The 57,671-nt window shown below is 56.4% G+C and carries 54 protein-coding genes (2 of these 54 cut by a window edge); 18 read left to right on the plus strand and 36 right to left on the minus strand.

The window, feature by feature from the left end; translation table 11 throughout:
* From PZBJ_RS14645 to PZBJ_RS14660, 4 genes are all read right to left on the minus strand, one after another.
* Positions 1–22: the start of a CsbD family protein gene (locus PZBJ_RS14645; RefSeq protein WP_101763068.1), read on the minus strand. It extends 191 nt beyond the left edge of the window; 22 of the gene's 213 nt are visible here — the first part of the coding sequence; the start codon lies at positions 20–22; the stop codon falls past the left edge of the window.
* Between the two features lie 164 nt (positions 23–186).
* The gene (dinF, locus tag PZBJ_RS14650; protein ID WP_101763069.1) at positions 187–1,509 is read right to left on the minus strand and encodes an MATE family efflux transporter DinF; all 1,323 of its coding nucleotides are present in this window, start codon (positions 1,507–1,509) and stop codon (positions 187–189) included.
* Between the two features lie 136 nt (positions 1,510–1,645).
* A complete protein-coding gene (gene lexA / locus PZBJ_RS14655; protein ID WP_008109941.1) occupies positions 1,646–2,260 on the minus strand; it encodes a transcriptional repressor LexA in 615 nt (204 codons plus the stop codon).
* A 105-nt stretch (positions 2,261–2,365) separates the two neighbouring features.
* Entirely contained in the window at positions 2,366–2,734 is a 369-nt protein-coding gene (locus PZBJ_RS14660; RefSeq protein ID WP_101763070.1) for a diacylglycerol kinase, read from the minus strand.
* A gap of 127 nt (positions 2,735–2,861) precedes the next feature.
* Between PZBJ_RS14660 and plsB the strand changes: the two genes are divergently transcribed.
* Entirely contained in the window at positions 2,862–5,285 is a 2,424-nt protein-coding gene (gene plsB / locus PZBJ_RS14665; RefSeq protein WP_101763071.1) for a glycerol-3-phosphate 1-O-acyltransferase PlsB, read from the plus strand.
* 48 nt (positions 5,286–5,333) lie between these two features.
* Here the strand turns inward: plsB and ubiA are convergent, their stop codons facing one another.
* The 4 genes from ubiA to PZBJ_RS14685 form a co-directional block, all read right to left on the minus strand.
* Positions 5,334–6,218, minus strand: a complete 885-nt coding sequence (gene ubiA, locus PZBJ_RS14670) for a 4-hydroxybenzoate octaprenyltransferase (protein ID WP_101763072.1) — start codon at positions 6,216–6,218, stop codon at positions 5,334–5,336.
* Positions 6,219–6,225: 7 nt separating this feature from the next.
* Positions 6,226–6,744 carry a chorismate lyase gene (gene ubiC, locus PZBJ_RS14675; protein WP_101763073.1) on the minus strand — a complete coding sequence of 173 codons (519 nt, stop codon included), beginning with the start codon at positions 6,742–6,744 and terminating at the stop codon, positions 6,226–6,228.
* A gap of 82 nt (positions 6,745–6,826) precedes the next feature.
* Positions 6,827–7,237, minus strand: coding sequence for a phosphate-starvation-inducible protein PsiE (psiE, locus tag PZBJ_RS14680; protein WP_061718383.1), 411 nt, complete (start codon positions 7,235–7,237; stop codon positions 6,827–6,829).
* A gap of 68 nt (positions 7,238–7,305) precedes the next feature.
* On the minus strand, positions 7,306–8,004 hold the full coding sequence (locus tag PZBJ_RS14685) for a UTRA domain-containing protein (RefSeq protein WP_101763074.1): 699 nt from the start codon (positions 8,002–8,004) through the stop codon (positions 7,306–7,308).
* Between the two features lie 224 nt (positions 8,005–8,228).
* Between PZBJ_RS14685 and PZBJ_RS14690 the strand changes: the two genes are divergently transcribed.
* The 6 genes from PZBJ_RS14690 (at position 8,229) to PZBJ_RS14715 (ending at position 14,480) form a co-directional block, all read left to right on the plus strand.
* Complete coding sequence (locus PZBJ_RS14690; RefSeq protein ID WP_101763075.1) at positions 8,229–9,290, plus strand: ABC transporter substrate-binding protein; 1,062 nt, start codon at positions 8,229–8,231, stop codon at positions 9,288–9,290.
* Between the two features lie 10 nt (positions 9,291–9,300).
* Positions 9,301–10,110 carry an alkaline phosphatase family protein gene (locus PZBJ_RS14695; RefSeq protein WP_101763076.1) on the plus strand — a complete coding sequence of 270 codons (810 nt, stop codon included), beginning with the start codon at positions 9,301–9,303 and terminating at the stop codon, positions 10,108–10,110.
* Positions 10,110–10,955: an ABC transporter permease gene (locus tag PZBJ_RS14700; protein WP_101763077.1), complete on the plus strand. Its 846-nt coding sequence runs from the start codon at positions 10,110–10,112 to the stop codon at positions 10,953–10,955. Before PZBJ_RS14695 ends, PZBJ_RS14700 begins: the two co-directional genes overlap by 1 nt.
* A gap of 10 nt (positions 10,956–10,965) precedes the next feature.
* Positions 10,966–11,751, plus strand: a complete 786-nt coding sequence (locus tag PZBJ_RS14705; RefSeq protein WP_101763078.1) for an ABC transporter permease — start codon at positions 10,966–10,968, stop codon at positions 11,749–11,751.
* A gap of 2 nt (positions 11,752–11,753) precedes the next feature.
* On the plus strand, positions 11,754–12,746 hold the full coding sequence (locus PZBJ_RS14710) for an ABC transporter ATP-binding protein (RefSeq protein WP_101763079.1): 993 nt from the start codon (positions 11,754–11,756) through the stop codon (positions 12,744–12,746).
* Between the two features lie 108 nt (positions 12,747–12,854).
* Positions 12,855–14,480 (plus strand): Na/Pi cotransporter family protein, encoded by a 1,626-nt coding sequence (locus PZBJ_RS14715; RefSeq protein WP_101763080.1) that lies wholly within the window; start codon positions 12,855–12,857, stop codon positions 14,478–14,480.
* Positions 14,481–14,565: 85 nt separating this feature from the next.
* Here PZBJ_RS14715 and gntU read toward each other — a convergent pair whose 3' ends face one another.
* From gntU to PZBJ_RS14735, 4 genes are all read right to left on the minus strand, one after another.
* Positions 14,566–15,906 carry a gluconate transporter gene (gene gntU / locus PZBJ_RS14720; protein WP_101763081.1) on the minus strand — a complete coding sequence of 447 codons (1,341 nt, stop codon included), beginning with the start codon at positions 15,904–15,906 and terminating at the stop codon, positions 14,566–14,568.
* 2 nt (positions 15,907–15,908) lie between these two features.
* Positions 15,909–16,445, minus strand: coding sequence for a gluconokinase (gene gntK / locus PZBJ_RS14725; RefSeq protein ID WP_036621490.1), 537 nt, complete (start codon positions 16,443–16,445; stop codon positions 15,909–15,911).
* A 142-nt stretch (positions 16,446–16,587) separates the two neighbouring features.
* The gene (gntR, locus tag PZBJ_RS14730) at positions 16,588–17,583 is read right to left on the minus strand and encodes a gluconate operon transcriptional repressor GntR (RefSeq protein WP_101763082.1); all 996 of its coding nucleotides are present in this window, start codon (positions 17,581–17,583) and stop codon (positions 16,588–16,590) included.
* Between the two features lie 138 nt (positions 17,584–17,721).
* On the minus strand, positions 17,722–18,417 hold the full coding sequence (locus tag PZBJ_RS14735) for a pirin family protein (RefSeq protein WP_101763083.1): 696 nt from the start codon (positions 18,415–18,417) through the stop codon (positions 17,722–17,724).
* 217 nt (positions 18,418–18,634) lie between these two features.
* On the opposite strand from PZBJ_RS14735, the gene PZBJ_RS14740 reads away from it, so the two are divergent.
* Both PZBJ_RS14740 and PZBJ_RS14745 read left to right on the plus strand, forming a co-directional pair.
* Positions 18,635–20,206: an AbgT family transporter gene (locus PZBJ_RS14740; RefSeq protein WP_101763084.1), complete on the plus strand. Its 1,572-nt coding sequence runs from the start codon at positions 18,635–18,637 to the stop codon at positions 20,204–20,206.
* Between the two features lie 226 nt (positions 20,207–20,432).
* Complete coding sequence (locus tag PZBJ_RS14745) at positions 20,433–20,924, plus strand: GNAT family N-acetyltransferase (RefSeq protein ID WP_101763085.1); 492 nt, start codon at positions 20,433–20,435, stop codon at positions 20,922–20,924.
* Positions 20,925–21,004: 80 nt separating this feature from the next.
* Here the strand turns inward: PZBJ_RS14745 and ggt are convergent, their stop codons facing one another.
* The gene (ggt, locus tag PZBJ_RS14750; protein ID WP_101763086.1) at positions 21,005–22,756 is read right to left on the minus strand and encodes a gamma-glutamyltransferase; all 1,752 of its coding nucleotides are present in this window, start codon (positions 22,754–22,756) and stop codon (positions 21,005–21,007) included.
* A gap of 329 nt (positions 22,757–23,085) precedes the next feature.
* Here ggt and PZBJ_RS14760 point away from each other — a divergent pair, with 329 nt between their 5' ends.
* The gene (locus PZBJ_RS14760) at positions 23,086–23,364 is read left to right on the plus strand and encodes a DUF2756 domain-containing protein (RefSeq protein WP_101763088.1); all 279 of its coding nucleotides are present in this window, start codon (positions 23,086–23,088) and stop codon (positions 23,362–23,364) included.
* Here PZBJ_RS14760 and ugpQ read toward each other — a convergent pair.
* The 10 genes from ugpQ to PZBJ_RS14810 all read right to left on the minus strand — a co-directional run bounded on the left by ugpQ (position 23,361) and on the right by PZBJ_RS14810 (position 33,444).
* Complete coding sequence (gene ugpQ, locus PZBJ_RS14765; protein WP_101763089.1) at positions 23,361–24,104, minus strand: glycerophosphodiester phosphodiesterase; 744 nt, start codon at positions 24,102–24,104, stop codon at positions 23,361–23,363. The two genes, PZBJ_RS14760 and ugpQ, sit on opposite strands and share 4 nt — an antisense overlap.
* A complete protein-coding gene (locus PZBJ_RS14770) occupies positions 24,101–25,174 on the minus strand; it encodes a sn-glycerol-3-phosphate import ATP-binding protein UgpC (RefSeq protein ID WP_101763090.1) in 1,074 nt (357 codons plus the stop codon). The genes ugpQ and PZBJ_RS14770 overlap by 4 nt, the downstream gene beginning before the upstream one ends.
* Complete coding sequence (gene ugpE, locus PZBJ_RS14775) at positions 25,175–26,020, minus strand: sn-glycerol-3-phosphate ABC transporter permease UgpE (protein ID WP_101763091.1); 846 nt, start codon at positions 26,018–26,020, stop codon at positions 25,175–25,177.
* Positions 26,017–26,904 carry a sn-glycerol-3-phosphate ABC transporter permease UgpA gene (gene ugpA / locus PZBJ_RS14780; protein WP_101763092.1) on the minus strand — a complete coding sequence of 296 codons (888 nt, stop codon included), beginning with the start codon at positions 26,902–26,904 and terminating at the stop codon, positions 26,017–26,019. Before ugpA ends, ugpE begins: the two co-directional genes overlap by 4 nt.
* A 63-nt stretch (positions 26,905–26,967) precedes the next feature.
* Entirely contained in the window at positions 26,968–28,284 is a 1,317-nt protein-coding gene (gene ugpB, locus PZBJ_RS14785; protein WP_101763093.1) for a sn-glycerol-3-phosphate ABC transporter substrate-binding protein UgpB, read from the minus strand.
* Between the two features lie 292 nt (positions 28,285–28,576).
* A complete protein-coding gene (gene livF, locus PZBJ_RS14790; protein ID WP_101763094.1) occupies positions 28,577–29,290 on the minus strand; it encodes a high-affinity branched-chain amino acid ABC transporter ATP-binding protein LivF in 714 nt (237 codons plus the stop codon).
* Position 29,291: 1 nt separating this feature from the next.
* Positions 29,292–30,059, minus strand: coding sequence for a high-affinity branched-chain amino acid ABC transporter ATP-binding protein LivG (gene livG / locus PZBJ_RS14795; RefSeq protein WP_101763095.1), 768 nt, complete (start codon positions 30,057–30,059; stop codon positions 29,292–29,294).
* Positions 30,056–31,327 (minus strand): high-affinity branched-chain amino acid ABC transporter permease LivM, encoded by a 1,272-nt coding sequence (locus PZBJ_RS14800; protein WP_101763096.1) that lies wholly within the window; start codon positions 31,325–31,327, stop codon positions 30,056–30,058. Before PZBJ_RS14800 ends, livG begins: the two co-directional genes overlap by 4 nt.
* On the minus strand, positions 31,324–32,250 hold the full coding sequence (livH, locus tag PZBJ_RS14805; RefSeq protein WP_101763097.1) for a high-affinity branched-chain amino acid ABC transporter permease LivH: 927 nt from the start codon (positions 32,248–32,250) through the stop codon (positions 31,324–31,326). The genes PZBJ_RS14800 and livH overlap by 4 nt, the downstream gene beginning before the upstream one ends.
* A gap of 66 nt (positions 32,251–32,316) precedes the next feature.
* Positions 32,317–33,444, minus strand: a complete 1,128-nt coding sequence (locus PZBJ_RS14810; protein ID WP_101763098.1) for a branched-chain amino acid ABC transporter substrate-binding protein — start codon at positions 33,442–33,444, stop codon at positions 32,317–32,319.
* Positions 33,445–33,846: 402 nt separating this feature from the next.
* On the opposite strand from PZBJ_RS14810, the gene panM reads away from it, so the two are divergent.
* Entirely contained in the window at positions 33,847–34,233 is a 387-nt protein-coding gene (gene panM / locus PZBJ_RS14815; protein WP_101763099.1) for an aspartate 1-decarboxylase autocleavage activator PanM, read from the plus strand.
* Between the two features lie 95 nt (positions 34,234–34,328).
* Here panM and rpoH read toward each other — a convergent pair whose 3' ends face one another.
* The 4 genes from rpoH to ftsY all read right to left on the minus strand — a co-directional run bounded on the left by rpoH (position 34,329) and on the right by ftsY (position 38,518).
* Positions 34,329–35,186 (minus strand): RNA polymerase sigma factor RpoH, encoded by an 858-nt coding sequence (rpoH, locus tag PZBJ_RS14820; RefSeq protein WP_064737937.1) that lies wholly within the window; start codon positions 35,184–35,186, stop codon positions 34,329–34,331.
* Between the two features lie 239 nt (positions 35,187–35,425).
* Complete coding sequence (gene ftsX / locus PZBJ_RS14825) at positions 35,426–36,409, minus strand: permease-like cell division protein FtsX (RefSeq protein ID WP_101763100.1); 984 nt, start codon at positions 36,407–36,409, stop codon at positions 35,426–35,428.
* Positions 36,399–37,067: a cell division ATP-binding protein FtsE gene (gene ftsE / locus PZBJ_RS14830; RefSeq protein ID WP_008109888.1), complete on the minus strand. Its 669-nt coding sequence runs from the start codon at positions 37,065–37,067 to the stop codon at positions 36,399–36,401. The genes ftsX and ftsE overlap by 11 nt, the downstream gene beginning before the upstream one ends.
* A gap of 5 nt (positions 37,068–37,072) precedes the next feature.
* Positions 37,073–38,518, minus strand: coding sequence for a signal recognition particle-docking protein FtsY (ftsY, locus tag PZBJ_RS14835; protein WP_101763101.1), 1,446 nt, complete (start codon positions 38,516–38,518; stop codon positions 37,073–37,075).
* 232 nt (positions 38,519–38,750) lie between these two features.
* On the opposite strand from ftsY, the gene rsmD reads away from it, so the two are divergent.
* Together rsmD and PZBJ_RS14845 are read left to right on the plus strand one after the other, a co-directional pair.
* A complete protein-coding gene (gene rsmD, locus PZBJ_RS14840) occupies positions 38,751–39,347 on the plus strand; it encodes a 16S rRNA (guanine(966)-N(2))-methyltransferase (RefSeq protein WP_101763102.1) in 597 nt (198 codons plus the stop codon).
* The gene (locus PZBJ_RS14845) at positions 39,337–39,606 is read left to right on the plus strand and encodes a DUF1145 family protein (RefSeq protein WP_008109883.1); all 270 of its coding nucleotides are present in this window, start codon (positions 39,337–39,339) and stop codon (positions 39,604–39,606) included. The genes rsmD and PZBJ_RS14845 overlap by 11 nt, the downstream gene beginning before the upstream one ends.
* A 40-nt stretch (positions 39,607–39,646) precedes the next feature.
* Here PZBJ_RS14845 and PZBJ_RS14850 read toward each other — a convergent pair whose 3' ends face one another.
* Positions 39,647–40,003, minus strand: a complete 357-nt coding sequence (locus tag PZBJ_RS14850) for a DUF2500 domain-containing protein (protein WP_101763103.1) — start codon at positions 40,001–40,003, stop codon at positions 39,647–39,649.
* A gap of 164 nt (positions 40,004–40,167) precedes the next feature.
* Here PZBJ_RS14850 and PZBJ_RS14855 point away from each other — a divergent pair, with 164 nt between their 5' ends.
* Both PZBJ_RS14855 and PZBJ_RS14860 read left to right on the plus strand, forming a co-directional pair.
* Positions 40,168–40,797, plus strand: a complete 630-nt coding sequence (locus tag PZBJ_RS14855) for a lysoplasmalogenase (RefSeq protein ID WP_101763104.1) — start codon at positions 40,168–40,170, stop codon at positions 40,795–40,797.
* Between the two features lie 92 nt (positions 40,798–40,889).
* A complete protein-coding gene (locus PZBJ_RS14860; protein WP_101763105.1) occupies positions 40,890–43,166 on the plus strand; it encodes a zinc/cadmium/mercury/lead-transporting ATPase in 2,277 nt (758 codons plus the stop codon).
* Here PZBJ_RS14860 and tusA read toward each other — a convergent pair.
* Positions 43,163–43,408, minus strand: a complete 246-nt coding sequence (tusA, locus tag PZBJ_RS14865) for a sulfurtransferase TusA (protein WP_036649974.1) — start codon at positions 43,406–43,408, stop codon at positions 43,163–43,165. The genes PZBJ_RS14860 and tusA overlap by 4 nt on opposite strands.
* Before the next feature lie 193 nt (positions 43,409–43,601).
* On the opposite strand from tusA, the gene PZBJ_RS14870 reads away from it, so the two are divergent.
* Complete coding sequence (locus PZBJ_RS14870) at positions 43,602–44,267, plus strand: 7-cyano-7-deazaguanine/7-aminomethyl-7-deazaguanine transporter (RefSeq protein WP_101763106.1); 666 nt, start codon at positions 43,602–43,604, stop codon at positions 44,265–44,267.
* A 116-nt stretch (positions 44,268–44,383) separates the two neighbouring features.
* Positions 44,384–44,941 (plus strand): DcrB family lipoprotein, encoded by a 558-nt coding sequence (locus PZBJ_RS14875; RefSeq protein WP_061718408.1) that lies wholly within the window; start codon positions 44,384–44,386, stop codon positions 44,939–44,941.
* A 183-nt stretch (positions 44,942–45,124) separates the two neighbouring features.
* On the opposite strand, the gene glgP is transcribed toward PZBJ_RS14875, so the two are convergent.
* The 6 genes from glgP to asd all read right to left on the minus strand — a co-directional run bounded on the left by glgP (position 45,125) and on the right by asd (position 56,026).
* Entirely contained in the window at positions 45,125–47,572 is a 2,448-nt protein-coding gene (glgP, locus tag PZBJ_RS14880; protein ID WP_101763107.1) for a glycogen phosphorylase, read from the minus strand.
* Between the two features lie 21 nt (positions 47,573–47,593).
* On the minus strand, positions 47,594–49,027 hold the full coding sequence (glgA, locus tag PZBJ_RS14885; protein WP_101763108.1) for a glycogen synthase GlgA: 1,434 nt from the start codon (positions 49,025–49,027) through the stop codon (positions 47,594–47,596).
* Positions 49,028–49,090: 63 nt separating this feature from the next.
* Positions 49,091–50,383: a glucose-1-phosphate adenylyltransferase gene (glgC, locus tag PZBJ_RS14890; protein WP_101763109.1), complete on the minus strand. Its 1,293-nt coding sequence runs from the start codon at positions 50,381–50,383 to the stop codon at positions 49,091–49,093.
* 10 nt (positions 50,384–50,393) lie between these two features.
* Entirely contained in the window at positions 50,394–52,373 is a 1,980-nt protein-coding gene (gene glgX, locus PZBJ_RS14895) for a glycogen debranching protein GlgX (protein ID WP_101763110.1), read from the minus strand.
* Positions 52,373–54,559, minus strand: coding sequence for a 1,4-alpha-glucan branching enzyme (gene glgB, locus PZBJ_RS14900; protein WP_101763111.1), 2,187 nt, complete (start codon positions 54,557–54,559; stop codon positions 52,373–52,375). The genes glgX and glgB overlap by 1 nt, the downstream gene beginning before the upstream one ends.
* A 357-nt stretch (positions 54,560–54,916) precedes the next feature.
* Positions 54,917–56,026: an aspartate-semialdehyde dehydrogenase gene (asd, locus tag PZBJ_RS14905; RefSeq protein WP_101763112.1), complete on the minus strand. Its 1,110-nt coding sequence runs from the start codon at positions 56,024–56,026 to the stop codon at positions 54,917–54,919.
* 195 nt (positions 56,027–56,221) lie between these two features.
* Here asd and PZBJ_RS14910 point away from each other — a divergent pair, with 195 nt between their 5' ends.
* Entirely contained in the window at positions 56,222–56,815 is a 594-nt protein-coding gene (locus PZBJ_RS14910) for a YhgN family NAAT transporter (RefSeq protein ID WP_008109858.1), read from the plus strand.
* 87 nt (positions 56,816–56,902) lie between these two features.
* Here the strand turns inward: PZBJ_RS14910 and panS are convergent, their stop codons facing one another.
* A protein-coding gene (panS, locus tag PZBJ_RS14915; protein ID WP_101763113.1) for a ketopantoate/pantoate/pantothenate transporter PanS crosses the window boundary here: on the minus strand, positions 56,903–57,671 show its 3' portion. It continues 155 nt past the right edge of the window; 769 of the gene's 924 nt are visible here — the last part of the coding sequence; its start codon lies beyond the right edge, outside the window — the gene reads right to left on this strand; it ends in the stop codon at positions 56,903–56,905.

A 57,671-nucleotide genomic window follows, 5' to 3' on the forward strand; every position in this document is an offset into this window, starting at 1 on the left:
CGCTCGCTTCGTCTTTGTTCATAATATTCCTCCACTACATCCTGAGTGAGATAGATATATTGCCTGCTTAGCTGGCGATATACCCAGACAACGCGCTACTCATATGCGCCGTATGAGGTAATTGTAGTAGCCGCTTCGCAGTTTGCAGAGAAATACAGATTAATCTGTAGGTTACGCTTCGCTTATTCAGGCGTTAAACCAGCTATCGCGCCGCCAGTGACCACGCCAAATGAGCCACAGCGTGAGTCCGCGTAACGCGAGGAATACCGTCACCGCCAGCCATAAACCGTGATTACCGAGCCACGGCAGCGTGAGCAGCGAGACACCGTAGCCGATCGCCGCCATCACCATGCTGTTGCGCATCTCACGCCCGCGCGTCGCGCCGATAAACATGCCGTCCAGCAGATAGCACCAGACGCCAACCAGCGGCAGAATCACTTGCCAAATCAGATAGCGGTCGGCCATCTCTCGTAGCGCTTCCAGTGACGTCAGCATCGCCACAATCTCCGGACCGGTGAATGCATAAATCAGCGCAAAGATCGCGGCGACGAAGCATGCCTGGCGACAAGCCGCATGCCAAATCAGCAATAGTCGGCTGCGATCTTTGGCCCCAACCGCTTCACCCGAACAGGCTTCAACCGCGTAGGCAAATCCATCCAGCGCGTATGCGGTGAAAGTGAGGAACATCAGCAGCACCGCATTGACTGCCACTACATCCGGCCCAATGCGTGCGCCAAGGATGGTGAGCGACGCGAAGCAGATTTGCAGCATCAAAGACCGCAGCATAATGTCGCGATTGAGGCGGAATAGCCGCGCCGCATCGCCGCGCCAGCTGCTTTTGAGTAAAGCAAAATGGATACCGCGCATCTTTAGCACCCGCGCCACCATCCATAAACCCACGCCCAGCGTGACATATTCTGCCAGCACGGTAGCCGCCGCCGCTCCGGCGACACCCCAATGCAGTTTGAGCACGAACAGCAGATCCAGCAGGATATTCACCAGGTTGCCGATGATTAGCAGCACCATCGGTGCCCGCGCATACTGCACGCCCAGCAGCCAGCCAAGAATCACCAAATTGGCCAAGGTTGCGGGCGCACTCAGCCAGCGAATCTCAATGAATATTTTCGCCTGTTGCTGCACTTCCGGGCTGCCACCCATTAAAGCTGCCGCCAGGCTGCTGATCGGCGTTCGCAGCACCATAAACAGCGCACCAAAAACCAGCGCAATCAGTAGCGGTTGTGTTAAGGCGCGCGCCAGCGCCGTTTTGTCATTGGCGCCAAATGCCTGAGCGGTGAGTCCGGTGGTGCTCATGCGCAGGAACAGCAGGAGCATAAAGATGAAGCTGGTGGCGGTTGTGCCCACGGCGACGCCACCGAGGTAGATCGGGCTATCGAGATGACCAATAACGGCGGTATCCACTACACCCAGTAATGGGACGGTGATATTTGACAGGATCATCGGCAGCGCTAGCCGCCAGAGCGTTTTATCTGAAGAGGAAAACAGCTGCATTAGCCCATTCCGTTGTGTGCGGTAATCAGCGTAATGGCGCCAGAATGAGCCGCAGAAAGAGTCACAGAGAAGTAAAACAGCAGACTGCGGTCAGCGCAAACACGCACCGCCGCAGTTAAAGTGGATCAGAAACTGATCAGAGCCACTCGCCGTTGCGCACAATCCCGACAGCTAAACCTTCAACGGTTAGCGACTGCTCACGGGTGTCCACGACAATCGGCTGAAAATCGGTGTTTTCCGGCAGCAGATGGACAATCGCACCCTGCTTTTTCCAGCGTTTCACTGTGACTTCATCATCAATGCGCGCCACGACAACCTGGCCGTTACGCACTTCCTGCGTTTTGTGTACCGCTAACAGATCGCCATCCATAATGCCGATGTCTTTCATCGACATACCGCTCACGCGCAGCAGGAAATCGGCGCTCGGTTTAAAGAGGTTAGCATCCACCTGATAGTGGGCTTCGATGTGTTCTTGTGCCAGCAAAGGTTCACCGGCAGCGACGCGGCCAATCAGCGGCAGCCCTTCGCTCGGTTCTTCTTCCATCAGCAAACGAATCCCGCGCGATGCGCCGGAAACAATTTCAATTACGCCTTTACGCGCCAGCGCTTTCAGATGCTCTTCGGCAGCATTGGGCGAGCGGAAACCCAGTTGCGCAGCAATTTCCGCACGCGTTGGCGGCATGCCCGTCTGGTTAATATGGTCGCGAATCAGGTCATAGACCTGTTGCTGCCGTGCAGTTAACGCTTTCATCCCGCCCCCTGGTTGTTTATACAGTCGCTGTGAGTATATACAGGTATTCGCGAAATGAAAACCGTAACAGAGGGAAAAATCAGCGGTTTAATGAATCTGGAATCCCTATCTCAAATGCGTCCAGAGCAGCGCGATCCAGACGAACAGAGCCAGTAAGATAGTCAGCAATACGGCAGCCGATCCCATATCTTTGGCGCGGCCCGCGAGCGGATGTTGCTCCTGCCCGATGCGGTCGACCACCGCTTCGATAGCGCTATTAAGGATCTCAACGATGATAACCAGCACTACCGAGCCAATCATCAGGATGCGGGAAAGGGTATCTACATCCAGCCAGCAAGCCACGAGAATGGCCACCAGCGCGGCAATGGCTTCCTGCCGAAAAGCGGCTTCGTGCTGCCATGCGGCACGCAGGCCCTGCCAGGAATAACCGGCGGCTTTCACTATTCTTACTAAACCGGTGACGTTATTTGCCATGTCTATGGAACCCTTGAACTATTTTGACGTCAATGTGTGGGCAGTATGAGGCGGCAGAGCCACAGACCTTCGCTGCGCTTTCTGGTATGCTTGCCGCGCTTTGCTAACAAGAGGCTTAAAGTTGTCTATGTCAGGTTGGCGTAAACTCTATTACAAATTATTGAATTTACCACTCTCTATTTTGGTAAAAAGTAAGGTCATTCCGACCGATCCTATCTCTGAACATGGGATCGATCCGACACGTCCGGTGATGTATGTTTTGCCTTATGATTCAAAGGCTGACCTGCTCACACTGCGTGCTCAATGCCTGAAACATGATCTGCCCGATCCGCTGGCTCCGCTGGAGATCGATGGCACCCTGCTGCCGCGCCACGTGTTTATTCACGATGGCCCACGCGTAATTCCCTATTTCGTGGCCAATCCCGAATCGGTAAAGCTGTTCCACGATTATCTGGATTTGCACCGCAGCAACCCGCAACTCGATGTGCAAATGCTGCCGGTCGCGGTGATGTTTGGTCGTGCGCCGGGACGTGAAACCTCCGGTGAATCCACGCCGCATCTGCGCGTGCTCAATGGCGTGCAGAAGTTCTTCGCCATTTTGTGGCACGGCCGCGACAGCTTTGTTCGCTTCTCGCAAACCGTTTCGTTGCGCCAGATGGCGACCGAGCACGGCACCGATAAGTCGATTGCCCAAAAGCTGGCTCGCGTGGCGCGCATTCATTTTGCCCGCCAACGTCTGGCCGCGGTCGGCCCGCGTCTGCCTGCACGTCAGGATCTCTTCAACAAGCTGTTACAATCCAAAGCGATCGAAAAAGCAGTAGAAGATGAAGCGCGCAGCAAAAAGATTTCGCATGAGAAAGCCCAGCAGAACGCCATCGAAATGATGGAAGAAGTGGCGGCGGACTTCTCTTATGAAGCGATTAAAGTCACTGACCGCGTGATGGGCTGGCTGTGGAGCCGCCTGTATCAGGGCATCAACGTGCATGGCGGTGAGCGCGTGCGTCAGCTGGCGCAGGATGGTCATGAGATTGTGTATGTGCCCTGCCACCGCAGCCACATGGATTACCTGCTGCTCTCCTACGTGCTTTATCATCAAGGCCTGGTGCCGCCGCACATTGCTGCCGGTATTAACCTGAACTTCTGGCCAGCCGGCCCGATTTTCCGTCGTCTGGGCGCCTTCTTTATTCGTCGTACCTTTAAGGGCAACAAACTCTATTCCACCGTGTTCCGTGAATATCTTGGCGAGCTGTTTAGCCGGGGTTACTCCGTGGAATACTTTGTGGAAGGCGGACGTTCGCGTACCGGTCGTTTGCTGGATCCAAAAACCGGCACCCTATCAATGACGCTGCAGGCGATGCTGCGCGGCGGCAGTCGTCCAATCACCTTCGTGCCGATTTACATTGGCTACGAGCATGTGATGGAAGTGGGCACCTACGCCAAAGAGCTGCGGGGTGCGGCCAAAGAGAAAGAGAGTTTCCTGCAGATGGTGCGCGGTTTACGTAAGCTGCGCAATCTCGGCCAGGGCTACGTTAACTTCGGTGAACCCCTGCCGTTGATGAACTATCTGAACAAAAACGTGCCCGAATGGCGAGATGCGATTGATCCTATCGAACCGCAACGCCCAGCCTGGATGACGCCCGCCGTGAATGACATTGCGGCGAAGCTGATGGTGCGCATCAACGAAGCCGGTGCAGCCAACGCCATGAACCTGTGCGTCACCGCACTGCTGGCGTCACGTCAGCGTTCACTGACCCGCGAACAGCTGATTGAGCAGTTAGAGTGCTACACCCAGCTGCTGCGCAATGTGCCCTATTCGCCAGAAGCCACGGTGCCTGACATGAGCGCCGAAGCGCTGCTTGATCACGCCATGGGCATGAACAAGTTCGAGACCGAGCAAGACAGCATTGGCGACATCATCATTCTGCCGCGCGAGCAGGCGGTGCTGATGACCTACTATCGCAACAACATTCATCACATGTTGGTGATGCCATCGTTGATTGCCGCCATCGTGCAGCAACATCGTGAAATCAGCGAAGCAGAGCTGCTGCGTCAGGTTAGCCTGGTATATCCGATGCTAAAGAGCGAGTTGTTCTTGCGCTGGGACAAGACAGAGTTGCCTGCGCTACTTAACGCACTCTGTGCAGAGATGGCGCGTCAGGGCCTGATCACCTTGCAGGATGGTCAACTAAGAATGACGCCGGCACGTCACCGTTCGCTGCAACTGCTGGCGGCGGGTATTCGTGAGACGCTGCAACGCTTCGCGATTACCTTCGCTATCCTCAGCGCGAAACCGGCCATCAACCGTGGCACGCTGGAGAAAGAGAGCCGCACGCTGGCTCAACGCCTGTCTGTGCTGCACGGTATCAACGCACCAGAGTTCTTTGATAAAGCAGTGTTTACTGCGCTGGTACTCACGCTGCGTGATGAAGGATATATCAGTGACAAAGGCGATGCCGATGCCGAACGCAGTCATATGATGTGGCAGATGCTGGCGGAACTGGTGACCAGCGACGTGCGTCTGACGATTGAAAGCGCGGTCACCCACGATTAACGCGGCGATAAGCTAATAAAAAGGCGCACTTCAGTGCGCCTTTTTTGTTTATAACAGATCCGCGAACGGCACGGTGCTGAGCAGAATGCCGAGAAACAGCACCATGCCCACATAGTTGTTATTCAGAAACGCCTGGAAGCAGGGATCGCGCTCGCGCTGGGCAATTAGCTTCTGCTGATGCACAAACAAGCCCGCAGCCAGCAGCAGCGACCAGTAAAACGCCCCATTCAGTTGAAGCATCATGCCCACCAGCGCCATCAAACCGAGCGTTGCCAGCTGCAGTAAACCAATAATCAGTTTGTCGTAACGGCCAAACAGAATCGCCGTTGATTTTACGCCGATCTTCAAATCGTCATCGCGATCGACCATCGCGTACTGCGTGTCATAGGCCACCGTCCAGCAGATGTTCGCCAGGAAAACCAGCCAGCAGACTAAAGGTAAGGACTCACTAACTGCTGCCCATCCCATCGGAATCGCCCAACCAAACGCTGCGCCGAGCACCACCTGCGGCAGATGCGTGTAGCGCTTCATAAACGGATAAACCCACGCCAGCGCCAGGCCGCCAAACGACAGCAAAATGGTCATGGTGTTCATGGTCAACACCAGCATAAACGCCAGCAAACCGAGACCGGCAAACAGCAGCTTCGCCTCTTTCCCGGATACCGCGCCGCTGGCCAGCGGACGTGACGCCGTGCGCTTGACGTGACCATCGATTTTGCGGTCAGCGTAATCATTGATGACGCAGCCAGCAGCACGCATCACGATAACGCCGAGCACAAACACCAGCAGCACCGGCAGCGGTGGAATCGCCATGCCGGAGAGCCACAGTGCCCACAGAGTTGGCCACAGCAGTAACACAGTGCCGATGGGTTTATCGATACGCATCAGGCGGCAGTAAGCCTGCCATTTGGTCATGGGTAAGGTGTTTTGCACAGTGGTTTTATCCTTGATCCAGCGCGCGATAGAGCGGCGACGCCGGTAAAAATAGTTCAGTTAACAGCAGCGGCTTGCCCGACAAACGCAGGCGGGAACGGCGTCCCCATAAATCGCCAACCTGACCGGGATTGATAAAATCGCGACTCAGGGTAGATGAAGAGAATAGATAGCGGCCAAGCGGGCGCGTACCGAGCTGTTGCAGCATCTGCTCGGGGCCGTTCAGCGTGCTTTCTGGCACCACGGTGCGGCCAATCAGCCAGGGTTCGCCATCACCGCACAGCACAATTTCACGTAACCAGAAGCGCGGGTCGGCGGGCAAAAATTCCGCTTCCTCCGAGATCTCTTCAGCGCCAATAAACGCTTCGCGGATCAGTTTTACGGTCACTTGCTGGCAATGCTGCTCGAAGCGACGCGTCATGGAGTCTTCTTCCATTAACCAGTCAAGTAGCGGGGCAGAAAGCTGCGGTGAAGAGGCTGGCAGCCAGTGCAGTGCGCGTAACTGGCGCAGCGCGTCATGCGACATCAGGACATCTCCGGGAAAAAAGTTGCCCTAGTTTAGCGCAGAGGAGAATGCGTGGCACGGCTCGTTGTGCCACGCGATATTATTACTCGCGTTTCAGGCGGTTACTGTTCGCCAACCACAGCGTCACCACCAGAATCAAAATCGCCGCCGAGTAGTAGAGCGTATCGAACGGATTTTTATGGTCGACGATGATCAGGCGGATAATCGCCGTGATGCCGATGTAGATGAAGTAGCGCAGCGGGAAGTGATAGCCCGACTGAAAGTACTTCACAATCAAGGCGATAAATTCGAAGTAGAGGAAATAGATAACGATGCCTTCAATCAGCAGATAGGAAGACGTCTGCTCACCGGTGCTCAACAGCACGTTGGCCAGATGAATGGTTTCTTTACCGAGGAACACCACCAGAATAATGGCCAGAATGATCAGACCAATATTCAGCACCCACTGCAATGCTAAAGAGATGTACTGCCCAACCCCTGTTTTTATTGTCATTTTTGCGCCTCACGCTCTCAATTACTCACTGGCGCTATCATGCTGTAGTGTGATCAAAATCACAATATTTATACTTCGACATCCACACACAGCGCGTCATAGCGCCAGAACTCGCAGTCGCAATCAATCACGCGCTTGTGCTGATCGCGATTGATGCGGGTAATCAACAATCCAGGCGTGCCGCTCGCCACGTTGAGCGCGGGCGCAGCGCGCACCGGCAGCGGTCCCGGCAAAATGGTAAAACGCGCGCCGCCGTAGCGAATGCCATAGCGCTGGTCATACAGATCGGTGAGTGAACGCGTCAGGTCTTCATCCAGCAATCCCGGAAAGAAGGCGGGATTGAGGTAATGCTCGACATACAACACGGCGCGGCCATCAATACGGCGCAAACGGCGAATGCGGTAAACCCGATCGCCCTCCAGCAGTTGCAGATGACGCGCGATGGCTAATTGCGCTGGCACTTCGCGCGCCTCCAGCACTTCAGTGCTGGCAATACGGCCTTGCTCAGCGGCCATGGCGTGAAAATGGCTGTGATGAGAGGGGTTGTAGACCAGCCGAGGCGGTGCGAGAAACCAGCCACGACGCAATTCACGATAGATAATGCCCTGCGCTTCCAGCAAACCCAGCGCCTCACGCAGCGTAATGCGCGTGGTGGAATAGTGTTCGCTTAAGCTACGTTCGGCGGGCAAACGACCACCGGCAAATTCACCGCTTTCAATGCGTTCCCGCAGCCCTGCTGCAATCACATCCGCCGTTTTCGACATCATTTTTCAGCCTCATTTTGGGGCAAATCTGCACTATGACAGTTCGATGACTACAATGTGACAGAGAACAACCCACGCTTTAGCGCGCTGTAACCGCATGTGGATCGTCGCGCCACACCCCGTTTCACCACCATGGTCATAAAACCTTCATCTATTCGGGCTACATTGGCTCGGTTCTTGCTGGACTAGACCAAGAAGTCCCACAACATATACCGGGAGCAATCGAGATGAAAGCGTTTATCGCCTCTGTAGTAGCCAGTGCCGTACTGCTTGCGCTGCCCGCCGCGCAAGCCGCAGATAATGACCTCGCCGCGTTAGAAAAAGCGGCGCGTGCCGAAGGTCAGGTCAACAGCGTCGGCATGCCAGATAGCTGGGCCAACTGGAAAGATACCTGGAGTGACCTCAACAGCAAATATGGCCTGAAGCACAGCGACACCGACATGTCCTCGGCGCAGGAACTGGCAAAATTTGCTGCAGAGAAAGAGAACGCCAGCGCCGATATCGGTGATGTGGGCGCTGCTTTCGGTCCGATTGCCGTCGCTAAAGGCGTGGCGCAACCGTATAAGCCAACGCATTGGGAGCAAATCCCGAGCTGGGCAAAAGATCAGGATGGCAACTGGATGCTGGCGTATACCGGCACCATCGCGTTCCTGGTGGATAAGCAGCAGGTCAAAGATGTGCCGCACAGCTGGGCCGATCTGAAGAAAGGTAAGTATGTGGTCACTATCGGTGACGTCGGCACTGCGGCTCAGGCAGCGAACGGCGTGTTGGCGGCCAGCTATGCATTAGGCGGTGACGAGAAGAATGTGAAACCGGCGTTGAGCTTCTTCGGCGATCTGGCGAAAGAAGGCCGTCTTGGCGTGACCGATCCGGTGATTGCCAACATTGAAAAAGGCGAAATTCAGGTGGCGGTGGTGTGGGACTTTAACGGTCTGAACTACCGCGATCAGATCGACAAAAACCGCTACGAAGTGGTGATCCCTTCCGACGGTTCCGTCACTTCTGGCTACAGCACCATCATCAATAAATACGCCAAACATCCGAACGCCGCAAAGCTGGCGCGTGAATACATCTTGTCTGATGAAGGCCAGATCAACCTGGCGAAAGGCTATGCGCGCCCGATTCGTGCCGAGCATTTAACTCTGCCCGCCGACGTGCAGGCCAAGCTGCTGCCGCAGTCTGAGTATAAGAATGCCCGTCCAATCAAAGACCAGGCCGCGTGGGATAAAACTTCGAAAATGCTGCCGCGTCTGTGGCAAGAGAACGTCATCATTAATATGAAGCAGTAAGGAGCGAGGGATGAAAACGATCCTGGTGGTGTTGGATGGGCTGAGTAATCAGGTAGCGCAGCACGCAATGGGCTATCTGTTTGCTGAATGCGCGCAGGGCAACGGCCAATATTATACGCTGACTTGCGAACTGCCTTCGCTGTCGCGCCCGCTGTACGAATGCATTCTCACCGGCATTCCACCGGTGCGCAGCGGTATTATTCACAACGGCGTCAGTCGCATGAGTAATCAGCGCAGCATCTTCCATTACGCACGTGCCGCCGGTCTCACCACCGCGGCAGCCGCCTACCACTGGGTGAGTGAGCTCTACAATCAATCCCCGTTCAACGCGGCGCGCGACCGCCACACGGTCGCGCCCGATCTGCCGATTCAGTATGGCCACTTTTACTGGGACGACGGTTATCCGGATTCCCACCTGTTTGAAGATGCAGAAAGCCTGCGTTTGCGGCACGATCCCGACTTCCTGCTGATCCACCCGATGAACATTGACGATGCCGGACACAAGCACGGCCTGTCATCGCCGCAGTATCGCAACCGCGCGCGCATGGCCGATGGTTATCTGTCGCAGTGGATGCCGGACTGGCTGGCGGCCGGTTATCAGGTGATTGTCACCGCCGATCACGGCATGAACGATGACCGCTCGCACGGCGGCATTTTGCCGGAAGAGACGCAGGTGCCGCTGTTCGTGTTTGGTAAAGGTTTCTCGCTGCAGCCGGATCTTCAGCCGCAGCAGACCGAACTGTGTGGCATCGTGTGCACCTTGCTCGGCGTCGAACATGACAAACCGCTATGTCGCGCGTTACTGGCGGAGCCGCAGTAATGAAAGGCAAAACGCTCGCCGCGCTATTGCTGCTGCCGTTTGCGCTGTTCTGGGTGGCATTCCAGCTCGCGCCGCTGCTGTGGATTGCCATCAACAGCTTCTGGAGCGACATCAATGAGCGTTGGGGCTTCGACAACTACAGCGATATCCTCACCTCGCCGTTCTATTTGCAGGCGTTTCGCCTGTCGCTCGACATCTCCATCTGGTCGAGCATTTACGGCCTGCTGATTTCGCTGGTTGCCGGATATTCGCTGCATCAGCTCGGCAGCGGCCGCTTTCAGCGTTTTTTGATGTCATTTACCAACATGACCAGCAACTTCGCCGGCGTACCGCTGGCGTTTGCCTTCGTCATTCTGCTCGGCCTGAACGGTTGTCTGACGCTGCTGCTGCGCCATTACGGCGTGCTGGAAGGCTTTAAGCTGTTTTCGCGTGACGGCATGGTGCTGGTGTACACCTGGTTCCAAATCCCGCTCGGCATTTTGCTGCTTTATCCCGCGTTTGATGGCTTGCGACAGGATTGGCAAGAGTCTGCCGCGCTGCTGGGTGCGGGCCGCTGGCGCTATTGGTGGCACATCGGTTTGCCGATTCTGTTCCCGGCGCTGCTCGGTACTTTCGTGATTTTGCTGGCGAACGCGCTCGGCGCTTACGCCACCATTTACGCGCTCACTACCGGCAACTTTAACGTGGTGCCGGTACGCATTGCCGCGCTGGTCTCTGGCGACATCTCGCTTGATCCCAACACCGGCGGCGCGCTGGCGATGTTGCTGGTGCTGATTATGGCGCTGATTACCGTGGTGCAGCAGTACCTGGTGCGCCGCAGCTATCTCAACGCCAAACCTTCCTGAGGAGCTACACGTGTCGCGCGCGGAAAAATTTTATCATCGCCTGATTGTCTGGCTGCTGCTGGCCATTTTAGCCGCGCCGCTGCTGGCGACGTTACTGTACGGCATTTCCACCAGCTGGAGCGACACCATCCTGCCGCAGGGCTTTACGCTGAAGTGGCTCAGCGCGCTGTGGAGCGATGCGCGTTTTCTGACCGCACTCGGCCATTCGCTGCTGGTTTGCTGCGGTGCGCTGTTGTTCTCGCTGGTGCTGGTGCTGCCTGCCATGTTTGTGATCGCTTACTACTATCCGAAACTGGATGCGGTGATGAATGTGCTGATCCTGATGCCCTTCGCCGTGCCGCCAGTGGTGTCGTCGGTCGGGCTGCTGCAACTCTATTCGTCGTCGCCGCTGATGCTGACCGGCACGCCGTGGATTTTGATCGGCTGCTACTTCACCATCGCCTTGCCGTTTATCTATCGCGCTATCTCCAACAATATGCAGGCCATCAACCTGAAAGAGCTGATTGATGCCGCGCAACTGCTCGGTGCCAGCACCTGGCAGGCGGCGCTGTTTGTGGTGTTGCCGAACCTGCGCAAAGGGGTATTTATCGCGGTGCTGCTCTCCTTCTCCTTCCTGATTGGTGAGTTTGTCTTCGCCAATATGCTGGTCGGCACCCGCTATGAAACCTTGCAGGTTTATCTGTTTAACATGCGCAACGGCAGCGGTCACTTCACCAGCGCGCTGGTGATCTCCTATTTTGCCGTCGTCCTGCTGGTTACCTGGCTGGCGAATGCCCTCAATCCTGAACGAGGCTGACCATGAGTTATCTGAGCGTCACCCAGCTGAACAAAAGCTACGGCCCGACCACCATTTTTGAAAACATCGATTTCAGTGCCGAAGAAGGCGAGTTTGTTACGCTGCTCGGGCCCAGCGGCTGCGGCAAATCCACGCTGCTGCGCTGTATCGCCGGATTGACCGAAGTGGATAGCGGCAACGTGTTGCTGCAAGGACAGGATATCGTGCCGCTGCCGCCGCAAAAGCGCACCATCGGCATGGTGTTTCAGAGCTACGCGCTGTTCCCCAATATGACGGTTGAGAAGAACGTGGCGTTTGGCCTGAAGATGCAGAAACTGGCCAGCGGTGAGATTCAGAAACGCGTGATGGAGGTACTGGCGCTGGTGGAACTCACCGACTTCGCGCGGCGTTATCCGCATCAGCTCTCTGGCGGACAGTGTCAGCGCGTGGCGCTGGCGCGTTCGCTGGTGACGCGTCCACGCTTGCTGTTGCTGGATGAACCGCTGTCGGCGCTGGATGCGCGCATTCGTCGCCATCTGCGTGAACAGATCCGCAATATTCAGCGCGAGCTGAAACTCACTACCTTGTTTGTTACCCACGATCAGGAAGAGGCGCTGACCATGTCCGATCGCATCGTGTTGATGAACCGGGGCAAGATCGTGCAGAACGGCAACGCGGAAATGCTCTATACCCAACCGGCCGATCTGTTTGCCGCCGGCTTTATCGGCAACTACAACCTGCTGAGCGCCGAACAGGCAACGCAGCTGACCGGACAGGCGTTTAGCGGTCAGGTAGCGATTCGCCCGGAGTCGATCCAGCTGTGCGCGCCGCAGGCGGGCATTCCCGCCACCATCCTCAGCCACAGCTTGCTTGGCAACGTGATTCGCTATCGGGTGCGTGCGCAAAACGTGGAACTCTCGATAGATGTCCTCAACCGCAGCGTGGCAGATTTGCATCCCGCTGGTATGCAGATTGGGCTACAGTTAGAGATGTCGACGTTGCGCCAGGTTGCTTAATTTAAACGAAAAAAGGCGACACAACGCGGCGAAGGTTTTACCGGTTGTGCTCACCGTCAGGCTGGCAATCGGTGTGGTTTGAGCCTGACGGATGAGGAGCCTCTATACGTGTTAACTCTGCTTAATCTACTCTCCGCCGTTGCGCTGCTGGTGTGGGGCACACACATTGTGCGCACCGGCATCATGCGCGTTTACGGTGCCGATCTGCGTCGCGTACTCAGTCGCAGCGTTGAAAAAAAACCGATGGCGTTTCTTGCCGGCATTGGCGTCACGGCGCTGGTGCAGAGCAGTAACGCCACCACGCTGCTGGTTACCTCCTTTGTTGCACAGAATCTGGTCAGTCTGACGCCAGCGCTGGTGGTGGTGCTGGGCGCGGATGTCGGGACCGCGATCATGGCGCGTATCCTGACCTTCGATCTGTCGTGGCTGTCGCCGCTGTTTATCTTCTTTGGCGTGGTGTTCTTTCTTAGCCGCAAGCAAACGCGCATTGGGCAGTTAGGCCGCGCCAGTATTGGGCTTGGCCTGATTCTGCTGGCGCTGCAGCTGATTGTCGCGGCTGCCAAACCGATCACCCAAGCGGCGGGCGTTCAGGTACTGTTCTCAACACTGACCGGCGATGTGATGCTCGATGCACTGATTGGTGCGGTGTTCGCCATCATCAGTTACTCCAGCCTCGCGGCGGTCCTGATTACCGCCACGCTGACCGCTACCGGTGTCATCTCCTTCAAGGTGGCACTCTGTCTGGTGATTGGTGCCAACCTCGGCAGCGGTCTGCTGGCGATGATCAACGCCAGCGGCTCCAATGCAGCGGGCAAACGTGTCGCGCTCGGCAGCCTGCTGTTTAAGCTGATTGGCAGCATCGCCATTTTGCCGTTCGTCAATGTGGTCGCCGATGTGCTGGATAAGCTGCCGGTCAATGACGAAGAGCTGGTGATCTTCTTCCACGTCTTCTACAACCTGATTCGCTGCTTAGTCATGGTGCCGTTTGCCGATCCAATGGCGCGCCTGTGCCGCCGTATGATTGCCGATGATCCCGAAAACGAAGCCCATCTCAAACCCAAACATCTCGACAGCAGCGCGCTGGATACGCCGGCGTTAGCGCTGGCTAACGCCTCACGCGAAACACTGCGCATCGGCGATGTGGTCGAGCAGATGATTGAGTCATTCAATAAGGTGGTGCACGGCGACCTGCGCGAAGAGCGCGCGGTGCGGCGGCTGGATGATGATGTTGATGTGCTTTACACCGCGATCAAACTCTATCTGGCGCGTATGCCGAAAGAGGATTTGCCGGAGGATGATTCGCGCCGCTGGGCGGAGATCATTGAGATGGCGCTCAACCTGGAGCAGGCGGGCGACATTATCGAACGCATGTGCGCCGACGTAGCGGATAAGTCACTGACCGCGCGCCGCGCCTTCTCTGCCGAAGGGCTGGAGGAGCTGCAAACCTTGCAGGAACAGGTGCTGTATAACCTGCGTCTGAGTTTGTCGGTGTTTTTGTCGCACGATGTCACCAGCGCCAAACGCCTGCGCCGATCCAAGCACCGCTTCCGCATCCTGATTCGCCGTTTCTCCCACGCGCACGTCGAGCGCTTGCATCTGCAGAATGTGCAGAGCATTGAGACGAGCTCGCTGCACCTTGGCTTACTGGGCGATATGAAGCGTTTGAATTCGCTGTTCTGCGCCGTGGCGTACACGGTTTTGGATCAGCCGGATGATGAGCGGGAAGAGGATTAAGAAGGTCAGAATCGCGCGATAAATCGCGCCGCTACAAATCCGCGTAATGGTCCGTAGCGGCGCAATGTATTGCGCTGGTTTTACATCACGACAGCAAATTAAACGCAATCATGCCAACAATCGCGCCGGTGGTGCCCAAAATGGTTTCCATCAGCGTCCATGTCTTCAGCGTTTCGGCTTCGGTGGCGCCGGTGAAGCGGCCAAACAGCCAGAAACCCGCATCATTCACGTGACTGATAATGATCGAGCCACCGCCGATACAGATCGACAGCGCGGCCAGCTGCGCGCCGCTGTAGTGCAGCGGTTCTATTACCGGCATCACTAAACCGACGGTGGTTAAACACGCCACGGTGGCCGAACCCTGAATCACGCGAATCGCGCCAGAAAGGATGAAACACGCCAGCGCAATCGGCATGCCTGCGCCGGTCAACGCATGCCCTAAAACCGGGCCAACGCCCGAATCCACCAGTACCTGCTTAAACACGCCGCCCGCACCAATCACCAGCAGAATAATGCCCGCCGGTTGCAGCGCGCTGCCGCACACCTGCATCACCTTCTCTTTATCCATGCCCTGACGATAAGCCAGGCCATAAATCGCCACCAGACAGGCCAGCAGAATCGCGGTGAACGGATGGCCGATAAACTCCAGCCACTCATACAGATGGGAACCCGGCGTGGTGAAGCGTGCGCCGATGGTTTTCAGGCCAACCAGCAGCAGCGGGAACAGAATCAGCGCCAGACTAAAGCCAAACGACGGCAGTTTGCCCTCTTCCACTTCCGGCTGATGATCTTCCGGCGGTGCACTAAAGCTGACATGTCGGGCAATAAAGCTGCCAAACAGCGGGCCCGCAATCAGCATGCCCGGAATCGCGGCGCACAGGCCCAGCAGAATCATCCAGCCAAAATCAGCGTGCATCTGCGCGGCCAGCAGCATCGGCGCGGGTCCCGGCAGCAGAAACGCGGCGGACGCCGCAACACCGGCAAACAGCGGGATCACCAGCTTAACTAAATTGCCTTGGGTGCGACGCGCCACGGCGAACGCAATGCTGATCAGCAACACCACCGCCACTTCAAAGAACAGCGGCAACGCACAGATCAAGCCAGCGACGCCCATCGCATAGTGCGCGCGGCTTTCCCCAAAGGTTTTCAACATGCGAATGGCGATCTGATCGACGGCGCCGGTTTCATGCAGGATCTTGCCGAACATCGCGCCTAACGCCACCACAATGGCGAGAAAGCCGAGCGTTCCGCCCATGCCTTTTTCCATGGTTTGTGCGATTTTATCGAGCGGCATGCCGGAGAACAGACCGGCACCAATGGAGACTAACATCAGGGCAACAAAGGCGTGCATACGCGCTTTCATCACCAAAAACAGCAGCAGCAGGACAGAGCCTGCTGCGGTTAACACTAGCGTTGCGGTACTCATGACTAACCCTTGTTGATTGCACCCTCAATGGTCGCAACCGTGGCCGCAACTACCTCATCCAGTGAATGATTGATATCAACCACCAGTACATCGGGCTCATCCGCGCCGGGTTCCTGCAGCGTGGCGAACTGCGTCACCAGCATCTGCGGTTTGAAGAAGTGACCTTTACGCGCTTTCAAGCGGGATTCAATGGTTTCGAAGTCGCCCTGCAGATAGATGAATTTCAGGTTCTCGTTGCCCTGACGCAGGATATCGCGATAGGACTTTTTCAGCGCCGAACAGACGATGATGGAGATCTCCTGCGTGCGCTGCATGGCAAATGCCGCATCATTCAGCGCCTGCAGCCACGGCTGGCGATCGTTGTCGTCCAGCGGATGGCCATCCGCCATTTTCATGATGTTGCTGCGCGGATGGAGGAAATCCCCATCGAGGAACGCAGTGTTTAACTGATGAGAGACCTGATTGGCGACGGCAGATTTTCCGCTGCCGGAAACGCCCATCAGGATAAAAACGTGGTGCGATGGAGATGGCGTTGTCATTGTTTTGCGCTCCGGCAGTGAATTCTGCCCAATGTTACCGATAACAAATCGAGCTGCCATTGTCAGAGCCCACTGAAAGGCTGGCAACCCTTCTCAGGTGGAAAAGCACGAAAGTGTGAACTGACTCAAATAATCGCCAAAATCAGATGCTGTCACCTTCGGAGATTTCAAAGCCAACATCCAGCGGTTGCGTTAGCGTGCGATCGCCGCCAATGCGCGCCAGCAGCATCGCTGCCGATTCCCGTCCCATACGCTCGCGCGGCGTTAACACCGTGGCGAGGCGCGGATTCACCACTTGCGTAATGTCGTGGCCGTGGAAACCGGCAATCGCCATCTGCTGCGGCACGCGTAATCCCTGACGCTGGCACTCAAACATCGCGCCTACCGCCAGGTCATCGTTGGTACAAAACAGGCTGTCAGTTTCCGGATAGCGCTTTTGCGCCTCGCACAGCAGTTGCGCGCCGGCGCTGAAAGAGGAGGCATCTTCCATCATCACGCTGTGTGGCGTGAGCCCCGCTTCGCGCATCGCTTTTTCGTAGCCCTGTTGCTTCTGCAAGGTACGTTCATCAAGGCGCGCGCCGAGGTAAACCGTATGGCGATGGCCTTTTTTCAGAATAGCATGCGTCATCTGCCGCGCGGCTTCGACGTTATCAAAGCCCACCGCCATATCGAGGCACGGCGTGACCGAATCCATCATCTCAATCACTGGAATGCCCGCTACTTCCAGCATGCGCAGCGTGCCCGGCGTATGGGTACGCTCGGTGAGGATCACGCCGTCGATGTTCCAGCCGAGCAGCGATCGCAGCTGTAACTCCTCTTTCTGCGCGTTGTAGCCAAAATGCGCCACCAGCGTTTGGTAACCCGCTTCGTCGGTGACGGCCTCAATGCCGCGCAATACGTCGGCGAAAACCTGGTTGGTTAAGGAAGGCAGCAGCACGCCGATAGCGCGGCTGGTGGCGTTGGAGAGCATATCGGGGGCGCGATTGGGGATGTAACCGAGTTCGTCCAGCGCCACGGCGATCTTATCGCGCAGCGCCGCAGAAACCTGATCGGGATTGCGCAGGTAGCGGCTGACGGTCATTTTTGTGATGCCGACACGATCGGCAACGTCCTGTAATACCGGTCTTTTCTTCTTCATCGTATGCGCCTGAAATCAGAGATACGACGAGTTTATCATTTTTTTGTCATGCACTGCCTTTGAGGAAAACCTGCGCGATCAATCGCGCCGCTACAAATACGTGCAGATATTGCAGCGGCGCCATTCATTGCGCGACCTTTAAACCGGTGGCAAATCAAACAGCAGAATCTCTGCATCGCTGTCAGCTTTGATGCTCAGCGCGCTTTCATCCCAAATCGCCAGCGCATCGCTGCTGCCAACCTGTTCGCCATTCACGCTCACCAGCCCTTTCACCACCTGAATCCACACGCGACGACCGGCTTCAACTGTCACTTCATCGCTTTCGCCCTCAGCAAAGACCCAGCGCGACAACGTCATGTCCTGAAACACCTTGAGCGATCCGTCACGTTCATCCGGCGTCAGCACAAACTGGCGGCCTTTAACATTATCGAAACGGCGTTGCGCGTAACGCGGCTCAATGCCTTTGCGCTCTGGAATGATCCAGATCTGATACAGGTGCAGCGGATCGGTGGCGCTGGCGTTGTACTCCGAATGTCGCACGCCGGTACCGGCGCTCATGATTTGGAACTCACCGCTCGGAATCTGCTCTTTATTGCCCATGCTGTCCTGATGTTCAACGGTGCCAGACAGCACATAGGTCAGGATTTCCATGTCTTTATGCGGATGGGTGCCGAAGCCCTGACCACCATCGATAACATCTTCGTTAATCACGCGCAATGCCGAGAAGCCCATAAAGTTGGCATCGTGATAATCGGCGAAAGAAAAAGTGTGCCAGCTATCCAGCCAACCGTGATTAGCGTGACCGCGTTCTTCAGCTTTACGTACATAAATCATGTTCAATTCTCCTCAATGTTTTTTACAGTTTGGTACTGCGAAGGATTGATTGATAGCTGAAAAACTTCATCCCTCTGTTCAAAAAAAGTGAATGAAAACAAAAAAACGACCCAGGTTTTACTGATGAGGAAGTGCGAACGAGATTGGTCTTGTAGATAACCCACTACATAACAATGAGCATCACGGACCCTGCAAGCAGGAATAACAAGGAAAAATTATGTCAGAACACATCACTCCACCCGCTAAGCGCCCGATTGAGCGCTTTTTGAATACCGTTGAATGGCTGGGTAATTTATTACCGCATCCGATTACTTTATTTGCCCTGTTTTCACTGTTTATCATTGTTGCGTCTGCCGTTGCCGCAGCGTTTGGCGTCAACGTGATCGATCCCCGCCCAGTTGGCGCGGCAGGACGCGCACCAGACGGTGTGATTCACGTGGTTAGCCTGATGAGTGCCGAAGGTTTGCAACGCATCGTCAGCCATCTGGTCACCAACTTTACCGGCTTTGCGCCGCTCGGCACCGTGTTGGTTGCGCTGCTCGGTGTGGGGATTGCCGAACATTCAGGGCTGCTCTCGGCGGCGATGCGCGCGCTGGTGTTTAACGCACCGAAAAAGCTCATCACCTTCACCATCGTCTTCGCTGGCATTATCTCCAACACCGCTTCTGAGCTGGGCTATGTGGTGCTGATTCCGCTGGCCGCGATGATTTTCCACTCATTGGGCCGTCATCCCCTGGCGGGCCTGGCCGCGGCGTTTGCCGGGGTTTCTGGCGGCTACAGCGCCAACTTACTGCTTGGCACCATCGATCCGCTGCTCTCGGGCATTACCCAAAGCGCCGCGCAGATTATCGATCCTGACTACCATGTTGGCCCGGAAGTGAACTGGTACTTTATGTTTGTCAGTACCTTCGTGATTGCCATTCTTGGCACCTGGATCACCAACAGCATCGTCGAACCTAAACTGGGCAAATATCACGACTGCGAAGGTGATGCGGTGCGAGGCGATATGGGCGCGCTGACGATGCAAGAACGTCGGGCGTTGAAAGGCGCGGGCTTGGCGGTTCTTGGCGTTACGCTGCTGCTGATCCTGACCGTGATTCCGGGCTACGGCGTGTTGCTCAACCCGAAAACCGGCACGCTGGCGGGTTCACCGTTCCTGAAGGGCATCGTGGTGTTTATCTTTGTCTTCTTCGCTATTCCCGGCATGGTATATGGCCGCCTGATCGGCAATATGCGCAACGATCGCGACGTCATTAACGCCATGTCTGCCAGTATGAGCAGCATGGGCATGTATATCGTGCTGGTGTTCTTTGCTGCGCAGTTCGTGGCGTTTTTTAACTGGAGCAATTTCGGCACCGTGGTGGCAGTGAAAGGCGCTAATCTGCTGGCATCAATCGATATGGGCGCGCCGCTGCTGTTTGTCTGCTTCATCATGATCTGCGGCTTTATCAACCTGATGATCGGCTCCGCCTCGGCGCAATGGGCGGTGACCGCACCGATCTTTGTCCCGATGCTGATGCTGGTCGGCTTTGCGCCCGAAGTGATTCAGGCGGCATATCGCATCGGCGATTCGGTGACCAACGTGATTACACCCATGATGAGTTACTTTGGCCTGATTATGGCGGTGGCGGCGCGTTATCGACGCGACATGGGCATCGGTACGCTGGTGGCGATGATGTTGCCGTATTCGGTGGTGTTTATGATTGGCTGGACGCTGCTGTTTGTGCTTTGGGTGTTTGTCTTCAATCTGCCGGTCGGGCCCGGTGCGGCAACCTGGTACACGCTGTAAAGGCAAAAAAAAGCCAGCACCCGAGCTGGCTAAATAATACCTGGAAGCAATGTGAGCAATGTCGTGCTTACCCGGTTGTCAGGAGACGTTTCCGAGCTCGCATGGCAATAATAATCATTATCATTCGCGTCTGTAAAGCCCTTTTGCGAATTATTTTGCATTGACGAAGAGCGAGAATTCCTTGATGTTAAAGGGGATTTTATCCATTTTGCACAAGGAGTCGCTCATGAGTCAGATCGTTGTTCGTCACGCTATTCCCGAAGATGCTGCTGCTTTAACGCGCATGTACAGTCAGCCTGAACCGCAGGCCAACACGCTGCATCTGCCGTATCAATCGCCGACGCTGTGGCAGGACCGCCTCAGTAATCTGCGTCCGGGTGTGCATATGCTAGTGGCGTGCATTGACGATCAGATTGCCGGGCAACTCACGGTGGAAGTGCTGTCGGTGGCGCGCCGTCGCCATACCGCGACCTTTGGCATGGGCGTCGATTCTGCTTTTCATCGGCGCGGCGTCGGTAAAGCGCTGATGTCAGCGATGATTGATTTGTGCGACAACTGGCTGCAGGTGACGCGCATTGAGCTGACGGTGTTCGCCGATAATCATAAAGCGCTTGGCTTGTATCGGCAGTTTGGCTTTGAGATCGAAGGCACCGCACGTCGCCACGCCATGCGCGACGGCGAAATGGTGGATACGCACTATATGGCGCGCTTGAAATAACCCTTAAAACCGCGCGATAAATCGCGCCGCTACAAAGACGTGCACATATCGTAGCGGCGCAATTTATTGCGCATTAGCGATCAATAACCTGCGCTTAAATCATCCACTGAACGCGGATCCGATGCGCCATAACGCGTGCCGTCCGGCCCAATCATAATGCTCTGCGTGCTGCCCATCGCGGGCATCACTTTCACATGCTGGCCTTTGGCTTCCAGCAGGCGCAACGTATCCGGGCTGAAGCCTTTTTCCACGCGCAGCTGATCGGGCAACCATTGATGATGGAAGCGCGGTGCGTTGGTCGCTTCCGCTACGTTCATGCCGAAATCGATGCTGTTCACCACCATTTGCAGCACGGTGGTGATAATACGGCTGCCGCCTGGGCTACCGGTAACCAGCCAGGTTTTAACGTCTTTTGCCACAATAGTAGGCGACATTGATGACAGCGGACGTTTAGCCGGTTGCACCGCGTTCGCCTCGCCGCCGACTAAGCCATAGACGTTTGGCGTACCCGGTTTGGCCGAGAAATCATCCATTTCATTGTTCATCAAGATGCCGCTTTGTCCGGCGACAATGCCGCTGCCGAAGTAAGTATTCAGCGTGTAAGTCACCGCGACCGCGTTGCCATCTTTATCCACCACAGAGAAGTGCGTGGTTTGATTGCTTTCATACGGCGCCAGTTTGCCCGGCTTGATCTCGCTGGATGGACGCGCTTTATTGACGTCAATCTGCTGCGCCAGGGTTTTGGCGTAGGCTTTGCTGGTCAGCGCCTGCTGCGGCACTTTGACGAAATCAGGATCGCCAAGGTATTCGGAACGGTCGGCGTAAGCGTATTTTTCCGCTTCCGCCATCACCTGCATCGCATCCGCGCTACCAAAGCCGAATTTTGTCAGGTCGAAGTTTTCCAGGATATTGAGGATCTGCACGATGTGAATCCCGCCGGACGATGGCGGCGGCATGGAGAACACTTCATAGCCGCGATAGGTGCCGCTCACCGGTTTACGTTCCACCGCGCGATAGGCCGCCAGATCCTGCTTGCCGATCAGGCCGCCGTGCTGCGCCATTTCACCGGCAATTTCATCGGCGATTTTGCCTTTATAGAACGCATCCGGCCCTTGCTGGGCGATCAGCTGCAGGCTACGCGCGAGGTTTTTCTGCACCAGACGTTCGCCCTTCTGATACGGCTTACCGTCGGCTTTGTAGAAAATCGCGCGGCTGTTGTCGTGGTTGATCAGCGTCTCTTTGCCGTAGGTGGCGAGATCGTCGGCCAGCGCATCGTTCACTACGATACCGTCACGCGCCAGTTTGATAGCAGGCGCCAGTAATGTGCTCAGCGGCAAGGTGCCGTATTTCTGCGCCGCCAGCGCAAAACCGGCCACGGTGCCCGGCGTGCCCGAGGCTAAATGAGAAGTGAGTGACAACTTACTGTCAGCGTTGCCCTGCTTATCAAGGAACATATCGCGTGACGCGCGCGCCGGTGCCATTTCGCGGAAGTCGATGGCGGTGGTGCGGCCCGATGCGGTACGTAGCAGCATAAAGCCCCCGCCGCCGAGGTTACCGGCCTGCGGATGCGTCACCGCCAGCGCGAAACCCACCGCAACGGCCGCATCCACCGCGTTACCGCCCTGCTTAAGAATATCGACGCCGACTTCTGTCGCCATCGCATCCACCGATGCCACCATGCCATGTTTGGCTTTTACCGGGTGAAAGGTATCACTATCAACGCCATACGAAACCGGCGGCGCGTTGGCGGGCGCAGCGTGTGCGCCCTGCACCACGGTAAAACTCATCAATAATGCCCAGCCGAACTGACGCACGTTGCCCTGTATCCTCATCCTGCCACCACCCTTTTAAAGTTATTTATACCCTTCATACTTCAAGGTGCAGATGCGTTGGCTGCTCTCGTTCACCCGAATCACTTACTTGTGTAAGCTCATCGGGACTCTCTCGTTTGCCGCCTTCCTGCGCCTTGAATTATTTTGGGTATCCATTTGTTATTTATTGATGCAAGTGTTTGCAAACACGGTAAAAAGCGTAGCAGTAAGCTAAATTCGGCGCACTCCTGGATCATAGGTTTGTGATATCGCATAAACTTATGGCTGCAGCGCGTGTTGCCACTTTGGCAGCATCAGCACACAGCAGGCTGCATGAATGGAGGAAGACCATGAACAAATGGCTAATTGTGATCGCAGCATTGCTGCCGTTAAGCAGCATGGCAAATACGTTGAACAGCACCAACGACCCGAACAAACCCGGCTTCAACCCGAGCCAGCAGCGGATGCAGTCGCAGATGCAGAATCAGCAGCAACAGCAGAAGCTCAGGTTGCAGCAGAATCAGCAGCAGCAAAGTCAGGATGTCCAGCGCAAGGTGCAGGAACAGCGGGATAGCGCCCAGCAGCGGGTGATTCAGTCGCAGCCGGGCCAGAAACAGCAGCAGAACTAGCGGAAGTCGGGACCGATAATATCGATGCGGTCGGTGCAGATAGCATCGACGCCCCAACTTAACAGCTCGCGCGCCCGCGCGGGCTGATTCACGGTATACACCAGAATATGCAGACCGGCCGCTTTCAGCTGCGCGGTGCGTTTGGCGTCGAGTAATTTGTGGTTGAGATGGATCGACACGCAATCCAGACGCGCGGTCAGCGCCTGCCAATCGTCGTGCCACTCATCCAGCAGCAACCCGCGCGGCAGTTCAGGTGCTGCCTCCATCGCAGCCTCCAGCGCTGCGTAAGAGAAGGAGGAGAGCAGCGGTGCGGTTTGTCCTTGCCACAGTTCGCGTGCGGCCAGCGCCACATTGCGGCCAGTTTCCACATCCTGCCCGGTGGTGGGTTTGATCTCGATGTTCGCCATCATCTGATGCTGGCGACAACGCTCGGCCACTTCGCTCAGCAGCGCCAGCGGTTCGCCTTCGTAATCGCGGCTAAACCAGCCGCCGGCATCCAGCTGTGACAGCTTATGCCACGACAGCGCGCCCGCCACGCCCCAACCGTTGCTGGTGCGATCCAGCGTATCGTCGTGCAGCAGGAAAATCTGCTTATCTTGCGACAGCTTGGCATCAAACTCGATCATGGTGTGACCGTGCTGCGCGCCGACATCAATTGCCGCGAGGGTATTTTCCGGGGCCAGTTTGCCGCCGCCGCGATGCGCGACAATGTGCGGATAAGGCCAGTTGTGTTGACTCATTCCAGACGCTTTCCATAGGTTGAATCGAAGAAGTGTAACGCATCTGACGGCAGATGCAGCCACAAGGTGCTGCCCGCCAGCGGGCGCTCGCTGTGTGGCAAACGGACCACCATGCGTGCGTTACCGATGCGGCCGTGCGCCAGATTGTCCGCGCCGAGCATCTCCAGCGTTTCAACCACCAGCGGAATGCCGCCCGCATCGCGGCTGCTGAGTTTAATGTGTTCGGGACGAATGCCGAGCGTCAGCAGGCGATTGGCCCATTTGGCTCTGCTCTCGCCCAGCAGCAAGCTGTTAAGCGCATCCAGCGTGAAACGCGTGCCGTCGCTGCTGATTTGCCCTGGCAGCAAATTCATGGCGGGCGCGCCGATAAACGAGGCAACAAACTGGCTGGCCGGACGCTTGTAGACTTCCACCGGCGTGCCCACCTGCTCCACCACGCCTTTGTTCATGACCATCACGCGTTGCGCCAGCGTCATCGCTTCTACCTGGTCGTGCGTCACGTAGATGCTGGTGGTTTTCAGGCGGCGATGCAGCTGTTGCAGCTCAAGACGCATCTGCACGCGCAGGCGCGCATCCAGATTCGACAGCGGCTCATCAAACAGGAAAACCGCCGGTTCACGCACGATAGCGCGCCCCATCGCCACGCGCTGACGCTGCCCGCCCGACAGCTCACGCGGGCGGCGATGCAGCAGATGATCCAGTTCGAGGCTGCGCGCGGCTTCCATCACGCGCTGATCAATCTGCACTTTGCCCATGCCGCGAATTTTCAGGCCATACGCCATGTTTTCGCCCACCGTCATGTGCGGATAGAGCGCGTAGTTCTGGAACACCATGGCGATGCCGCGATCTTTCGGCTCCATGTGGGTGACGCGTTTGTCGTCGATGTAGATGTCGCCCGACGATACGCGCTCAAGGCCCGCCACCATGCGCAGCAGCGTCGATTTACCGCAGCCGGAAGGGCCGACCATCACCATAAATTCGCCATCGTTAATGGTGATATTCAGGGGCTGAATGATCTGATTTTTTCCGTCGTACGATTTGGTAACGGTCTGAAGGGTTACGCCTGCCATTTATTTATCACTCTCTACCAGGCCACGCACAAACGCACGTTGCATCACGAGTACCACCACCACCGGTGGAATCAGGGTTAATAACATTGCCGCCATCACTTCATTCCACTGCGTAGGCCCGCCGCTGCTGTTGATCATGCTTTTCACTCCGGCGACGGCGGTGCTGAGGCTGGCATCGTTGATGATCAGCAGCGGCCACAGATATTGGTTCCAGCCGTAGATAAAGGTGATCACGAAGAGCGCGGCGAGATTGGTTTTGGACAGCGGTAACACAATGTCCCAGAAGAAGCGCATCGGGCTGGCACCGTCGATACGCGCCGCCTCAATCAGCTCGTCCGGCAGTGACATAAAGAACTGACGGAACAGGAAAGTGGCCGTCGCCGATGCCATCAGCGGCAGCGTTAAGCCGCTGTAGCTGTCGAGCATATTCAGCGTCGAAATCACTTCCACCGTTGGGAAAATACGCACTTCGACCGGCAGCATCAGGGTGATGAAAATCAGCCAGAAAAACAGCGAGCGCAGCGGGAAGCGGAACCACACCAGCGCGAAGGCGGAGAGCATCGAGACGCTGATTTTGCCAATGGTGATGCCGAGCGCCATCAGCAGGCTGTTGAGCATCATCATGCCAAATGCCGGGCCGTTGCCATTCACGCCATGCGTCCAGATCCGCGCGATGTTCTCCCACAAATGCGTACCCGGCAGCAGCGTCATCGGCACCTGATACACCGCCTCGTTATCCAGCGTCGCCGCGACAAAAGCGATGTAGAGCGGGAACAGAATGGTCAGCACGCCCAGCACCAGCAAGGTATGGCTGAAGATGTCCAGCCCGCGTCGATTCTCAATCATTGGTATTGCACCTTACGCTCGACAAAGCGGAATTGCAGGATAGTCAGGCCAATCACCAGCAGCATCAACACCACCGATTGCGCGGCGGAGGAAGAGAGATCCAGCCCGGTGAAGCCTTCGCGATAGATTTTGTAGATCAGCGTGGTGGTGGCCTGTACTGGCCCGCCGCCAGTGGCGGCATCGATCACCGGGAAGGTATCGAAGAAGGCATACACCAGATTGACCACCAGCAGGAAAAAGCTCACCGGCGTAATCAGCGGCAGGGATAAATTGAAGAAGCGACGCACCGGACCGGCGCCATCGATCGCCGCCGCTTCCACCAGCGATTTGGGAATCGACTGCAGCGCGGCAAAGAAAAACAGGAAGTTGTAGCTCATTTGCTGCCAGATCGACGCCAGCACAATCAGGAACATCGCCTGACCGCTGTTTTGCGCGTAGTTCCAGTTGTAGCCCATTTGGTTCAGCAGATGGCTGAACAAACCGAGGCCCGGATTAAACAGGAACATCCACAGCACCGCCGCTACTACCGGCGCCACCGCGTATGGCAGCAGCAGCAAGGTTTGGTAAAGCTTGCGCAGGCGAATCACGTAATCCACCAGCGCCGCCAGCAGCAGGGAAAAGGTCATACCGCAAATCGTGACCAGCGCACTGAATTCAATGGTGGTCCAAAAGGACGCCAGATAGTACTCGTCGCTGAACAGGCGTTTAAAGTTCGCCATTCCGACGAATGTGCTGGAGATGCCAAAAGGATCAATGCTTTGCAGCGAATACCACAAGGCTTCACCGGCTGGCCACAGAAAGAAGATGGCCGTGATCACCAGTTGCGGCAGCAGCAGCAAATAGGGCAGAAAACGGGAGCGAAATACCGGGCGCGATGAGGACATAGCAGGCTCAATCCAGGAGAAAAATCGGGGCGAACGCCAGGCGTCGGCCCCGAGATAACAGCGTTACTTCACTTGCTGCTCAAAACGGCGCAGCAGTTCGTTACCGCGTTTCACAGCGTTATCCAGCGCGGCTTGCGGCGCCTGTTTGCCGGTCCACACGCCTTCCAGCTCTTCGTCCACGATGGTACGAATCTGTGGCATGTTGCCCAGACGCATGCCTTTGGTGAACGGCAGCGGATCTTTGTTCAGCATCTGACGCGTAGCGATGTCTGCGCCGGGGTTCTTGTCATAGAAGCCCTGTTGCTTAGTCAGTTCGTATGCGGCGGTGGTGATAGGCAGGTAACCGGTTTTCTGATGCCATTCGGCAGCGATTTCCGGCTGTGCGAGGAACTTCATGAACTCCGCCGCGCCTTTGTAGGTGTTGGCATCTTTGCCTTTCATCACCCACAGGCTCGCGCCGCCAATGATGGCGTTTTGCGGTGCATTTGGAACGGTTTCATCGTACGGCATCATGCCAACGCCGAAGTTAAATTTGGCGTAGTGTTTGATATCGGCCAGCGAACCGGACGACGCGGTGGTGATGCCGCAATCGCCGTTATAAAACTTGGCGGTGGATTCATCTTTGCGGCCGAAGTAGGTGAAATCCCCCTTCTTGTTCATCGCTTCCAGCATTTCGATATGGCGCACCTGCACCGGCTTGTTGAATTCAAGTACAGCATCGGTACCGTCAAAGCCGTTATTTTTGGTGGCGACCGGCAGCGCATGCCAGGCGCTGAAGTTTTCAATCTGAATCCAGCCCTGCCAGCCGCTGGCGTAACCGCAGGTCAGGCCCGCTTTGCGCAGCGCTTCGGCGTCTTTCGCCAGCTCCTGCCAGGTTTTTGGTGGCTGATCCGGGTTCAGACCGGCTTTTTTGAACGCATCTTTGTTGTAATACAGTACCGGCGTGGAGCTGTTGAACGGCTGCGAGATCAGCTGGCCTTTGCTGTCGCTGTAGTAACCGGCAACGGCTGGCACGAACTGTTTCGGATCCATCTGCACGCCGGCGTCTTTAAACACCTGGTTGACCGGGACGATAGCTTTTGACGCCATCATGGTCGCCGTACCGACTTCATACACCTGCAGCAGCGCAGGCGCTTTACCGGCGCGCACTGCCGCGATACCCGCTGCTAAGCTCTGCTCGTAGTTGCCTTTGTAAGTCGGAACGATTTTGTAATCGGGATGAGCCTGGTTAAAACGTTGTGCCAGAGAATCAACTTCTTTGCCTAACTCGCCTTCCATTGAGTGCCAGAAAGGGATCTCAGTTGCAGCCAGCGCATTACCGCTGAGCGCCAGGCCGAGCACGACACTCAACAGGCGGGGACGAAGCGTAAAAGCGGACATAAGGTTTTTCCTGTGCTGTTAAGTACGCGCGAATGCGCGCATTTTTTAGTTCGCGACGTAACATGACACGGGGAAATGACGGATTAATAACAGGTTTATGACGGGGATGTGACAGGTGGGTTGGTAATGAAAACTGAGCTAATTCGTGCGTGCTCGCTGTCCCCCTCCTCGGTCCTCCCCCATTAATGGGGGAGGAAGATGCTGCCATATGTTCGTTCTGAAGCTGCATGTGGCAGCATCTCCTTCCCCCGCTAGCGGGGGAAGGCCGGGATGGGGGACAGCGAGCACCAACTTACGCGCCTAAATACGCACTCCGCACTGCTTCGTTGGACAGCAACGCTTCGCCGCTGTCCTCCAGCACCACGTGGCCGTTCTCTAGCACATAGCCGCGATCTGCCAGCTTCAGCGCCTGGTTGGCGTTCTGCTCGACGAGGAAGATGGTCATGCCCTCTTTACGCAGCTGCTCAATGGTGTCGAAGATCTGCTGAATGATAATCGGCGCCAAACCCAACGACGGCTCATCCAGCAGCAGCAAACGCGGCTGGCTCATCAACGCGCGACCAATCGCCAGCATCTGCTGCTCACCGCCAGACATGGTGCCCGCGCGCTGTGCTTTACGTTCTGCCAGCCGTGAAAACAGCTGATAAACGCGATCGATACGCTCCAGATACTGCTGACGCGTGGCGAAAAAACCGCCCATCGCCAGGTTCTCTTCCACCGTCATGCGCGAAAACACCCGACGGCCTTCCGGCACGATGGCAATCGCTTCACGCATGATTTTCGCGGTTTGCCAGTCGGTGATTGTTTTACCATCAAAGGTGATGGTGCCGCTGGTGGCGCGTGGTTCGCCACACAAAGTGCCGAGCAACGTGGTTTTACCCGCGCCGTTGGCACCGATCAGCGTGACGATTTCACCCTGATTGATGTGCAGATTAATGTTGTGCAGCGCCTGAATCGGACCGTAATGGGCGCTGACATTCTGCAAAGTTAAAATCGGGTTTGCCATGTTACGCCTCACCTAAATAAGCACGGATCACATCCGGATTGTTACGCACCTGTTCCGGCGTGCCGTTAGCCAGCGGCGTTCCCTGATTCACCACGTAAATGCGGTCAGAAATGCCCATCACCAGCTTCATATCGTGTTCAATCAGCAGCACGGCAACCTTGTGCTCACCGCGCAGTTCGGCGATCAGCTCATCAAGTTCGTGCGTTTCACGCGGGTTAAGACCCGCCGCCGGTTCATCCAGCATCAGGATTTCCGGACGCGTCACCATGCAGCGCGCAATCTCCAGACGACGCTGCTGACCGTAAGCAAGGTTACCCGCCTGACGGTTAGCCAGATCCAGCAAACCGATGCGTTCAAGCCAGGTTGCCGCGCGATCCAGCGCTTCGCTCTCACCGCGACGGAAAGCCGGGGTTTTGAACAAGCCGGAGAACACGCCGCTTTTCAGGTGCTGATGTTGTGCCACCAGCAGGTTCTCAATCACCGTCATTTCACGGAACAAACGCACATGCTGGAAGGTACGCACAATGCCCATGCGCGCAATCTTCTGGCCTGGCAAACCTTGCAGTTGTTGATCGCGCAGTTTGATGGTGCCGCCGGTCGGTTTGTAGAAACCGGTCAGGCAGTTGAACACCGTGGTTTTACCGGCACCGTTCGGGCCAATCAGCGAAACAATTTCCTGTGGATGCAGCTCAAGCGCCACGTTGTTGACGGCTAACAGGCCGCCGAAGCGCATCATCAGGCCTTCAACGGCTAATAAAGGCTGACTCATGCCTGCTCTCCTTGTTTACTGCTTTTCATCTTCAGATGCGGACGTTTCATCGGCAGCAGACCTTGCGGACGCCAGATCATCATCAGCACCATCAAACCGCCGAGCACCAGCATGCTGTACTCGTTCAAATCACGCATCAGCTCGCGTGATACCACCAGCAGAATCGCTGCAAGGATCACTGCCAGCTGCGAACCCATGCCGCCCAACACCACAATCGCCAGCACAAAGGCAGATTCGACGAAGGTGAAGGATTCCGGGCTGACGAAGCCCTGACGAGCGGCGAACAGCGTCCCCGCGAAGCCGGCGAACACGGCGCTGATGGTGAAAGCGGTCAGCTTGATGCGCGTTGGGCTCAGGCCGAGCGAACGGCAGGCGATCTCATCTTCACGCAGCGCTTCCCACGCGCGGCCCAGCGGCATACGCAGCAAACGGTTGATCACAAACAGCGTCAGCACCACCAGCAGCAGCGCCACCAGATAGAGGAAAATCACGCGGTCGCTGGGATCGTATTTCAGGCCGAAGAAATCGTGGAAAGTGCTCCAGCCGCCTTCACTGACGCGGCGGCCAAACTCCAGACCAAACAGACTTGGCTTGGGAATCTGCGCGATGCCGTTCGGGCCGCCGGTGATCGCGGTATTATTCAGCAGCAGAATACGCACGATTTCACCGAAGCCGAGCGTGACGATCGCCAGATAGTCACCGCGCAGGCGCAGCACCGGGAAGCCGAGCATCAGGCCAAACGCACCGGCGACTAAACCGGCCAGCGGCAGACTTTCCCAGAAACCAAAACCGTAATAGTGATTAAGCAACGCGAAGGTGTAAGCGCCGATGGCGTAGAAACCGCCGTAGCCCAGCACCAGCAAACCAGACAAACCCACCACCACGTTCAATCCGAGCCCGAGCATTACGTAGATCAGTGTCAGCGTGGCGATATCGACGCTGCCGCGCGAGACCAGAAACGGCCAGATAACGGCGGCGGCAATCACCAGCGCCATCAACAGCTTCTGCTTTGGCGTTGATCCATCAAAACCCGGCAGAACAAAACCTTTGCCGCTGCGTTTGAATTTACCCTGCACCAGCGGACGCAGCAGCTGGAAGACAAACACCACCGCACAACCCACGAAGATCCAGTTCCAGCGCACCGCGCCCGCATTGGCGACCACCAGTTTGGTGCCGTCCAGATCGAGGCGCACGCCCATAAAGAAAGTAGCGAGAATCAGCAACATCACCGTGGAGATCACGGCGTTGACCAAACCGAGGCGTTTCATACTTTCTCCACCTCCGGACGGCCAAGAATCCCGGTTGGCATTACCAGCAGCACCACAATCAGCAGCGCGAAGGAGACCACATCTTTATACTCGGTCGACAGATACGCCGAGGTCAGCGCTTCTGCAATGCCCAGCACCAGGCCGCCAATCATTGCGCCTGGAATACTGCCGATACCGCCTAATACCGCGGCGGTGAAGGCTTTCATCCCGGCCATAAAGCCGATGAATGGGTTAATGGAGCCGTAGAATTGACCGAGCAATACGCCCGCCACCGCGGCCATCGCGGCACCAATGATAAAGGTGAGAGAGATAACACGGTCGGTGTTGATACCCAGCAGGCTGGCCATTTTCAGGTCTTCTGCACAGGCGCGGCAGGCGCGGCCCATGCGTGAATAACGGATGAACAGCGTCAGCGCCAGCATCGACAGGAAGGTCACCACCCAAATCACCAGTTGCATGGTGGAGAGCGTGGCCGCAAAGCCGTTGCTCTCGCCCAGCGTCCACTGGCCGGTGATCAGGCTTGGCAGCGCAAGATCGCGCGAGCCTTGCGTCAGGCTGACGTAGTTTTGCAGGAAGATCGACATCCCGATCGCGGAGATCAGCGCGATCAGGCGCTTGGACGATCGCACCGGCCGGTACGCCACGCGCTCGATGCTCCAGCCATAGGCGCTGGAGATGATCACCGCCATCACGAAACCGGCGGCGATCATCAGCCACGAGGTATCGATGCCCATCATCATCAGGGCGGCAATCACGATAAAGGAGACATAGCTACCGATCATGTACACCTCGCCGTGGGCGAAGTTGATCATGCCGATAATGCCGTAAACCATGGTGTAACCGATGGCGATCAGCGCGTAGGTGCTCCCGAGGGTCACCCCGTTGAACATCTGCTGAATAAAATAGAGAAACTGCTCGGACATAGTGAGGACCTGCTCTGGAGCTGAATAATTCCCTCTCCCGCGTGCGGGAAAGGGAATTTTGGGGGATTACTTAACTGCGGTAGAAGAGCCGTCTTTGTGCCATTTGAAGACACCAAATTCGAAGCCCTTCAGGTCACCTTTCTCATCCCAGTTCAGGTTGCCCATCACGGTTGGAACGGCAGCGCCCTCTTTCAGGTTCTTCGCAATCGCATCGGGCTCATCGCTCTTACTGCGCTCGATTCCGGCCACCAGCGCCTGAATCGCCGCGTAGGTGGTCCAGACGAACGGACCGGTTGGATCTTTGCGGTTAGACGCGGTGTTAGCTTTAATCGCATCAACAATCGCCTTGTTCTCTGGCAGCTGGTCATAACGTTTCGGCAGCGTGACAAACAGGCCTTCAGACGCATCGCCGGCGATGTTAGACAGAGAAGCATTGCCCACGCCTTCCGGGCCCATGAAGCCGGCATTCAGGCCAGCGGATTTTGCCTGACGCAGAATCTGGCCCAGCTCCGGGTAATAGCCACCGTAGTAAACGAAATCGACGTTTTCTTTCTTCAGACGCGCAATCAGCGTGGAGAAGTCTTTATCACCGGCGGTGATACCTTCAAACAGCACCACGTTGCCGCCTTTGGCTTTCAGGGTTTTCTGCACCGATTCCGCCAGACCCTGACCATATTGCTGTTTGTCATGCACCACAGCGATACGTTTTGGTTTGATGTGGTCGAGGATGTAGGTCGCCGCCGTTGGGCCCTGATCGGAATCCAGACCGGTAGTACGCAGCACGTCAGCATAGCCACGTGCCGTCAGTTCAGGCGCGGTAGCGGCTGGGGTGATCATCAGCACGCCTTCATCGTTATAGATGTCTGAAGCTGGCTGAGTAGAGGAGGAGCACAGATGACCGATAACGTATTTGATGCCGTCATTAACCACTTTGTTGGCAACCGCAACCGCTTGTTTCGGGTCACAGGCATCGTCATATTCCACGCCAACCAGTTTGTCACCGTTAACGCCGCCTTTGGCGTTGATGTCCTTAATCGCCTGCGCGGCACCGGTAAACTGCATGTCACCGTACTGCGCGACCGGACCGGTTGATGCGCCTACGATGGCAATTTTGATGTCTTTAGCCAGCGCCGCATGGCTCATCGCCAGGGCAACGCAGCCCGCCAGTAATGCGCGTCCTTTACTCATTTTCATGCGAACTTCCCCATCTGTTGTGTCGTGTTTGTTGTGATTGTTTATTTTCTGCCAGTCAAAGAGGAAAACTCATTCTGCAATAATGGGTTAGCACGCTTTTCTGGCATTTATAGGTAATAAGGCTTTATTTTTCAGGTTATTAAACAGGAACTTTCTTCTGTAAATCAACTGACATATTCAGAATTGACTGAGTGGATCAGCAGAATCGTCTGGTTGTTATGGCCGTTTTTTCAGCAGGATACCAGCGCGTTATGCTGGCTTTTTCAACTATCGTTGATGGCTTACTCCACAATCCTGGCAAACTGACCGGCATTTGACCTATTTTCATCAGAAAAAAGTGACAGCGCTCTGACTGTCTAAATTCGCTACACTATCGCCTTTGCACTAGTACAGGTATTAGGTATGAAGCTGACAATCCAGCGCTTAGCATCGTTAACCGCTCAGGATCGTATCGATTTAGCTAAAGTCTGGCCGGAAATCGATATTGTGCAACTGGAAGCACAACTCAGCGACACGCAGCGTTTGTATGCGGCGCGTTTTAACGACCGATTACTGGCGGCGCTGCAGCTGACCCTCAGCGGCACGCAGGGGAAAATCATCCACCTCAACGTTCGCGAAGTCACGCGTCGACGTGGCGTGGGGCAATACTTGCTGGAAGAGACAATCGCGCAGAATAGCGCGTTAGCAGATTGGTGGATTGCCGATGACGGCGACGCCGATCAGGGGGTGCGTGCGGCGTTTATGCAGGCTTGTGGTTTTCGTGCGCAGGCTGATGGTTGGGTACGTTGAAAGGATGTCGCGCGGAATGTCTGAGCATGTTGCGTAGCGACCAGGTAATAAAAAGGGCGACTTAAAAGTCGCCCCGTTTTTCCACCCGATCACTATCAGGCTTCAATCGCCACACGCAGTTTCTTCATGGCGTTCTTTTCCAGCTGACGCACGCGCTCCGCAGAGACGCCGTATTTGTCGGCCAACTCCTGCAGCGTGGTTTTGTTGTCATCGTCCAGCCAGCGGGCACGGATAATGTCCTGACTACGCTCGTCGAGGCTCAGCATCGCATCGCTCAGCTTGTCAGCCGCATGTGCATCCCAGTTGTCCTCTTCGATGCCATCGGCAAAGTCAGAGGTTTTATCCTGCAGATACAGCACCGGCGCCATCGCTTTGCCTTCGCCTGCTTCGTCATCAGACGACATGTCGAAAGTCATATCCTGCGCAGCCATGCGCGATTCCATTTCCAGCACGTCTTTACTGCTCACGCCCAGCTCGCGTGCGACCATTTCTACTTCGTCCTGGTTAAACCAACCGAGACGCTGTTTGCTTTTACGCAGGTTAAAGAACAGCTTGCGCTGCGCTTTGGTGGTCGCGACTTTCACGATACGCCAGTTACGCAGCACGTATTCGTGAATCTCTGCTTTAATCCAGTGCACGGCAAACGACACCAGGCGCACGCCGACTTCAGGGTTGAAGCGACGCACCGCCTTCATCAGGCCGATGTTGCCTTCCTGAATCAGGTCCGCCTGCGGCAAGCCGTAACCGGAGTAGTTACGAGCAATATGAACAACAAAGCGCAGGTGAGACAGGATCAGCGTCTTTGCTGCATCCAGATCGCCCTGGTAATGCAGCCGCTCAGCCAATGCTTTTTCCTCTTCTGCCGTCAGCACCGGCCAGTTGTTGGCAGCCCGAACGTAAGATTCCAGGTTACCCAGAGGAGCAATCGCTAAAGTTTGCATTTCTTTGGTCATTCAAACCCTCACAAATTCAATGGACTTGCTGCACAGTTCCTTGCGCAGACGCTACATTATGTCAACGTCGCGAAAAAACCAGAAGCAATCTGTGCTACTTGGACGACAAAGTTATCCACAAGTTCAATTATAGCAGTGAATATTTTACACACAGATGACGGCGGGGGATATAGGAGAATTCCTCTGCTCCCAGGTCGTCGGCAGCAGAGGAAGAGTATAGCAAAAAACGTTGCTTTTGGTTACTGCGGCGTAAAACGGCGTAAATGTTGCACTGTTGCCAGCCATGCGGCAATCCAGCCGATGATGGCGGCGATCAGCAGTAACAGCAGCCCTTCATCCCAGGAAAAACCTTCCAGCACAAAGGTGGTACCGAATACGGTTGCTACTTGCGCCACCACCGATTGCAGGCGCAACACCAGCACTTCGGAGAGCAGCAGCGACAGCACCGCGCCGCCCAAACCTAGCAGCGCACCGCCGTACAGGAATGGACGCAGGATAAAGCCGTCAGTGGCACCAATCAGCTTCTGCACGTTAATTGTATCGCGCCGCGCAAAGATGCTGAGCCGCACGCTGTTGCCGATCACCAGGAACACCGCAACCACCATCAGCAGGCCAATCATTGAGGCAATCTGTCCTACCAGCCCGGTTAGCGCCGCTAAACGCGCGAACCAGCTGTCATCCATACGCACTTCATCAACGCCCTGCACTTTAGATACGCGATCGCGCAGATTCGCCATGGTGTCCGAATTCTGGAAATTAAGTTTAGGCGTGATGATGGCTACCGCCGGCAGCGGATTCTGCTCCAGCATGTCCATCGAACCACCAAAACCAGACCAGTTGCGGAACTCATTCAACGCTTCTTCACGCGTCAGATAGTTGACGTTGTCCACGCCATCGAGCTGCTTGAGCTGCGCGGTGACATTCTCCGCTGCAGTGTCATCCAGCGCTTTATCCAGATAAACCGTTAGCTGCGGCGCGGGATACCACTGCGTCGCCGCCTGGCTGACGTTCTTCCACACCATGTAGCACACGCTCGGCAGCGTCAGGGAAATGGCGATCACCATCACCGTCAGCAGCGTCGCCAGCGGCTGACGCCACATATCCGACAGCGTGCCGCGCAGCGCATAGCGCCACTGTTCCTGCCAGCCGCCTTTCAGCGCCTTGCTTTTAGAGGGCTGCTTCGCTTTCGGCGCTGGTGCGCGCTTGTTGCGTTTATTGACCATCGTGGCCTCCGTGCAGACGTCCCTGATTAAGCGTCATCACGCGGTAATTCCGGCGTGCAATCAGCCCGACATCGTGCGTTGCCATCAACACCGTGACACCAACGCGGTTGAACTCTTCGAACAGGCGCAAGATATCTTCCGACAGCGCATTGTCGAGGTTACCGGTGGGTTCATCCGCCAGCAGCACCGCAGGCTTGTTCACCACCGCGCGGGCAATGCCGACGCGCTGCTGTTCACCGCCAGAGAGCTGAATCGGATAGCTTTTCGCTTTGTCGAGCAGGCCGACTTTATCCAGCGCGGCCGACACGCGCCGACGAATATCTTCGCCGCTGGCACCGGAAATAATCAGCGGGATCGCCACGTTGTCGTAGACCGAACGATCCATCAACAAATGGTGATCCTGGAAAATCATGCCGATTTGACGTCGCAGGAAAGGCACTTCGCTGTGACGCAGACGCGAAATATCGTGGCCGCTAAACCAGATCTGCCCGGCGCTCGGGCGCTCAATGCCACAAATCAGCTTTAGTAAGGTACTTTTCCCCGCACCGGAATGGCCGGTCAGGAACGCCATTTCGCCGGGACGCAGATGAAAATCCACTCCCTGCAGCGCCTGACGTCCTCCCAGGTAAGCTTTACTGACCTCTTCAAAGCGAATCATCCCAATCATTCCTCTCGGGCAAACAGTGCCTCAATAAAGTCTGCGGCCTTAAACGGCCGTAAATCCTCGATGCCTTCCCCAACACCGATATAACGAATCGGAATGCCGAACTGATCGGCAACCGAGAAGATCACGCCGCCTTTGGCGGTTCCATCCAGTTTCGTCAGGGTGATGCCGGTCAGGCCCACCGCTTCATGGAACAGTTTGGCCTGGCTGATAGCGTTTTGCCCGGTGCTGGCGTCGAGCGTCAGCATCACTTCATGCGGCGCATCTTCGTCCAGCTTCTTCATCACGCGGGTAATTTTCTTCAGCTCTTCCATCAGGTGCGATTTGTTCTGCAGACGACCCGCGGTATCGGCGATCAGTACATCCACATTGCGCGACTTGGCCGCCTGGATGGCGTCAAAAATCACCGAGGCAGAATCTGCGCCGGTATGCTGCGCCACCACAGGAATGTTGTTGCGCTGGCCCCAGACCTGCAGCTGCTCAACGGCGGCGGCACGGAAGGTATCGCCCGCTGCCAGCATCACCGATTTGCCCTGCGCCTGATACTGACGCGCCAGCTTACCGATGGTGGTGGTTTTACCCACGCCGTTGACGCCCACCATCAGGATGACGAATGGCGTTTTGCCACCCACTTCCAGCGGCTGATCCACTTTTTCCAGAATACCGGACATTTCCGCTTTCAGCAGGCCATACAGCGCTTCCGCATCGCGTAGCTGCTTGCGGTTGGCCTGTTGTGTCAGATTGGTGATGATGCGGCGGGTGGTTTCGACGCCAACGTCGGCAATCAGCAGCTGCTCTTCCAGCTCTTCAAACAGATCGTCATCGATTTTCTTGCCGCGGAACAGGCTGATAAAGCCCGAACCGAGGTTTTCGCGGGTTTTTACCAGGCTGCGTTTCAGTCGGGCGAAGAAGCCCTCTTTGGTCGGACGCTCCTGCTCCTGCGCGATGATTGGCGCAGCGGCCAGCGGCAGATCGCTCACGGTATCCTGCGTGGCTTCGGCTAGCTCAGCATCTTCCGCATAGGTTTCCGCTAACGCCAGCGCTTCCAGTTCTTCGTCAGTTAATGGCGCTTCTTCGTGCAGTTCAGGCTCATCAATTGCCAGCTCTTCCAGCTGCGGCTCTTCTTCGATAGGTGCCACATCCGGCGCTGCTATCTCTTCTGGCAGCACCTCTTCAACGATTGCGGTAACCGGCTCAGGTTCCTGCGGCTCGATGACCGGCTCTTCAATCAGTTCCGGTTCAACCTGCTGCTGTTCCGCCACCTGTTCGGTGACGGCGACGGTTTCAACAGCCTGCGCTTCGGCGCGATCGAGCGCACTCTCTTCAACGGCAGGCTCAGCGACCACCTCGGCAGTTTGCTGCTGCTCTTCAGCAGGTTGTTGCGTCTCTTCTTCTTTGCCAAAGCCTAACCAGGAAAAAAAGCCGCGTTTTTTCTCTTTTGCCATTGTGTGACCCTACTCCTCGATGGCTTATTCCCGGTAGCACGCTTGTTCCCAGGGGATAAAATATTCAATTTTAAGCGGGTGAGCGGCGTAAAAATCAGGTAATTACGCGCGCTATACCAACTCAGTAGTCTAACACTTTCCAGCCAGCGCACCACAGCACCCTTTTTTAACGTTTCTTCTGCCCGCTACGCCCGTTAAACTACGCAACAAAATATGACGAGTTGTGAGCGAAATGAGTAAATCCCCCCGCAGCAGCAGCGCTGGCCAGATCCGCATCATTGGCGGTCAGTGGCGCGGCCGTAAATTACCGGTGCCGGATAGCGCAGGTTTGCGCCCGACCACCGATCGTGTACGTGAAACCCTGTTTAACTGGCTGGCGCCGGATATTCAGGAAGCGCGCTGCCTCGATTGCTTCGCCGGCAGCGGCGCGTTAGGGCTGGAAGCGCTGTCTCGCTATGCAGCGTCGGCCACGCTGCTGGAGCTGGAGCGTTCGGTGGCGCAACAGCTGTCACAGAATCTGCAAACGCTGCGTGCTACGCAGGCAAAAGTGGTGCAAACCAACACGCTGCAGTGGTTAAGCCAGCCGGGCGAACCGTTTGACGTGGTGTTTGTTGACCCGCCTTTCCGTAAAGGGCTGTTACAGGAAACATTGTCGCTGCTGGAGCAAAATGGCTGGTTAGCGGCTGAAGCGCTGATTTATGTCGAGAGCGAAGTGGAAAACGGCACACCTGTCGCACCCGCAAATTGGGATTTGTACCGCGAGAAGATTGCCGGTCAGGTGGCTTATCGCTTATATCAACGCCAACAGGAGACGCACGATGTGGCTTAATTTGGGACGTTTGCTGATGATTTGCGTCTGGGCCTTTTTATTGCTCAATCTGGTGCAACCTTTCCCAACGCCGCTGCGCTATTTCGTGCACGTGGCGCTGTTCTTTATGGTGATTATGCACGGCCTGCAGCTAGTGTTGCTGCGCGCCACCCAGCCAAAAGACGCCCCAAAACTGAGCGGCGTAACCCAGGCGAAGATCTTCTTTTTTGGCGTGTTTGAGCTGCTGGCGTGGCAGAAAAAGCATTATCCGAAGATGTAGTTTCGTGCGGTTTATAGCCAGGTCGCCATGAATGGCGGCCCTATTGGGCCGGAGTAAAACTCACAAAACGCGTGCCTTTCATCTTCAACTCGCCCTTCGCGCCCTTATCGATCTGGTGATACTGGTTCGCATTCACCGTCACTTTAATATCGCTGGCACCGTTCAGCGGATGGAACCAGGCTTCATATTTCATCTCTTCCGCCACAATCTCTTCACGCTGACGTGAACGGCGATTGGGCGACGGAAATTCGCGTTTGGTTTTCACTTCCACGCTCAGCGAGCGCACCGGCGAGGCATCGTTCACCGCCGTTTCGCGGCGCTGTTTAATAAACTGACGGGTCGCCAAAACGGCAATAATGGCCAGTACGATGAAAAAGATTAGCGGTGGTTTGCTCATGATTTATCTCGTGCTTTGCGTTAATTCGGAACGGGTAAAGACGACAAAGCATACAACCAGAGTCGGCTGATTGTCACATTTGGCGCCGGTAACTTACACTGAGAGGGTGATTTTGGGAAAATTCATCAAACTGGCGGACATTTCGTCCAGAAAAGGGAGAAAACATGCTTTGGTCTTTCCTTGCCGTACTTTTTTCCGGCTGGCTTTACGTCGATGCTTCATATCGCGGTCCGCAATGGCAACGCTGGCTATTTAAACCTGTCACCTTGCTGTTACTCGTTGCCTGGGCGTGGCAAGCGCCAACCTTCAACACCACCGATTATTTGATTCTGGCCGGGCTGGTCGCCACGCTGGTGGGTGACGCGTTAATGCTGTTACCGCGTCAGCAAATGCTCTATGCGCTAGGCGCATTCTTCCTGTCGCATCTGCTGTACACCATCAGTTTTGCCGCACACATGACCATGAGTTTCTTCTGGCCGATTCCCCTCACCTTCCTGATCATTGGCGTGATCGTTATCGGGATTCTGTGGAGCAAACTGGAAGATCTGCGCTGGCCTATCTGCACCTTGATCGGCATGACGCTAGTGATGAACTGGATGGCGGCGGAGAACTACTTCTTCCGTCCAACTGACTTCAGTTTCTCGCTGCTGGTGGGTGCCGCGTTGCTGCTGTTAGCCAATATTGTCTGGTTTATCTCGCATTATCGCCGCCGTTTCAGCGCCGATAGCGCGATTGTCGCCGCCTGCTACTTCGCCGGTCACTTCATGATTGTGCGTTCACTGTGGCTCTACTGAAGATAACCTTACCTTCCGCTTGACTCTGGAGTCCACTCCAGAGTGTAGCATTAGGGCGCGGGCATCAGCCCGCCCCTGATTCCGGAGGTTACATGCATCAACATGCTCACCCTTGCCGCTGTGGCAAATCACACCGTCAGTCACAGCCGCTGTGCTCGATTCGCAGCGTAAAACCCGCAACATTGAACATCTCCGCGGCGCAGCCCATCACGCCAGACAGCGATTGCGGCTGCTGTGACAGCGAAAGCGGCTCGCCAGGCGGCGAAAGCGACGCCGAAAGCGACAGGCCCGCCCTCTCTTCACATCAATTCCGCTGGCAGATTGCGGGCATGGATTGCCCCAGCTGCGCGCGTAAAATCGAAACCGCCGTGCAACGTGTACCGCAGGTTCAGCAAGCACGCGTGATTTTTGCCAGTGAAAAACTGGTGGTCGATGCCGACCAGGATATCCGCGCCATCATTGAACAGGTGGTGAAAAATGCCGGCTTCGCGCTGAGCGCCAGCGATTCCCCATCGCCTCCACAACCCGAAAGCCGCTGGCAGGAAAACGCCGGTTTGCTGCTGCTTGGCGGAATGATGCTCGCCAGTTGGCTGCTGAGCCAGCTTTCGCCGGTTTGGGGCGATCGCCTGTTTATCGCCACCACGTTGATAGGTTTAGCGCCGATCGCGCGCAGCGCCTGGAAGCTCCTGCGCAGTGGTTCGCCGTTCAGCATTGAGATGCTGATGACCATTGCCGCCGCCGGTGCGCTGGTGATTGGCGCGCACGCCGAAGCCGCGATGGTGCTGCTGCTGTTTCAACTGGGTGAACGCCTCGAAGCGTACGCCGCCGCACGCGCACGCCGTGGCGTCACCGCGCTGATGGCGCTGCGTCCCGCTACCGCCACGCGCATCAACGGCACACAGCGGGAAAACGTCCGCTTAGAAGCGCTGCAGCCCGGCGATGTGATTGAAGTGGCGGCCGGCGGACGTTTACCGGCCGATGGCGAACTGCTGCACGCCAGCGCCAGCTTTGATGAAAGCGCGTTGACCGGCGAATCGCTGCCGGTAGCGCGTGAGCCAGGCGAGCAGATCATGGCCGGTGCCACCAGCCTTGATCGTCTGGTGACGCTGAAAGTCATTTCCCAGCCGGGCCAAAGTGCCATTGACCGCATCCTGCAACTGATTGAGGAAGCCGAAACCCATCGTGCGCCGGTTGAGCGCTTTATCGATCGCTTCAGCCGCATCTATACGCCCGCCATTATGCTGCTGGCGCTGCTGGTGATGGTGCTGCCGCCGCTACTGGGCTTTGGCGCGTGGTTGCCGTGGATTTATAAAGGGCTGACGCTGTTGCTGATTGGTTGCCCCTGTGCGCTGGTGATCTCCACGCCCGCGGCCATCACTTCCGGCCTGGCTGCTGCCGCGCGTCAGGGCGCGCTGATCAAAGGCGGCGCGGCGCTGGAGCGGCTCAGTCGCGTAAATATGATGGCGTTCGACAAAACCGGCACGCTGACCGCCGGTAAACCGCAGATCAGCCACATCCAGCCATTTGGCGTGATGGCGGAAAACAACTTGCTCACCATCGCCGCCGCCGTTGAACAGGGTTCCACCCATCCGCTGGCGCGGGCGATTGTTATCGAGGCCGAGCGGCGCGCGCTCACGCTTCCGCAAGCTGCACAGCAGCAAACGCTGGCCGGCAGTGGTATTCGCGCTGCGATAGATGGCGTGACCTATCAACTGCTGACGCCGCGCGAAGTCAGCCATCTTGATAATGCACAACAGCAGCAGATTGCTCAGCTGGAAGCGCAAGGCCAAACCGTGGTGCTGCTGTTGCAGGAGCAGCAGGTTCTTGGCGCGTTAGCCTTGCAGGATCAGTTGCGCGCTGAAGCCCTCAGCGCGCTGTCTGAACTGAAGAAGCTTGGTGTTAACAGCATGATGCTGACCGGCGACAATCCACGCGCGGCTGCGGTCATTGCCGCTAAGCTCAACATCGATTATCGCGCAGGTTTACTGCCCGCCGATAAAGTTGCGGCGGTGAGGACGTTAGGCACACAGCACGCATTGGCAATGGTCGGCGATGGCATTAACGATGCGCCCGCCATGAAAGCCGCCACCATCGGCATTGCGATGGGCAGCGGCACCGATGTGGCGCTGGAAGCCGCAGATGTGGCATTAACGCAAAATCAGCTGGCGATTCTGCCGCGCACCATTGTGCTGGCACGGCGCACGCGTGCCATCATTCGTCAGAACGTGGCGCTGGCGTTGGGATTAAAGGCGATTTTTCTGGTCACCACGCTGCTCGGCTTCACCGGTTTGTGGCTGGCGGTCTTAGCGGATTCCGGTGCCACCGCACTGGTGACAGCCAACGCGCTGCGCTTGCTGCGTCAGCGTTAGGCGCCTTTTTTAATCAGAAACTGGTACGGCAAGCTTTCGGTCTGCTGTGCCAGCAACTCATGCTCCATAAAGCGGCAGAAACCAGGGATATCGCGCGTGGTGGCGGGATCGTCAGCAATGATCAGCAAGGTTTCACCGGCCTGCATGCTGCGCACGGTTTTACGCACCATCATTACCGGCTCCGGGCAGCGCAGGCCAAGGGCATCAAGCTGATGGTCTGGCGCAGAAAAGGGATCGCTCATGATTCTCTGTCAGTTGTTAGGGATGGGCGCTCATTCTAGCGCGCGAATAAGCCAACGCAAGGCGATAACGATTGCGTTAAAATTAACCATTGCATAAATTGCGCAACGCGTTAAGATGCCGCCGATTTTTTATTTACCACCGTGCCAATGCACGAACCTGGGTTCCCTCACCCCATCACTAAAAAGGCTTACAATGATTAACTTCTCTGCACGTCAGCGCATGCATGCGCTGTTTTGGCTATCGCTATTTCATCTGCTGGTGATCACCTCCAGTAACTATCTGGTCCAGCTGCCGGTTTCCATCTTCGGTTTTCACACCACATGGGGCGCGTTTAGCTTTCCGTTTATTTTCCTCGCCACCGATCTGACCGTGCGCATCTTTGGCGCGCCGCTGGCACGTCGCATTATTCTGGCGGTGATGATTCCCGCGCTAGTGATCTCCTACATTGTTTCCTGCGTGTTCTATCAGGGCGAATGGCAAGGTTGGGCGTCACTGGAAGAGATGAATCTGTTTGTTGCCCGTATCGCCTGCGCCAGCTTTATGGCTTATGCGCTGGGACAAATCCTCGATGTGCACGTTTTTAACCGTTTGCGCCGTTTATCGCAGTGGTGGATTGCGCCAGCGGCAGCGATGTTCCTCGGTAATATCAGCGATACGCTGGCCTTCTTTTTCATCGCCTTCTACAAGAGCCCAGATCCGTTTATGGCCACGCATTGGGTCGAAATCGCGCTGGTGGATTACAGCTTCAAGGTTCTGATCTGCATGATCTTCTTCCTGCCCGCTTACGGCGTGCTGCTGAATGCCATGCTGAAGCGCTTAGCCGAACGTTCCGCGCAGCAGCAGATCAATTTCGGCTGATTGCACATACACTAAATGCCGCATTACGCTAAGATTTCCTGACACTCCGGCGGTTGCTTTTGCTAACTAAATCCGCTTGTATAACGGCTGACTGGAATCATGTAAAAGGGAAAAGAATGCGTAACGTAGTGAAATATGTGGGTATTGGCCTGTTGGTTATCGGCCTGGCGGCATGTGACCAGAAGAAAGATGATGCGGCAGCGAACAGCAACGGTGCGAGCGCCAGCCAGTCGGCCCAGACGGTTAACCTGATGGACGGCAAACTGAGTTTCTCTTTGCCGGCGGGCATGTCTGACAAGAGCGGCAAGCTCGGCTCTGAATCCACCAACATGCACGTCTATGCCGACGAAACCGGTCAGCGCGCGATTATCGTGATTGCCGGCGACCCAACCAACGAAGCGCTTGATGCGCTGGCACAGCGTCTGGAACAGCAGCAGCGCGGTCGCGATCCTCAGCTGCAGGTGGTGTCTAATAAAGCGGTGACGCTGAAAGACCAGCCGGCACAGCAGCTGGATACGGTGATTTCTGCCAACAATCAGACCTCATGGTCTTCGGTGATTCTGGCGAAAGTGGATGGCAAACTGCTGACGCTGCAAATTACCTTGCCAGCCGACAACCAACAGCAAGCGCAAAGCGATGCTGATGGGATCGTCAAAAGCATCACGTTGAAATAATACCCTTCATCCTTCGAACGGCAGGTGCGTTGGCTGCATTCGTTCACCCCGGTCACTTACTAAAGTAAGCTCCCGGGGATTCGCTCATTTGCCGCCTTCCTGCCGTCCAAATGATTTTGGGTATCGATTTGGGTGTTCACGTAGGGTCGCCATTCATGGCGACTTGGTTCTGCAATCCTCGCCTTACAATCTCACTGGCGAAATGTGCCAGATCTCATCCGCATATTCCTGAATGGTGCGGTCCGACGAGAAATAACCCATATTGGCGATATTCAGCGCCGCGCTACGTTGCCACTTATCCGGCTGGCGATACAGCTTGTCCACCTTGTCCTGGGTGTCCACATAGCTGCGGTAATCCGCCAGCAGCTGATAGTGATCGCCGAAGTTCACCAGCGCATCAAACAGATTGCGATAGCGCCCTGGCTCCTGCGGGCTGAACACCCCGCTGGCGATTTGCGTCAGCGCCTGATGCAGCTCAGGATCATCCTCATAATACTTACGCGGGTTGTAACCGTCGGTGCGCAGCTTCTCGACCTGCGGCGTAGTGTTACCGAAGATAAAGATATTCTCCTTGCCGACATGCTCCAGCATCTCAACGTTGGCACCATCCAGCGTACCGATGGTTAACGCGCCGTTCAGCGCAAACTTCATGTTACTGGTGCCAGAGGCTTCGGTACCGGCAGTGGAGATCTGCTCGGAGAGATCCGCCGCCGGAATGATGATCTGCGCCAGGCTCACGCCATAGTTTGGAATGAACACCACCTTCAGCTTGTTCTTCACCTGCGGATCGTTGTTGATCACATTGGCGACGTCGTTGATCAAGTGAATGATGTGTTTCGCCACGTAATAGGCCGACGCCGCTTTGCCGGCGAAGAGATTAACGCGCGGCACCCATTCAGCGCTGGGATCGGCCTTGATGCGGTTGTAGCGCGTGATAACGTGCAGCACGTTCAGCAGCTGACGTTTGTATTCGTGGATGCGCTTGATCTGCACATCAAACAGCGCATGCGGATCGAGCACGATATCCATGTTCTTCGCCACCCAATCCGCCAGGCGTTTTTTGTTGGCAAACTTGGCGTCGGCGATCTGCTGGATAAAGGCCGGATAATCGATCTGCGTGGTCAATTCGTTGAGCTGGCCAAGATCGGTGCGCCAGTTGCGGCCAATCGCCTCGTCCAGCACCTCGGAGAGCGCCGGATTCGCCAGCGCCAGCCAGCGACGTGGCGTCACGCCGTTAGTTTTATTGCAGAAACGGCCCGGGAACAGACGCGCGAAGTCAGCGAACAGCGATTGCACCATCAAGTTGGAGTGCAACTCTGACACACCGTTAACTTTGTGGCTCACCACCACCGCCAGCCACGCCATGCGAATGCGGCGGCCGTCGTTCTCATCGATGATCGAGATGCGCGCTAACAGCTCCCAATCATCCGGGTAATATTCCTGAATGGTTTTCAGGAAGTAGTCGTTAATTTCAAAAATAATGCTGAGATGACGCGGCAGGATCTTGCCAATCATATCCACTGGCCAGGTTTCCAGCGCTTCCGTCATCAGCGTGTGGTTGGTGTAGGAGAACACCTGACAGGTCACTTCAAAGGCATCGTCCCAGCTGAATTTCTGCTCGTCGATCAGTATGCGCATCAGTTCCGGGATCGCCAGCACCGGATGCGTATCGTTGAGGTGGATGGCAATTTTGTCCGGCAAATTGTCCCAGGTTTCATGCATCTGCCAGTGACGATTGAGAATATCCTGCACCGTCGAGGAGACGAGGAAATACTCCTGACGCAGACGCAGCTCGCGCCCCGAATAGGTGGAGTCATCGGGATAGAGCACGCGCGACACGTTTTCCGAGTGGTTTTTATCTTCTACTGCGGCGAAGTAATCACCCTGGTTGAACTTACCGAGGTTGATTTCGTTACTGGCCTGCGCGCCCCACAAGCGCAGCGTGTTGGTGGCATCGGTATCAAAACCGGGAATGATTTGATCGTAAGCCATCGCCACGATCTCCTCGGTTTCCACCCAGCGCACCCGCGCGCCTTCATGCTGCAGACGGCCACCGAAACGCACTTTGTAGCGCGTATTAAAGCGCTGAAATTCCCACGGATTGCCGTACTCCAGCCAATAATCCGGCGATTCGCGCTGCTGCCCGTCGACGATATTCTGCTTAAACATGCCGTAGTCATAACGAATGCCGTAGCCGCGCCCCGGTAAACCGAGCGTGGCGAGCGAATCCAGGAAGCAGGCCGCCAAACGTCCCAAACCGCCGTTACCGAGGCCGGGATCGTTCTCCTCTTCCATCAGTTCGCTGAGGTCGAGGCCCATCTCTTCCAGCGCCTGATTGAGATCCTCATAAATGCCCATCGCCAGCAACGCGTTGCCGAGCGTGCGCCCCATCAGGAACTCCATCGACAGGTAATAAACCTGCCGCACATCCTGCGAGAGCTGCGCGCGGCTGGAGCGCAGCCAGCGTTCCACCATGCGATCACGCACCGCCAGCAGCGCGGCGTTGAGCCACTCATGCTTATTCGCGATCGATGGATCTTTACCAATAGTAAACATCAGCTTATAGGCGATTGAGTGCTTCAGTGCATCAACCGTCAGCGTGGGTGAGGCATAGGTGAAAGGTGCATTCATATCAAGTATCCCAATCTCTCATTACAGCAAACGTTGATAAAGATCGCGGTAGGCTTGTGCTGCCACCTGCCAACTAAAATCCATCCCCATCGCCTGCCGCTGAACGTAACGCCAGAGTGCAGGACGAGACCACAGAACAAATGCGCGCCGAATCGCCCGCAGCAGCGACCAGGCATTACTGTCTTCAAAGGTGAAACCGCTGGCGACGCCATCCGCCAGATTCTCAAGCGAGCTGTCTTGCACCGTATCCGCCAGTCCGCCAGTGCGACGCACCAGCGGCAGCGTACCGTATTTCAAACCATACAGCTGGGTTAAGCCGCACGGCTCAAAACGGCTCGGCACCATAATCACATCCGCGCCGCCAACAATGCGGTGCGAGAAGGCTTCGTGATAACCAATCTGCACGCCAACGCGGCCCGGATGCTCCGCCGCCGCCGCAAGGAAACCTTGCTGCAGCTCCGCATCGCCCTGGCCGAGCAGCACCAACTGTCCGCCCTGCGCCAGTAAGCCCGGTAGCGCTTCCAGCACCAGATCCAGCCCTTTCTGTTTGGTCAGACGGCTGATGACGCAGAACACCGGTGCTTTGTCATCCACCTTCAGGCCCATGGCAATTTGCAGCTGGCGCTTGTTCTCCGCTTTGCTCTCCAGCGTTTCGCTGTCGTAGCGCGCGGTGAGCAGCAGGTCGTGCGCCGGGTCCCAGATGCCGGGATCGACGCCGTTCAAAATCCCGCTCAGGCGCCCTTCACGCAGTCGCTGTTCGAGCAGTGATTCCATGCCGTAACCAAATTCCGGTCGGGTAATCTCCAGCGCGTAAGTCGGGCTGACCGCCGTAATGTGATCGGCAAAGAACAGCCCCGCCTTGAGGTAGGAAATTTGCCCGAAGAACTCCAGTCCATGCATGTCGAAGAACGCGCGCGGGATCTGGATCTCATCCAGATGACGCGCCGAAAACAGCCCTTGATACGCCAGATTATGCACGGTGAACACCGTTTTCGCCGGACGCCCGCGCGCCGCAATATAGGCGCAGGTTAAGCCAGCATGCCAGTCATGCGCATGCACGATATCTGGCTGCCAGTCGGTATCCAGCCCGCTGGCAATCTCGGCGCCCATCCAGCCCAGCAGCGCAAAACGCAGATAGTTATCGACGTAAGCAAACTGCGACGTATCGTGATACGGGCTGCCGGGACGTTCATACAATCCCGGCGCATCGATTAAATAAATACCAACGCCGTTAAATTGTCCAAAAAGTAAGCGTACCGGTCCCGCAAAAGTTTGCAACTCCGCCAGGACCTCTGTATCAGGAATCCCTTTACGCAGATCCGGAAAGGCGGGAATCAACACCCGCGCATCCGTACCATCGGCTATTTGCGCCTGTGGTAATGCACCGACGACATCAGCCAGTCCGCCGGTTTTCAACAGCGGGAAAAGCTCTGAACAGACATGTAAAACCTGCATCCTGAACCCCTATTGTTATCGCACACGTTCCACGCGGCAATTTTCTCTATATTCTTTCGTCACTTACTGACCGCCTCCGGCCAATTTGGCCAGCATGGCGCGCGTCACCAGTACGATGCCCTCTTCAGAACGGTAAAAACGACGGCTGTCTTCGTCGGGGTTTTCGCCAATGACCATACCTTCTGGCAGTTCGCAGGCGCGATCGATCACGCAGCGACGCAGACGACACGATCGGCCAACCACCACATCAGGCAGCAGCACTGCGGAATCAATATTGCAAAACGAGTTGATGCGAATACGCGGGAACAGCACCGAGTTCACCACCACCGAACCGGAGATGATGCAGCCGCCCGAGACCAGCGAATTCATTGTCATGCCGTGGCTGCCGGATCGATCCTGAACAAATTTCGCCGGCGGCAGCGGCTCCATGTGGGTACGAATCGGCCAGCTGTGATCGTACATATCCAGCTCAGGCGTGACCGACGCTAAATCGAGATTGGCGCGCCAGTAAGCTTCCAGCGTTCCAACGTCGCGCCAGTACGGCTCGGCGTTTTCATCAACCTGCACGCAGGAGAGCGTGAAGGAGTGCGCATACGCCTCGCCGCTGGCGACAATTTTCGGCAGCAGATCTTTGCCGAAATCGTGGCTGGAATCGGCTACATGCAGATCCTCTTCCAGCAGCTGGTAAAGGTAATCGGCGTTGAACACGTAAATGCCCATGCTGGCCAGCGCGCGGGTATCGTCACCCGGCATTGACGGCGGCTTCGGCGGTTTTTCGACAAAATCGATCACGTTGTTTTCGGCATCCACCGCCATCACCCCAAACGCCGTGGCTTCAGCTAACGGCACCGGCAAGCAGGCGATGGTGCATTTGGCACCGCGATCGACGTGGTCGAGCAGCATGCGCGAGTAATCCATTTTGTAGATGTGATCCCCGGCGAGGATCACGATGTACTGCGCGTTATAGCGGCGAATAATGTCGAGGTTTTGCGTCACCGCATCGGCAGTCCCGCGATACCAATGTTCGGTAGCGGCACGCTGCTGCGCCGGCAGCAGATCGACAAACTCGTTCATCTCTTCGTTGAACAGCGACCAGCCACGCTGGATGTGCTGCACCAGCGTATGCGACTGATATTGGGTGATCACGCCGATGCGCCGAATGCCCGAGTTGATGCAGTTGGACAGCGCAAAGTCGATGATGCGGAACTTGCCACCGAAGTGCACGGCAGGTTTGGCGCGTTTCGCGGTGAGATCTTTCAGGCGCGTACCGCGCCCGCCAGCAAGGATCAGGGCGACCGTTTGTGTAGGGAGCTGGCGCGCCAGCATCAGATGATCTGTTCTATCTAATTTCACCATGTCTGACTCCTTATGATTGCTTTAGGAACACACACACACCGTGTGCGGGACCGTGCCAGACAGTTGTCAGGATGGGGTTATCTTCCCCGGCGAAAGGAGGAATGGCACGCCACTCTCCGTCTGGTAAGGCGATATCACTCACCGATTCCGTGGCGTTTATTGTTATTAACCAGCGGCCGGAGAGCAGGATCTGCATTCGGTGCGTCCCCTGTTCCCACTGCTCGGCTTCCAGTGGTGTGCCGCTGGCATTGCACCACTGCACGCTGCCATCGCCCTCCTGCCACCAGCGATCCTGCGTCAACGCGGGAATGCGCTGGCGCAGACGGATTAACGCAGCAGTGAAGTCGACCAGGCCAAAATCATCCTGTTGCCAGTTCAACCAGGTCAGCGGGTTGTCCTGACAATAGGCGTTGTTGTTGCCATGCTGGCTGTGACCGCGTTCGTCACCCGCCAGCAGCATCGGCGTGCCCTGCGCCAGCAGCAGCGTGGTCAGTAAGCCATGCACGCTGCGCCGCCGCCGTTCGACAATATCGAAATTGACCTGCAGTCCCTCTTTGCCGTGGTTATGGCTGAAGTTACTGCTGCTGCCGTCGCGATTGTCTTCGCCGTTAGCCTGATTGTGTTTGTTGTTAAAACTCACCACATCGCGCAGCGTGAAGCCGTCGTGAGCGGTAATGAGATTGATGCTGGCGTGCGGCAGCCGCGCCTCACGCTGGAAAACGTCGCTGGATGCGGCAAAACGGCGGGCGAAATCGCCATTATTCAGTTGACCATGCAGCCAGTAACGGCGCGCCGCATCGCGAAAATGGTCGTTCCACTCGGCGAAGTCCGGCGGAAAGTTGCCGACCTGATAACCGCCGGGGCCGATGTCCCACGGCTCGGCAATCAGCTTCACCTGCGACAGCAGCGGACAGGCTTTGATGGCGGCAAACAGCGGCGCATCCTGATGAAACTCCGGTGTGCGTCCCAGCACGCTGGCGAGGTCAAAACGGAACCCATCAACATGGCAAACACGCACCCAGTAGCGCAGCGCTTCCAGCGCCCACGTCATCACCTGCGGATGACTAAGATTTAGCGTGTTGCCGCAGCCGGTCCAGTTTTGATATTCGCCGTTGCCATCCAGCCAGTAATAGCTGGCGTTATCCACGCCGCGCAGGGAAATCGTTGGCCCGATCTCTTCCAGCTCGGCGGTATGGTTGAACACCACATCCAGAATCACTTCGATGCCCGCGGCATGCAGTGCTTTAACCGCCTGCTGAAACTCCTGCAGCGGCGTTAAACCGTTTTCGCCCGAGGCGTAACGCGCATCCACCGCCCACAAGGCAAAGGGGTTGTAGCCCCAGTAATTACTCAATCCCAAACGGCGCAGGCGCGGCTCGCTGGTGAATTGGGCAATCGGCAGCAGTTCCAGCGCGGTGATGCCGAGGTGGCGCAGGTACTTCACCATAGCAGGATGACCCAGCGCCGCATAAGTGCCACGCAACCTTTCCGGAATTTCCGGATGCTGCTGGGTTAAGCCGCGTACGTGTGCTTCATAGATCACCGTGTTGCCCCACGGCGTCCGCGGCGCGTGATCGTCCTCCCAGTCAAAATCTTCGGCAGTCACCAACGATTTCGGCGCGATGGCGGCGTTATCCAAACCATCCGGCTCGCGTTCGCCGCCGTTGAAACGCGCGTCGTCCGCCACTTCACCCGCCACCGCTTTGGCGCAGGGATCGACCAACAGCTTAGCCGGATTGAAGCGATGTCCCTGCTGCGGCGCCCACGGACCGTGAACGCGATAGCCGTAGCGCTGGCCGGGCTTCAGCGCGGGAAAATAGCCGTGCCAGATATCACCGCTGCGCGCGGGCAGCGCGAAACGGCGCTCAGCACCGTGCGCGTCGAACAGGCAGAGTTCAACGCGTTCGGCATGCTGGGAGAACAGCGTGAAATTAACGCCGTGCCCATCATAGTGCGCACCTAACGGTTCCGGCTGCCCCTGCTCCAGCATCAGTCGCTCTCCCGCACCAGCCAAAGCGTTGCCAGCGGCGGTAAGGTCAAACTCAGCGACTGCGGCCGACCGTGACTCTCCATCTCATCGGTGTGTACCACGCCGTGATTGCGCGTGTCGCTGCCGTGATAATCGTGCTGATCGGTATTCATGATCTCGCGCCAGCCGCCACGCTGGTTGACGCCAAAGCGATAGTTGTGACGCGCCACTGGCGTAAAGTTGCTGGCTACGATGATTTCATTGCCGTCGCGATCGCGGCGCACAAATACAAACACGGAGTTTTCGTAGTCATCGACCACCAGCCACTCAAAACCTTGCCCATCAAAGTCGAGTTGATGCAGCGGCGCGTAATGGCGATAGGTGTGATTGAGATCGCGCACCAGACGATGCACGCCGTTGTGCCAGTTATCCTCACCTTCCAGCAGATGCCAGTCGAGGCTGGTGTCGTGGTTCCATTCGCGACCCTGCGCAAATTCATTGCCCATAAATTGCAGCTTCTTACCGGGGAAACCCCACATCCAGCCGTAATAGGCGCGCAGGTTAGCGAACTTTTGCCAGGCATCGCCCGGCATGCGATCGAGAATCGAACGTTTGCCGTGCACCACTTCGTCATGCGACAGCGGCAGCACGAAGTTTTCGGTGTAGTTGTAAATCATGCCAAAGGTCATCAGCTGATGATGATAACGGCGATGCACCGGGTCGAGCTTCATATAGTCCAGTGTGTCGTGCATCCAGCCAAGGTTCCATTTGAACCAGAAGCCGAGGCCGCCATCTTCTGAAGGGCGCGTAACGCCGGGATAATCGGTGGACTCTTCCGCCACCGTGACGCTGCCCGGTGCGGCGCGACCCAAAACGCGGTTGGTGTGACGCAGGAACGAAATCGCTTCGAGGTTCTCGCGTCCACCAAACTGGTTCGGCACCCATTCGCCTTCGGCGCGGCTGTAATCACGGTAGATCATTGATGCCACCGCATCGACGCGCAGCCCATCAATGCCGAAACGCTCCATCCAGTACAAGGCGTTGCCGGAGAGATAATTGCTCACTTCACGGCGACCAAAGTTGTAGATCAGCGTGTTCCAGTCCTGATGAAAACCTTCGCGCGGATCGCTGTGTTCGTAGAGTTCGGTGCCATCGAACTTCGCCAGGCCGAAATCATCGCTTGGGAAGTGGCCTGGCACCCAATCGAGCAGCACGTTAATACCAGCATCATGCGCGGCGGCCACGAAGTGGCGGAACTCATCGCGCGTACCGAAACGGCGCGTCGGCGCATACATGCCGAGCGGCTGATAGCCCCAGCTGCCGTCGAAGGGGTGTTCGTTAATCGGCATCAGTTCGATGTGCGTGAAGCCCATCTCTTTAACGTAAGGAATCAGCTGTTCCGCCAGCTCTTTATAGCTGAGCCAGAAGTTGTTATCGGTGTGACGTCGCCATGAACCGAGGTGCACTTCATAAATCGAAATCGGCTGGTCAAAAGCATTGGCGGCCTTACGCTGCGGCTGCATCTCGGTTTTCGGCGGCAGCCCGCAGATCATCGAGGCGGTTTGCGGACGCATCTGCGCTTCAAAGGCGAAGGGATCGGCTTTGATGCGCATCTGGCCGGAATTATCCACGATTTCAAATTTATACAGCTGACCGTTTACCGCGCCCGGCACAAACAGTTCCCAGACGCCAAGTTCACGGCGAAAACGCATGGGATGACGTCGGCCATCCCAGAAGTTGAACTCGCCTACCACCGATACGCGACGCGCGTTAGGTGCCCAAACGGCGAACCGCGTGCCGTGCACGCCATCAATGGTGGTGCCGTGCGCGCCGAGGGTTTCGTAGGGACGCAGATGCGTGCCTTCACCCAATAACCATGCATCCATCTCCTCCAGCAGCGGGCCGAAGCGATAGGCATCATCAATCAGGTTTTGCTGGCCGTGCCAGTTCACCGCCAGCTGATAACCAAAGCGGTTTTTACGACGCGGAATCACGCCACTGAAGAAACCGCGTGAGTCGAGGCAGGTAAGCTGAGCACATTTGCGTCCGGTGTTGGTTTCAATGACCCAAACATCGGAGGCATCGGGCAGCAGCGCACGCACTTCAAGGCCTGCAGCCGTTTGGTGCATGCCCAGTAGTGAAAAGGGATCGGCATAATTCCCGGCAAAAAGGGCATTGATCGCCTGGCGATCGGGAAGCTCTGACATGACTTTCTTCCTATGATTTTGCGCAGGCGACCAGAGTCGGCAGGATTATCGCCTCGGGTGCGCTGCTTTTCATTGAGCCATAGGTACACCGTGAGGACACAACCGTCCGTGGGAAAGATCTTCACCGTGTACAACAACCATTCAGTTCGAAAAAACAAAAACAGTTAACAACCGGCACATCTCTGTTAAATCATAGCTTGGGGATAGCAGAAGCCAGGGAGGATCGTGAAAAATACTTATCGGGCAAGCAAAAAAGGGAAGCGGATCACTTGTCAGGCGCAATTTGCATGAATTTTTGCGGCCTGGATAATTAAAAAAAGGCCGGGAAACCCCGGCCTTTCTGGTTTGCCGCTGCGCTTAGTCGATCAGCAGACGCAGCATGCGGCGCAGCGGTTCAGCCGCGCCCCACAGTAACTGATCGCCCACCGTGAAGGCGGAAAGGTATTCCGGTCCCATGTTCAGTTTGCGCAGGCGGCCTACTGGCGTGGTCAGGGTGCCGGTGACGGCGGCTGGCGTCAGTTCGCGCATGGTGATGTCGCGGTCGTTTGGCACCACTTTCACCCATTCGTTATGCGAGGCCAGAAGCTGTTCGATTTCGCTCAGCGGCAGGTCTTTTTTCAGCTTCAGAGTGAATGCCTGGCTGTGGCAGCGCAGCGCACCAACGCGCACGCACAGGCCATCAACCGGAATCACACTGCTGGTACGCAGGATTTTGTTGGTCTCCGCCTGGCCTTTCCACTCTTCGCGGCTCTGGCCGTTATCCAGCTGCTTGTCAATCCACGGAATCAGGCTGCCCGCCAGCGGTACGCCGAAATTGTCGGTTGGCAACGTGCCAGAACGGGTGAAATCGGTCACGCTGCGTTCGATATCCAGAATTGCCGAAGCCGGATCCTGGAGCGATTTCGCCACGTGGTCATGCAGCATGCCCATCTGCGTCAGCAGTTCACGCATATGACGCGCGCCGCCGCCTGATGCCGCCTGATAAGTCGCCACCGAGGCCCATTCAACCAGATCGTTAGCAAACAGACCGCCCAGCGACATCAGCATCAGGCTGACGGTGCAGTTACCGCCGACAAAGGTTTTGATGCCGTTATCGAGGCCCTGACGAATCACGTTATGGTTAACCGGATCGAGAATGATGATGGCGTCATCTTTCATGCGCAGCGTGGAAGCCGCGTCAATCCAGTAACCCTGCCAGCCGCTTTCGCGCAGCTTCGGATAGACTTCACTGGTGTAATCGCCGCCCTGGCAGGTGATAATAATATCCAGCGCCTTCAGCGCCTCGATATCAAAAGCATCCTGCAGCGCACCGGTCGACTTACCGCCGAATGTCGGCGCCGCCTGACCAAGCTGTGACGTGGAGAAGAAGACCGGATTGATGACATCAAAATCGCGTTCTTCGCTCATGCGTGACATCAGCACTGAGCCGACCATGCCACGCCAACCAATAAAACCTACATTCTTCATTTTCTGTCCGTCTCGGGTGCTCTCGAAAGAGGCCGTGTGGTGCGAGGAAAAGACTGGCCGGATAATCGTGCCGGTCTGCGTAATAATCAGGTTTACCTATGACCGTCAACTCTACAAAATGCAGCACTTCTGGCAAGTGAATTAATTCGATTGCGCCAACTTTTTCAGCAGTACAACTAATAATGGCTAACCAACATGACTGAAATGATATCCGCGACCATATTGCTGTTGTTGATTATGGATCCGCTGGGCAACCTGCCGATTTTTATGTCGGTATTGAAGCATCTGGAACCCAAACGCCGCCGCGTGGTACTGATGCGCGAAATGCTAATTGCGCTGATTCTGATGCTGCTGTTTTTATTCGCCGGTGAACGCATCCTGGCGTTTCTCAATCTGCGCACCGAAACCGTGTCGATCTCCGGCGGCATCATTCTTTTCCTGATCGCCATCCGCATGATTTTCCCGTCAGAGGAGAGCAGCTCGAGTGGCTTGCCGGCCGGTGAAGAACCATTCCTTGTGCCGCTGGCGATTCCGCTGGTGGCCGGTCCGTCGCTGCTGGCGACGCTGATGCTGTTGTCGCATCAATATCCCAACCAAATGACGCACCTGGTCGGCGCGCTGCTGATCGCGTGGGGCGTGACGGTGGTGATTCTGCTGATGTCGGGGCTGTTTTTACGCCTGCTGGGCGACAAAGGCGTTAACGCGCTGGAGCGCCTGATGGGATTGATTTTGATTATGCTGGCGACGCAGATGTTCCTGGATGGGATTCGTACCTATCTGAAGCTGTAATACATTCAGAGCGCAGGCAGCGTAACGGCGCAATTTATTGCGCCGCTACGCTATGTGCATGAATTGAATGTGATGCTTTTTTGAATATTACTTCTGCTTCTTATCGATCGGTTTACCCGACCAGTAACCGGCCAGCAGCGAACCTGACAGGTTGTGCCACACCGAGAACAGCGCGCCCGGCAAGGCCGCTAACGGCGAGAAGTAAAGTTTGCCCAGCGTCGCCGCCAGACCTGAGTTCTGCATGCCCACTTCCAGCGCCAGCGTGCGGCAGGTCGATTCATCGAAGCCAAACAGCTTACCGCCCCAATAACCGCCCAACAGACCGATCGCGTTGTGCAGGATCACCGCCACAATCACCATCAAGCCGACAGAACCGATAAAGCCCTGGCTGCCAGCCACCACCGCGCTAATGATCAGCAGAATGCACACCATCGAAAACGCCGGCAGATAAGGCTCAACGCGGCGCACCACGCTATTCATGGAGTGATGGATAATCAGACCCAGGCTAATCGGAATCACCACGATTTTCACGATGCTGAGCAGCATGCCGACCACATCCACCTGAATGTGGGTATCAACGTAGAAGCGTGTCAGCAGCGGTGTGGCGAATACACCTACCAGCGCCGACACGGATGAGATGGTCACCGACAGCGCCACATCGCCCTTCGCCAGATAAATCATCACGTTAGAAGCGGTGCCGCTGGCCACGCTGCCGACCAGAATCATGCCTGCCGCCAGATCCGGTGGCATCTGGAACAGCTTCGCCAGGCCCCACGCGGCCAGCGGCATCACCAGATAATGCAGGAAAGTCCCGGCGATCACCGGCGCAGGACGCACCAGCACGCGTTTGAAATCA

Source organism: Pantoea endophytica (genome assembly GCF_002858935.1).
In the GTDB taxonomy this organism is placed as follows: Bacteria; Pseudomonadota; Gammaproteobacteria; order Enterobacterales; family Enterobacteriaceae; genus Pantoea; species Pantoea leporis.

Coding starts and splice junctions, on each gene's coding strand:
- ugpA (WP_101763092.1), bottom strand. CDS start 26,904: ATGTCCTCATCGCGCCCGGTATTTCGCTCCCGTTTTCTGCCCTATTTG.
- PZBJ_RS14740 (WP_101763084.1), top strand. CDS start 18,635: ATGTCAGAACACATCACTCCACCCGCTAAGCGCCCGATTGAGCGCTTT.
- asd (WP_101763112.1), bottom strand. CDS start 56,026: ATGAAGAATGTAGGTTTTATTGGTTGGCGTGGCATGGTCGGCTCAGTG.
- rsmD (WP_101763102.1), top strand. CDS start 38,751: ATGAGTAAATCCCCCCGCAGCAGCAGCGCTGGCCAGATCCGCATCATT.
- PZBJ_RS14855 (WP_101763104.1), top strand. CDS start 40,168: ATGCTTTGGTCTTTCCTTGCCGTACTTTTTTCCGGCTGGCTTTACGTC.
- gntR (WP_101763082.1), bottom strand. CDS start 17,583: ATGAAGAAGAAAAGACCGGTATTACAGGACGTTGCCGATCGTGTCGGC.
- livF (WP_101763094.1), bottom strand. CDS start 29,290: ATGGCAAACCCGATTTTAACTTTGCAGAATGTCAGCGCCCATTACGGT.
- glgB (WP_101763111.1), bottom strand. CDS start 54,559: ATGTCAGAGCTTCCCGATCGCCAGGCGATCAATGCCCTTTTTGCCGGG.
- PZBJ_RS14860 (WP_101763105.1), top strand. CDS start 40,890: ATGCATCAACATGCTCACCCTTGCCGCTGTGGCAAATCACACCGTCAG.
- ggt (WP_101763086.1), bottom strand. CDS start 22,756: ATGAGGATACAGGGCAACGTGCGTCAGTTCGGCTGGGCATTATTGATG.
- PZBJ_RS14695 (WP_101763076.1), top strand. CDS start 9,301: ATGAAAACGATCCTGGTGGTGTTGGATGGGCTGAGTAATCAGGTAGCG.
- ugpE (WP_101763091.1), bottom strand. CDS start 26,020: ATGATTGAGAATCGACGCGGGCTGGACATCTTCAGCCATACCTTGCTG.
- PZBJ_RS14685 (WP_101763074.1), bottom strand. CDS start 8,004: ATGATGTCGAAAACGGCGGATGTGATTGCAGCAGGGCTGCGGGAACGC.
- tusA (WP_036649974.1), bottom strand. CDS start 43,408: ATGAGCGATCCCTTTTCTGCGCCAGACCATCAGCTTGATGCCCTTGGC.
- PZBJ_RS14700 (WP_101763077.1), top strand. CDS start 10,110: ATGAAAGGCAAAACGCTCGCCGCGCTATTGCTGCTGCCGTTTGCGCTG.
- ugpB (WP_101763093.1), bottom strand. CDS start 28,284: ATGTCCGCTTTTACGCTTCGTCCCCGCCTGTTGAGTGTCGTGCTCGGC.
- PZBJ_RS14870 (WP_101763106.1), top strand. CDS start 43,602: ATGATTAACTTCTCTGCACGTCAGCGCATGCATGCGCTGTTTTGGCTA.
- livG (WP_101763095.1), bottom strand. CDS start 30,059: ATGAGTCAGCCTTTATTAGCCGTTGAAGGCCTGATGATGCGCTTCGGC.
- ubiC (WP_101763073.1), bottom strand. CDS start 6,744: ATGTCGCATGACGCGCTGCGCCAGTTACGCGCACTGCACTGGCTGCCA.
- ftsX (WP_101763100.1), bottom strand. CDS start 36,409: ATGGTCAATAAACGCAACAAGCGCGCACCAGCGCCGAAAGCGAAGCAG.
- dinF (WP_101763069.1), bottom strand. CDS start 1,509: ATGCAGCTGTTTTCCTCTTCAGATAAAACGCTCTGGCGGCTAGCGCTG.
- PZBJ_RS14710 (WP_101763079.1), top strand. CDS start 11,754: ATGAGTTATCTGAGCGTCACCCAGCTGAACAAAAGCTACGGCCCGACC.
- PZBJ_RS14660 (WP_101763070.1), bottom strand. CDS start 2,734: ATGGCAAATAACGTCACCGGTTTAGTAAGAATAGTGAAAGCCGCCGGT.
- PZBJ_RS14735 (WP_101763083.1), bottom strand. CDS start 18,417: ATGATTTATGTACGTAAAGCTGAAGAACGCGGTCACGCTAATCACGGT.
- glgA (WP_101763108.1), bottom strand. CDS start 49,027: ATGCAGGTTTTACATGTCTGTTCAGAGCTTTTCCCGCTGTTGAAAACC.
- glgP (WP_101763107.1), bottom strand. CDS start 47,572: ATGAATGCACCTTTCACCTATGCCTCACCCACGCTGACGGTTGATGCA.
- lexA (WP_008109941.1), bottom strand. CDS start 2,260: ATGAAAGCGTTAACTGCACGGCAGCAACAGGTCTATGACCTGATTCGC.
- glgC (WP_101763109.1), bottom strand. CDS start 50,383: ATGGTGAAATTAGATAGAACAGATCATCTGATGCTGGCGCGCCAGCTC.
- livH (WP_101763097.1), bottom strand. CDS start 32,250: ATGTCCGAGCAGTTTCTCTATTTTATTCAGCAGATGTTCAACGGGGTG.
- rpoH (WP_064737937.1), bottom strand. CDS start 35,186: ATGACCAAAGAAATGCAAACTTTAGCGATTGCTCCTCTGGGTAACCTG.
- PZBJ_RS14690 (WP_101763075.1), top strand. CDS start 8,229: ATGAAAGCGTTTATCGCCTCTGTAGTAGCCAGTGCCGTACTGCTTGCG.
- glgX (WP_101763110.1), bottom strand. CDS start 52,373: ATGCTGGAGCAGGGGCAGCCGGAACCGTTAGGTGCGCACTATGATGGG.
- ftsY (WP_101763101.1), bottom strand. CDS start 38,518: ATGGCAAAAGAGAAAAAACGCGGCTTTTTTTCCTGGTTAGGCTTTGGC.
- psiE (WP_061718383.1), bottom strand. CDS start 7,237: ATGACAATAAAAACAGGGGTTGGGCAGTACATCTCTTTAGCATTGCAG.
- PZBJ_RS14850 (WP_101763103.1), bottom strand. CDS start 40,003: ATGAGCAAACCACCGCTAATCTTTTTCATCGTACTGGCCATTATTGCC.
- PZBJ_RS14810 (WP_101763098.1), bottom strand. CDS start 33,444: ATGAAAATGAGTAAAGGACGCGCATTACTGGCGGGCTGCGTTGCCCTG.
- ugpQ (WP_101763089.1), bottom strand. CDS start 24,104: ATGAGTCAACACAACTGGCCTTATCCGCACATTGTCGCGCATCGCGGC.
- panM (WP_101763099.1), top strand. CDS start 33,847: ATGAAGCTGACAATCCAGCGCTTAGCATCGTTAACCGCTCAGGATCGT.
- PZBJ_RS14910 (WP_008109858.1), top strand. CDS start 56,222: ATGACTGAAATGATATCCGCGACCATATTGCTGTTGTTGATTATGGAT.
- PZBJ_RS14845 (WP_008109883.1), top strand. CDS start 39,337: ATGTGGCTTAATTTGGGACGTTTGCTGATGATTTGCGTCTGGGCCTTT.
- gntU (WP_101763081.1), bottom strand. CDS start 15,906: ATGAGTACCGCAACGCTAGTGTTAACCGCAGCAGGCTCTGTCCTGCTG.
- PZBJ_RS14800 (WP_101763096.1), bottom strand. CDS start 31,327: ATGAAACGCCTCGGTTTGGTCAACGCCGTGATCTCCACGGTGATGTTG.
- plsB (WP_101763071.1), top strand. CDS start 2,862: ATGTCAGGTTGGCGTAAACTCTATTACAAATTATTGAATTTACCACTC.
- PZBJ_RS14760 (WP_101763088.1), top strand. CDS start 23,086: ATGAACAAATGGCTAATTGTGATCGCAGCATTGCTGCCGTTAAGCAGC.
- PZBJ_RS14745 (WP_101763085.1), top strand. CDS start 20,433: ATGAGTCAGATCGTTGTTCGTCACGCTATTCCCGAAGATGCTGCTGCT.
- PZBJ_RS14770 (WP_101763090.1), bottom strand. CDS start 25,174: ATGGCAGGCGTAACCCTTCAGACCGTTACCAAATCGTACGACGGAAAA.
- gntK (WP_036621490.1), bottom strand. CDS start 16,445: ATGACAACGCCATCTCCATCGCACCACGTTTTTATCCTGATGGGCGTT.
- ftsE (WP_008109888.1), bottom strand. CDS start 37,067: ATGATTCGCTTTGAAGAGGTCAGTAAAGCTTACCTGGGAGGACGTCAG.
- PZBJ_RS14875 (WP_061718408.1), top strand. CDS start 44,384: ATGCGTAACGTAGTGAAATATGTGGGTATTGGCCTGTTGGTTATCGGC.